General features: G+C 38.8%; 49 protein-coding genes, 1 tRNA gene and 2 pseudogenes (1 of these 52 running past the window's edge). 26 read left to right on the forward strand and 26 right to left on the reverse strand.

What is annotated here, in order from left to right:
* Nucleotides 1-467: 467 nt before the first annotated feature.
* Nucleotides 468-602 (forward strand): Hok/Gef family protein, encoded by a 135-nt coding sequence (locus SC428_RS09335; protein ID WP_233445806.1) that lies wholly within the window; start codon nt 468-470, stop codon nt 600-602.
* A 337-nt stretch (nt 603-939) separates the two neighbouring features.
* Here the strand turns inward: SC428_RS09335 and iolD are convergent, their stop codons facing one another.
* Nucleotides 940-2,877 (reverse strand): 3D-(3,5/4)-trihydroxycyclohexane-1,2-dione acylhydrolase (decyclizing), encoded by a 1,938-nt coding sequence (iolD, locus tag SC428_RS09340; protein WP_139158600.1) that lies wholly within the window; start codon nt 2,875-2,877, stop codon nt 940-942.
* A gap of 12 nt (nt 2,878-2,889) precedes the next feature.
* Nucleotides 2,890-4,401: a CoA-acylating methylmalonate-semialdehyde dehydrogenase gene (locus SC428_RS09345; protein ID WP_070925109.1), complete on the reverse strand. Its 1,512-nt coding sequence runs from the start codon at nt 4,399-4,401 to the stop codon at nt 2,890-2,892.
* 561 nt (nt 4,402-4,962) lie between these two features.
* On the opposite strand from SC428_RS09345, the gene SC428_RS09350 reads away from it, so the two are divergent.
* Nucleotides 4,963-5,799: a MurR/RpiR family transcriptional regulator gene (locus tag SC428_RS09350; RefSeq protein WP_140182838.1), complete on the forward strand. Its 837-nt coding sequence runs from the start codon at nt 4,963-4,965 to the stop codon at nt 5,797-5,799.
* A 362-nt stretch (nt 5,800-6,161) separates the two neighbouring features.
* Nucleotides 6,162-7,154: a hypothetical protein gene (locus SC428_RS09355; protein WP_140187740.1), complete on the forward strand. Its 993-nt coding sequence runs from the start codon at nt 6,162-6,164 to the stop codon at nt 7,152-7,154.
* Between the two features lie 278 nt (nt 7,155-7,432).
* On the opposite strand, the gene SC428_RS09360 is transcribed toward SC428_RS09355, so the two are convergent.
* Nucleotides 7,433-7,687, reverse strand: a complete 255-nt coding sequence (locus SC428_RS09360) for a helix-turn-helix domain-containing protein (RefSeq protein ID WP_070925112.1) — start codon at nt 7,685-7,687, stop codon at nt 7,433-7,435.
* 877 nt (nt 7,688-8,564) lie between these two features.
* Between SC428_RS09360 and glgC the strand changes: the two genes are divergently transcribed.
* The 4 genes from glgC to SC428_RS09380 all read left to right on the forward strand — a co-directional run bounded on the left by glgC (nt 8,565) and on the right by SC428_RS09380 (nt 15,101).
* A complete protein-coding gene (gene glgC / locus SC428_RS09365) occupies nt 8,565-9,857 on the forward strand; it encodes a glucose-1-phosphate adenylyltransferase (protein ID WP_070925113.1) in 1,293 nt (430 codons plus the stop codon).
* A 4-nt stretch (nt 9,858-9,861) separates the two neighbouring features.
* Entirely contained in the window at nt 9,862-12,315 is a 2,454-nt protein-coding gene (glgP, locus tag SC428_RS09370) for a glycogen/starch/alpha-glucan family phosphorylase (RefSeq protein WP_318707252.1), read from the forward strand.
* Between the two features lie 204 nt (nt 12,316-12,519).
* Complete coding sequence (locus SC428_RS09375) at nt 12,520-13,407, forward strand: helix-turn-helix domain-containing protein (RefSeq protein ID WP_070925115.1); 888 nt, start codon at nt 12,520-12,522, stop codon at nt 13,405-13,407.
* Nucleotides 13,408-13,721: 314 nt separating this feature from the next.
* Nucleotides 13,722-15,101: a sugar porter family MFS transporter gene (locus tag SC428_RS09380; protein ID WP_318707255.1), complete on the forward strand. Its 1,380-nt coding sequence runs from the start codon at nt 13,722-13,724 to the stop codon at nt 15,099-15,101.
* Between the two features lie 91 nt (nt 15,102-15,192).
* Here SC428_RS09380 and SC428_RS09385 read toward each other — a convergent pair whose 3' ends face one another.
* The 7 genes from SC428_RS09385 to SC428_RS09415 all read right to left on the reverse strand — a co-directional run bounded on the left by SC428_RS09385 (nt 15,193) and on the right by SC428_RS09415 (nt 23,787).
* On the reverse strand, nt 15,193-17,226 hold the full coding sequence (locus SC428_RS09385; protein WP_318707257.1) for a TonB-dependent copper receptor: 2,034 nt from the start codon (nt 17,224-17,226) through the stop codon (nt 15,193-15,195).
* A gap of 266 nt (nt 17,227-17,492) precedes the next feature.
* A complete protein-coding gene (locus tag SC428_RS09390; RefSeq protein WP_318707259.1) occupies nt 17,493-17,927 on the reverse strand; it encodes a DUF2946 family protein in 435 nt (144 codons plus the stop codon).
* A gap of 208 nt (nt 17,928-18,135) precedes the next feature.
* Nucleotides 18,136-19,167, reverse strand: a complete 1,032-nt coding sequence (locus SC428_RS09395) for a phosphotriesterase (RefSeq protein WP_070925118.1) — start codon at nt 19,165-19,167, stop codon at nt 18,136-18,138.
* A gap of 2 nt (nt 19,168-19,169) precedes the next feature.
* On the reverse strand, nt 19,170-20,135 hold the full coding sequence (locus SC428_RS09400) for a DMT family transporter (protein ID WP_070925119.1): 966 nt from the start codon (nt 20,133-20,135) through the stop codon (nt 19,170-19,172).
* A 381-nt stretch (nt 20,136-20,516) separates the two neighbouring features.
* The gene (locus SC428_RS09405) at nt 20,517-21,254 is read right to left on the reverse strand and encodes a glutamine amidotransferase (protein ID WP_070925120.1); all 738 of its coding nucleotides are present in this window, start codon (nt 21,252-21,254) and stop codon (nt 20,517-20,519) included.
* A gap of 25 nt (nt 21,255-21,279) precedes the next feature.
* Entirely contained in the window at nt 21,280-22,500 is a 1,221-nt protein-coding gene (locus tag SC428_RS09410) for a PfkB family carbohydrate kinase (RefSeq protein ID WP_140181677.1), read from the reverse strand.
* A gap of 411 nt (nt 22,501-22,911) precedes the next feature.
* A complete protein-coding gene (locus SC428_RS09415; RefSeq protein WP_318707263.1) occupies nt 22,912-23,787 on the reverse strand; it encodes a DMT family transporter in 876 nt (291 codons plus the stop codon).
* Nucleotides 23,788-24,450: 663 nt separating this feature from the next.
* Here SC428_RS09415 and SC428_RS09420 point away from each other — a divergent pair.
* Nucleotides 24,451-24,879 (forward strand): hypothetical protein, encoded by a 429-nt coding sequence (locus tag SC428_RS09420; RefSeq protein WP_070925123.1) that lies wholly within the window; start codon nt 24,451-24,453, stop codon nt 24,877-24,879.
* A 225-nt stretch (nt 24,880-25,104) separates the two neighbouring features.
* Nucleotides 25,105-26,069, forward strand: a pseudogene (locus SC428_RS09425) (helix-turn-helix domain-containing GNAT family N-acetyltransferase).
* Nucleotides 26,070-26,115: 46 nt separating this feature from the next.
* Here SC428_RS09425 and SC428_RS09430 read toward each other — a convergent pair.
* The gene (locus SC428_RS09430; RefSeq protein WP_175442438.1) at nt 26,116-26,259 is read right to left on the reverse strand and encodes a hypothetical protein; all 144 of its coding nucleotides are present in this window, start codon (nt 26,257-26,259) and stop codon (nt 26,116-26,118) included.
* A 637-nt stretch (nt 26,260-26,896) separates the two neighbouring features.
* Between SC428_RS09430 and SC428_RS09435 the strand changes: the two genes are divergently transcribed.
* Nucleotides 26,897-27,112, forward strand: a complete 216-nt coding sequence (locus SC428_RS09435; RefSeq protein ID WP_272580181.1) for a hypothetical protein — start codon at nt 26,897-26,899, stop codon at nt 27,110-27,112.
* Between the two features lie 299 nt (nt 27,113-27,411).
* Here the strand turns inward: SC428_RS09435 and SC428_RS09440 are convergent, their stop codons facing one another.
* The 8 genes from SC428_RS09440 to SC428_RS09475 all read right to left on the reverse strand — a co-directional run bounded on the left by SC428_RS09440 (nt 27,412) and on the right by SC428_RS09475 (nt 35,075).
* A complete protein-coding gene (locus SC428_RS09440; protein WP_318707268.1) occupies nt 27,412-28,071 on the reverse strand; it encodes a MarC family NAAT transporter in 660 nt (219 codons plus the stop codon).
* A 21-nt stretch (nt 28,072-28,092) separates the two neighbouring features.
* A complete protein-coding gene (locus SC428_RS09445; protein ID WP_283125719.1) occupies nt 28,093-29,727 on the reverse strand; it encodes an FUSC family protein in 1,635 nt (544 codons plus the stop codon).
* Between the two features lie 3 nt (nt 29,728-29,730).
* A complete protein-coding gene (locus tag SC428_RS09450) occupies nt 29,731-30,579 on the reverse strand; it encodes an HlyD family secretion protein (protein ID WP_318707270.1) in 849 nt (282 codons plus the stop codon).
* Nucleotides 30,580-31,622: 1,043 nt separating this feature from the next.
* A complete protein-coding gene (gene arsC, locus SC428_RS09455; protein ID WP_318707272.1) occupies nt 31,623-32,048 on the reverse strand; it encodes a glutaredoxin-dependent arsenate reductase in 426 nt (141 codons plus the stop codon).
* A 10-nt stretch (nt 32,049-32,058) separates the two neighbouring features.
* Nucleotides 32,059-33,348 carry an arsenic transporter gene (locus tag SC428_RS09460; RefSeq protein WP_318707274.1) on the reverse strand — a complete coding sequence of 430 codons (1,290 nt, stop codon included), beginning with the start codon at nt 33,346-33,348 and terminating at the stop codon, nt 32,059-32,061.
* Between the two features lie 186 nt (nt 33,349-33,534).
* The gene (locus SC428_RS09465; protein WP_233445639.1) at nt 33,535-33,597 is read right to left on the reverse strand and encodes an arsenic metallochaperone ArsD family protein; all 63 of its coding nucleotides are present in this window, start codon (nt 33,595-33,597) and stop codon (nt 33,535-33,537) included.
* A 47-nt stretch (nt 33,598-33,644) separates the two neighbouring features.
* Nucleotides 33,645-33,980, reverse strand: coding sequence for a metalloregulator ArsR/SmtB family transcription factor (locus SC428_RS09470; RefSeq protein ID WP_283125621.1), 336 nt, complete (start codon nt 33,978-33,980; stop codon nt 33,645-33,647).
* Between the two features lie 267 nt (nt 33,981-34,247).
* The gene (locus SC428_RS09475; RefSeq protein WP_070925129.1) at nt 34,248-35,075 is read right to left on the reverse strand and encodes a sulfite exporter TauE/SafE family protein; all 828 of its coding nucleotides are present in this window, start codon (nt 35,073-35,075) and stop codon (nt 34,248-34,250) included.
* 981 nt (nt 35,076-36,056) lie between these two features.
* On the opposite strand from SC428_RS09475, the gene SC428_RS09480 reads away from it, so the two are divergent.
* Both SC428_RS09480 and SC428_RS09485 read left to right on the forward strand, forming a co-directional pair.
* The gene (locus SC428_RS09480; protein ID WP_070925130.1) at nt 36,057-36,380 is read left to right on the forward strand and encodes a hypothetical protein; all 324 of its coding nucleotides are present in this window, start codon (nt 36,057-36,059) and stop codon (nt 36,378-36,380) included.
* A gap of 90 nt (nt 36,381-36,470) precedes the next feature.
* Nucleotides 36,471-36,602: pseudogene (locus tag SC428_RS09485) on the forward strand (integrase); the annotation flags it as partial.
* Between the two features lie 21 nt (nt 36,603-36,623).
* Here SC428_RS09485 and SC428_RS09490 read toward each other — a convergent pair.
* A tRNA-Arg gene (locus SC428_RS09490) sits at nt 36,624-36,700 on the reverse strand.
* Nucleotides 36,701-36,889: 189 nt separating this feature from the next.
* Between SC428_RS09490 and folD the strand changes: the two genes are divergently transcribed.
* The 5 genes from folD (at nt 36,890) to fruA (ending at nt 42,167) form a co-directional block, all read left to right on the forward strand.
* Nucleotides 36,890-37,747: a bifunctional methylenetetrahydrofolate dehydrogenase/methenyltetrahydrofolate cyclohydrolase FolD gene (folD, locus tag SC428_RS09495; protein WP_070925131.1), complete on the forward strand. Its 858-nt coding sequence runs from the start codon at nt 36,890-36,892 to the stop codon at nt 37,745-37,747.
* Between the two features lie 17 nt (nt 37,748-37,764).
* The gene (ybcJ, locus tag SC428_RS09500; RefSeq protein WP_070925132.1) at nt 37,765-37,977 is read left to right on the forward strand and encodes a ribosome-associated protein YbcJ; all 213 of its coding nucleotides are present in this window, start codon (nt 37,765-37,767) and stop codon (nt 37,975-37,977) included.
* Between the two features lie 397 nt (nt 37,978-38,374).
* Entirely contained in the window at nt 38,375-39,520 is a 1,146-nt protein-coding gene (gene fruB / locus SC428_RS09505; RefSeq protein ID WP_040132876.1) for a fused PTS fructose transporter subunit IIA/HPr protein, read from the forward strand.
* Nucleotides 39,517-40,461 carry a 1-phosphofructokinase gene (gene fruK, locus SC428_RS09510; RefSeq protein ID WP_318707280.1) on the forward strand — a complete coding sequence of 315 codons (945 nt, stop codon included), beginning with the start codon at nt 39,517-39,519 and terminating at the stop codon, nt 40,459-40,461. Before fruB ends, fruK begins: the two co-directional genes overlap by 4 nt.
* Before the next feature lie 11 nt (nt 40,462-40,472).
* Nucleotides 40,473-42,167 carry a PTS fructose transporter subunit IIBC gene (gene fruA / locus SC428_RS09515; RefSeq protein WP_070925133.1) on the forward strand — a complete coding sequence of 565 codons (1,695 nt, stop codon included), beginning with the start codon at nt 40,473-40,475 and terminating at the stop codon, nt 42,165-42,167.
* Between the two features lie 94 nt (nt 42,168-42,261).
* Here the strand turns inward: fruA and SC428_RS09520 are convergent, their stop codons facing one another.
* The 3 genes from SC428_RS09520 to cysS all read right to left on the reverse strand — a co-directional run bounded on the left by SC428_RS09520 (nt 42,262) and on the right by cysS (nt 45,458).
* Nucleotides 42,262-42,720 carry a hypothetical protein gene (locus SC428_RS09520; RefSeq protein ID WP_318707283.1) on the reverse strand — a complete coding sequence of 153 codons (459 nt, stop codon included), beginning with the start codon at nt 42,718-42,720 and terminating at the stop codon, nt 42,262-42,264.
* A gap of 165 nt (nt 42,721-42,885) precedes the next feature.
* Nucleotides 42,886-43,887, reverse strand: a complete 1,002-nt coding sequence (locus SC428_RS09525; RefSeq protein ID WP_318707285.1) for a protein-tyrosine phosphatase family protein — start codon at nt 43,885-43,887, stop codon at nt 42,886-42,888.
* A gap of 182 nt (nt 43,888-44,069) precedes the next feature.
* The gene (gene cysS / locus SC428_RS09530) at nt 44,070-45,458 is read right to left on the reverse strand and encodes a cysteine--tRNA ligase (RefSeq protein ID WP_318707287.1); all 1,389 of its coding nucleotides are present in this window, start codon (nt 45,456-45,458) and stop codon (nt 44,070-44,072) included.
* A gap of 404 nt (nt 45,459-45,862) precedes the next feature.
* Between cysS and ppiB the strand changes: the two genes are divergently transcribed.
* The 5 genes from ppiB (at nt 45,863) to SC428_RS09555 (ending at nt 50,336) form a co-directional block, all read left to right on the forward strand.
* Nucleotides 45,863-46,357, forward strand: coding sequence for a peptidylprolyl isomerase B (gene ppiB, locus SC428_RS09535; RefSeq protein WP_070925137.1), 495 nt, complete (start codon nt 45,863-45,865; stop codon nt 46,355-46,357).
* Nucleotides 46,358-46,367: 10 nt separating this feature from the next.
* Nucleotides 46,368-47,099, forward strand: a complete 732-nt coding sequence (lpxH, locus tag SC428_RS09540) for a UDP-2,3-diacylglucosamine diphosphatase (RefSeq protein ID WP_070925138.1) — start codon at nt 46,368-46,370, stop codon at nt 47,097-47,099.
* Nucleotides 47,100-47,240: 141 nt separating this feature from the next.
* On the forward strand, nt 47,241-47,759 hold the full coding sequence (gene purE, locus SC428_RS09545) for a 5-(carboxyamino)imidazole ribonucleotide mutase (RefSeq protein WP_070925139.1): 519 nt from the start codon (nt 47,241-47,243) through the stop codon (nt 47,757-47,759).
* Nucleotides 47,756-48,838 (forward strand): 5-(carboxyamino)imidazole ribonucleotide synthase, encoded by a 1,083-nt coding sequence (purK, locus tag SC428_RS09550; protein ID WP_318707291.1) that lies wholly within the window; start codon nt 47,756-47,758, stop codon nt 48,836-48,838. The genes purE and purK overlap by 4 nt, the downstream gene beginning before the upstream one ends.
* A 247-nt stretch (nt 48,839-49,085) precedes the next feature.
* Nucleotides 49,086-50,336 (forward strand): CynX/NimT family MFS transporter, encoded by a 1,251-nt coding sequence (locus SC428_RS09555; protein WP_070925140.1) that lies wholly within the window; start codon nt 49,086-49,088, stop codon nt 50,334-50,336.
* Nucleotides 50,337-50,383: 47 nt separating this feature from the next.
* Here the strand turns inward: SC428_RS09555 and SC428_RS09560 are convergent, their stop codons facing one another.
* The 3 genes from SC428_RS09560 to ybbA form a co-directional block, all read right to left on the reverse strand.
* The gene (locus SC428_RS09560; RefSeq protein WP_070925141.1) at nt 50,384-51,748 is read right to left on the reverse strand and encodes an esterase-like activity of phytase family protein; all 1,365 of its coding nucleotides are present in this window, start codon (nt 51,746-51,748) and stop codon (nt 50,384-50,386) included.
* A gap of 141 nt (nt 51,749-51,889) precedes the next feature.
* Nucleotides 51,890-54,337, reverse strand: a complete 2,448-nt coding sequence (ybbP, locus tag SC428_RS09565) for a putative ABC transporter permease subunit YbbP (protein WP_318707293.1) — start codon at nt 54,335-54,337, stop codon at nt 51,890-51,892.
* On the reverse strand, nt 54,334-55,020 hold the full coding sequence (gene ybbA, locus SC428_RS09570) for a putative ABC transporter ATP-binding protein YbbA (RefSeq protein ID WP_070925143.1): 687 nt from the start codon (nt 55,018-55,020) through the stop codon (nt 54,334-54,336). The genes ybbP and ybbA overlap by 4 nt, the downstream gene beginning before the upstream one ends.
* Between ybbA and tesA the strand changes: the two genes are divergently transcribed.
* The 4 genes from tesA to SC428_RS09590 all read left to right on the forward strand — a co-directional run.
* Entirely contained in the window at nt 54,988-55,629 is a 642-nt protein-coding gene (tesA, locus tag SC428_RS09575; RefSeq protein WP_140181711.1) for a multifunctional acyl-CoA thioesterase I/protease I/lysophospholipase L1, read from the forward strand. The two genes, ybbA and tesA, sit on opposite strands and share 33 nt — an antisense overlap.
* A 203-nt stretch (nt 55,630-55,832) precedes the next feature.
* Nucleotides 55,833-56,618 carry an SDR family oxidoreductase gene (locus SC428_RS09580; RefSeq protein WP_140181713.1) on the forward strand — a complete coding sequence of 262 codons (786 nt, stop codon included), beginning with the start codon at nt 55,833-55,835 and terminating at the stop codon, nt 56,616-56,618.
* 59 nt (nt 56,619-56,677) lie between these two features.
* A complete protein-coding gene (locus SC428_RS09585) occupies nt 56,678-57,535 on the forward strand; it encodes a co-chaperone YbbN (RefSeq protein ID WP_318707297.1) in 858 nt (285 codons plus the stop codon).
* Nucleotides 57,536-57,548: 13 nt separating this feature from the next.
* A protein-coding gene (locus tag SC428_RS09590; protein ID WP_070925145.1) for an SPFH domain-containing protein crosses the window boundary here: on the forward strand, nt 57,549-57,671 show its 5' end (the start). Its footprint extends 822 nt past the window's final position; the window shows 123 of its 945 coding nt (coding positions 1-123); it begins with the start codon at nt 57,549-57,551; its stop codon lies off the right edge, out of view.

The raw sequence follows: 57,671 nt of genomic DNA on the forward strand, positions 1-57,671 counted from the left end.
GTTAATACATGATAGACTATGTTCAATCAATTTTGTGAGTGGTAATACGACAGTTAAAGCAACCCTTTTCTACGAAATAAGGTAATGCCAAGTGAGGGGAATTATTGCCCCTCACCTTTTCCTCTTCCTTTATTGTTCAGTTGTGGAAATAAGCACCTATTTATTAATCCCTCTTTTTATATAAAGAGGGATTATTTTTAATTAATAATCATTATAACCTTATATAATAGTTTGCTAATTAAAAATCAGACGAATATCAGAATGCCTCACAATACCATATTTGCTAAATCTGCTAATCTTTTGGCGGGTGCTTAACCCTTTTGGGTTTAAGCATTTATTCATAGCCCAAAATGGAAAAGCCCCGATGATTGAGTTTTTATGTTCAACCATCGAGGCACATTCCCAATAAAGACAATTGAGATAGTGCCTCTTAACAAATAAGAGGTCAAGAGGAAATGACTAAGTATATGCTAATATCACTAGTGGCTATCTGTATCACCGTATTTGGAATTTCACTGTTAATACATGATAGACTATGTTCAATCAATTTTGTGAGTGGTAATACGACAGTTAAAGCAACCCTTTTCTACGAAATAAGGTAATGCCAAGTGAGGGGAATTATTGCCCCTCACCTTTTCCTCTTCTTTTATTGTTCAGTTGTGGAAGTAAGCACCTATTTATTAATCCCTCTTTTAATATAAAGAGGGATTATTTTTAATTAAATAATTAGCTTTATATAATTTTATTTTTATAAAATATAAAAAGCCCAGCAAAGCTGGGCAAAAAATATAGAACAAGATTAACCACATTAACGACCAAATAATAACCAATGCATCCTTGCAAACTTCCCGATAAATCATCTTATACCTTAATAAATAGCCAGAAAGCGTAAAAACGCCTTCGGCCATTTACCCACAACTCTCCCTACAGAGCCGTGTTTTAGTACTGACGTACTTTATTTTCTACCATCTCTTTGATTTTATCTGCTGCTGCAACAATTTCTGGTTTATCCGCGACTTGAGCTGTACCTGTGCGCCACCATGCTTCGTAACCATTGGTCATCGTCTTTGGCAGCACTTTAATATCGATCAATACACAGCCTGTCTGTAGTTTTGCATCTTCAATAGCCGCGATCAATTGTGCTTCATCATGCACTCGATAACTTTTACAACCATAGCTTTCTGCATTTTTAGCAAAATCAACTTTCACCAATGCCCCATCCATTTGACCGGTTTTAGGGTTACGATGGCGATTTTCAGTACCAAAGCTTCCCATACCTTGACTCATTTGTAGGTTGTTAATACAGCCAAAACCTGCGTTATCAAATAATAAAATGGTGATTTTCAAGTTTTCTTGAATCGCTGTTTGCAACTCACTGTGCAGCATCAAGTACGAACCATCGCCAACCATGGCATAAACAGGTTGCTCCGGAGCCGCAATTTTTGCACCAACAGCCGCCGCAATTTCATACCCCATACATGAATAACCGTATTCAAGATGATAAGTATCAGAGCATTTAGGTAGCCAAATACGCTGTAAATCCCCCGGCAAAGAGCCTGCTGCACCAACAATAATGGCATTATCTTCCATATGTTGCTGCATTAATCCTAATACTCGAGTCTGCGCCAGCTCTGTTCCCAAGACTTCTCGATACTCAGCCAACTTGTCATCAAGATGTCCTGCGATTTCAGGAACAAAATCCAATGGACTATATTTGATGGAAAACAATCGCGCTAATTCTGATTGCCACTGTTGCTTGGCCTGTTGAATTTTTTCGCCCCACTGAGCCTGATAACCGCTACCTTGCAATTGATGATCAAGTGCAGTTAACCCCTCTTTAGCATCCGCAATCAGCTTCAATGCATCGAGTTTACTTGCGTCAAACTCGGCAACGTTAATATTCAAAAACTCGACATCTGGGTGACTGAATAATGATTTCGATGCCGTCGTAAAGTCAGTGAATCGCGTACCAACGCCAATAACGAGATCAGCTTCTTTGGCCAGTAAATTAGCGGCTAACCCACCTGTCGTGCCAATACCACCAACATTTAGGGGGTGACTCGCAATAACTGCACTTTTACCTGCTTGTGTTTCACCAAATGGGATCGCGTAATGCTCAGCGAATTTTTGAAATGCGTCGTGCGCTTCTGAATAACGGACCCCACCACCACACACGAGTAATGGTTTTTTCTTACGGCGGATCAGTTCCACTGCTTCAGCTAAACTTACGGTCGTCGCCGGACGGCGCTCAATACGATGAATGCGCTTAGCAAAAAAGTAGTCTGGATAATCCCATGCTTCACCTTGAACATCTTGAGGTAAACAAATGGTTACTGCTCCAGTATCAGCTGGATCAGTAAGAACTCGCATGGCATTGATCATTGCTGCCATCAATTGCTCTGGGCGAGAAACGCGATCCCAGTAACGCGAAACGGGACGGAAGCAATCGTTAGTACTAATCGTTCCATCACCATATTGTTCAACTTGCTGTAAAACTGGATCTGGCTGGCGTGTTGCAAATGTATCACCAGGCAGTAATAACAAAGGGATACGGTTAGCGGTTGCTGTTGCCGCCGCAGTCACCATATTCGCCGCTCCCGGCCCAACAGAGGAAGTCACCGCACAAATTTGCTTGCGTTTCTTTTGCTTTGCAAAACCGGTAGCAATATGCGCCATTCCTTGCTCGTTACACCCTTGATAAACCTGTAGATGTCCAGGCGCTTGTTCCAGCGCCTGTCCTAAACCTACCACGTTACCATGGCCGAAAATGGTAAATATTCCCTGAATAAACGGATACTGCTCACCATCAACTTCAACATATTGCTGGTTAAGAAACTTAACGAGTGCTTGAGCTGTGGTCATTGTCTGCTTATTCATATGGGTCTCCATTTATTCCATTGTTGGCATCGTAAAGCTGCTTTCATGATGTTCTAAACGAACACTTGCAGGCCAACGGCTCGTCACAGTCTTCATTCGTGTGTAAAAACGAACACCATCATTACCGTGCACGTTTAGCGGTCCAAAGATAGAACGCTTCCATCCACCAAAGCTGTGGAATGCCATCGGCACTGGAATTGGAATATTAATTCCGACCATACCCGCTAGCACATTTTCTTGGAACTCACGAGCCGTTTCGCCATCACGGGTAAAGATCGCAGTACCATTACCATACTCATGCTGATTAATCAGTTTCAAACCTGTTTCAAAATCCGGTACACGCACAATCGCCAGTACTGGACCAAAAATCTCTTCTTTATAGATAGTCATTTCAGGCGTAACATTATCAAACAGCGTTGGTCCAACAAAGTAACCATTTTCAAAACCCGCTACTTTGAAATCACGGCCATCAACCAACAATTTAGCACCTTGTTTTTCACCGCTTGTGATGTAATCACAAATTTTTGCTTTATGCTGTGCTGAAATCACTGGCCCCATATCATTTTCTTTACCATCAACAATACCCGGCCCTACTGTCATTTTGGCAATTTGTTGCTCAAGGTTAGCAATTAAAGTATCTGCCGTTTCATCACCAACCGCTAAAACCACAGATAAAGCCATACAGCGTTCGCCGGCTGCCCCAAATGCCGCTCCCATAATGGCGTTGGTCGCTAAATTCATATCGGCATCTGGCATTAATATACAATGGTTTTTAGCACCACCCAGAGCTTGACAACGTTTTCCATGCTCCGAGGCTGTTGTATAAATATATTCTGCAATCGGTGTTGAACCGACAAAGCTTACCGCCTGAATTTCAGGTGCTCTCAATAACACATCAACGGATTCTTTATCACCTTGCACAACGTTAAACACACCATCCGGAAGACCCGCTTCTTTTAACAATTTAGCGAGTTCCAGTGCGAGTGAAGGGTCTTTCTCAGATGGTTTAAGTACAAAGGTGTTCCCCGTTGCGAGTGCGACAGGAAACATCCACATTGGTACCATCGCAGGGAAGTTAAACGGTGTAATACCTGCGCAAACCCCTAGAGGTTGCATTAAAGAATGACTATCAACACCTGTTGCAACATTGGCTGAGTGCTCACCTTTTTGCAAATGCGGGATACCACATGCAAATTCAACCACTTCTAAACCACGAGTTAGCTCACCTACCGCATCCGAAAAAACTTTGCCATGCTCTTTAGAAATTAAGCGCGCTAAGTCGTCCATATGTAATTCGAGTAATGCTTTAAATTTAAATAAGATCCGAGCGCGTTTTAATGGTGAAAGTTTTGACCACATAGGGAACGCTTTATGAGCAACCTCTATTGCCTTTTTCGTTTCAGCAGCGCTGCTCAACACAACCTGAGCGATTTGTTCACCTGTTGCTGGGTTATATACGGGTGAAAAACGCCCACTTTGGCTAGATACCAGTTCACCGCCAATGAAATTCTGAATCTGTTGCATGTTGCCTCTCTTTAGCTGATAGAGTTACCTTGTTGCTAAAGATATATGAAATATTCATTTCATTTTCAACTAAAACTGAAATAACATTCAATTTATGTGATCCAGCCTGAGTTTTTATGAAATTATCGACTGAAGATAAAGACAGGTGTTTCAAAAATCGTTCTAATCAGCCTTCAGTACAGTAGGTAATATGAATTAATTATTCCATTTAGTCAGATTCGTTTTTCAAAAAGATTCGACTAACGGCTGAAAATAACTACAATCAAGAACCTAGGGGCTATTGACCTTTGCTGCTGATTTTTACGACTAAACAAGGTCAAAAAACAGCCTAATAAATTGATTGATGTGTTAATCAGGCTGACTCACTATCATTTGAGTTAAATATTGTGATTGAATGTTGCCCTGCGGGTTCGATTAAAGCACATTTCTCTCATTTGATGCGACGTTGAGAGGCTCTTGCCTATTTCACTAGGTGGCGAATTTTTCGCCTTGCCTAAAATGGCTTTAACTCGAATGAAAATTGACCATCAAAGGTCAACAGCCCCTAGTCACGGAGGTTTTATGTCAACTGCATCGAATTTGAATGAGTTTCAGGAGCAAGTTCGCTCCCGTTACGATGAACTAAGTAAACGATTACAACAAGTTGCGCGCTATGTACTGGATAATACCAATAGCGTGGCATTTGATACTGTTGCTGTCATCGCTAAAGAAGCGAATGTACCGCCATCAACCTTGATCCGTTTTGCTAATGCATTTAATTTCAGTGGATTTAACGAAATGAAACAATTATTTCGTATGAATTTAGTGGAAGAAACGGCTAGCTACACGGATCGTGCTCGTTTATTCAGAGAAATGGATAGTGAGCAAGAACTTAGTGATGATCCAGCTCAAATCTTAAAAGAGTTTGCTCACTCTAATGCACAAGCGTTGCAACAAATGGCCGCTCGTACCCCAGCCGAAGATCTTGAAAAAGCGGTCTCCTTACTGGTTGAAGCCGATAACGTATATATCATTGGATTGCGCCGTTCATTTAGTGTTGCAACTTATCTAAGCTATGCATTGAGCCATTTAGAATGTCGCCCACAGCTTATCGATGGCCTAGGCGGTATGTTTAAAGAGCAGATTAGCCGAATTGGCGAAAAAGATGTGGTTATCTCAATCAGTTTTACGCCTTATGCAGAAGAGACCATTATGGTTAGCGAAAAAGCAGCGCAAACTGGCGCAAAACAAATCGTGATTACAGATAGTCAAATTAGTCCATTAGCTAGCTTTAGTGACGTTTGTTTTGTGATCAAAGAAGCACAAGTGGATGCATTTCGCTCTCAATCAGCAACCTTATGCCTTGCTCAATCACTGACTGTTGCATTAGCCTACCGCCAAGGAAGCAAACTGGTTTAACTGTTATTGGGCTTTGTCTACAAACACCTCCGAGTGGCATTGCCCTATCCAATAATCCCTTCACTACATCATCTAATTTTATCAGTCGTACTCGTAATATTAAAATTGTGAAGCCAGTCAGAAAATAGTAATTTCAATAAAATTATTAATGAAATTACTATTTCACGCTGTTATGTTGAGATAATGTAAATATTCCTATACTCAAAATCATACTAAGTGCAGCTAAGTAACCAGTGAACAAATTGCTAAAAATATAGAGACTCGATGACGAATATGAATATAGTCACTATAACTTGAGACAAAGCGCTGTAACTTAAAGTATGACGAGTATATAACCAAAAATTTGGTGTGGAGCGTCAACAATGAATGCACATTTCCTCTATTTATTTGGTCACTTGCGCTTACTTGAAGAGCAACATAACCTTATTTCACTCAATAAAGCAGGTATAGGTTTAATCGGTAGTTCCACCCATAACTTATGGTATACAGAAGCGATACTACACAGCCAGCATCATTGTGAGCTCAAATCAGTTTGTAGCCTTGATTTTCCAACTCACTCAGCCAGCTATTTTGTACGTCAAAAAAGAAAGATAGAGCAGCTTATTGAAGATGATGCGGTAAATACCATTATTGTCACATCGATATATAGCGATGAATTACTCAAATTTATTATTCGAGCAGCCGTTGATGAAGGCAAACATATTTTAGTCAGTAACGTTCCAAATTATGGAACTAATGAACTTAATGAGCTGCTTAAATTAGCGCATTATAATGATGTGAACATCTGCCTTGATAATGCGCTCTATTTTTCTCCACAATACGATGAAATAAAATCACTATTATCCAATAAGAATACCCTTAATACTGGTTTATTGAGATTATCTGCCCACCGACAAATCAATAAAGATGATTATCTATCCCATGATAAATTACGTTTCTTAATTTCTGGAAAAATATCATTACTTCTCTCGATACTCCCTAAATTTCAATTTGAGTCGCTATCTGTTCAATATTCTCGACCGTTTTCATTTATTGAAGATGGAGATGTACTAATCATTCACCTAAAAAATAAAACTGGTTTTCTCGTTTCATTAGAATTGTTCTTTAATACAGGTAATACATCTGATCAATTATCTTTAACACAAGGTCAACATGATCTTCAGTTTGAGAGTTTTCTAATTTCCAATAATCAAAACTTAATAGCCGATGAAAATTCTCTTATTATAAAGCAACTTGACCATTTTATATTAAACTTACATAAAGCAAATAAAATAGTGATAACTTCACAGTTAATACACGTAAATACAATGACTGAGTCAATTTTAACTCACCTTACAATTAACCAATTCATTTAAACCGTATAAATTAACCAAGGCTAATCAATAATCTTGTTAATTATAACTTCGATGATTATTTTTAATAAAAACTAAGTTTTACAATTTCACGTGTTATTACTTAACTAAAATTACCTATTTCCAATCAAGCCCGGAAGAAGCAAGTTACAAATAGAGTAACCCTGCAATTTCTTCCGGTCCGATTAAATTGCTCATAGTATCTCGCTATGTTTGTTTTAATTCTTTTGTTAATGCTACTGACTAGATAATTGTTGTTCTTCCTTGTTTTTAATCACCTTTTAGTGAATGGTACAACGTGTTCCGAGGTTAACGTTAACAACACCATACAAAAATGTGGTTGGTTCCAAGTTAAATAAACATGCGAATTGGAATAAAGAATCAACGTCAATGCAGCTTTCACCACTTTCGAAACGATTCATCTCATCTTCTGATACGCCTATCAATCTCGCTGTTTGTTTCAACGACATTTTATGACTCTCTCTTTGCTGGCGAATTCTAATACCAAGCATTTTTGCAATATTATCTTTGTGCATAATAAACTCCTAAAAATATAATCAAAGTGAAGTTAGTTTTATCGATGCGTAAATTAACATTCTGGCTCCATAATTTAATTGATTTAAATTAAAAAACAGTGTTAAAAAAACAATCATATACAGAACATCTAAAAAAGACCAAAAACCAACAAAAAACCTTAACATATTGAATTAAAATAAAAATAAAAATATTATTTTTTTTACTACCTAATTTCATATAGTGACATTAATCACAAAAAAAATGTATCCTAACTTAGGATTACTCGAACAAAGAACCTCTTTTTATGACATTAACTAACTAATTTAATAGGCTTTATTATTTTTTATAATCTAATTCTAATACTATTTTCACAGGTGACTATAAGATTATTTCTATATTATCGGCAAATAAAATAATTTTTATTGTTAAAAATCATGACATTTTATGTCGATTGATTTCTGACTATTATTTTTCTTAATAAAAAAACATTTAATGTCATATTTTAATTTCTGAAGTCTAGTATATTATTAGGGATAATAATTATAAAACATAAAAAATAATTATCATTATTAGATTAAAAAACATCGTTAAATGATTGTATTAAGAATTTACGATGATTGAATATTTCAGGTAAAAGTAACATCTACAAATCAAGATTTTTAAATAACATAGTTACTCTCATTAAAAGAAAAACCTGAAATTTTAATAAGATACTCTAAATAATCCAAGATACGGCTAGGCGATAAATGTCAGGCTCGCTAACAAAATACGTCACTAATGCGAGTGGGTATAATCTTCATACGCTAGTGCGATACACCGTAACTTGCAATATCACGAGTATATACACCAACTGGGGATCTTTGAATAACCGTTGTTTATTTTGGAGAGTTCTAAGGTATGTCTCATAATGATATGAATAGTATGATGATGCTCGCGCGTCATTTGCCTCAAAAAGCCGTTGCTTTAATATTAGCAGGGGGCCGAGGTACACGCCTTAAAGATTTGACACTAAAACGTGCTAAACCCGCTGTTCATTTTGGCGGTAAATTTCGTATTATCGATTTTGCATTATCAAATTGCCTGAATTCAGGGATCAGACGTATAGGCGTTATTACACAATATCAATCTCACTCTTTAGTTCAACATATACAAAGAGGATGGTCATTTTTTAATGAAGAAATGAATGAGTTTGTTGATTTACTTCCCGCTCAACAACGCGAAATGACCGACCATTGGTATAAAGGTACCGCAGATGCCGTTTACCAAAATATGGATATTATCCGTAATTATAACGCAGAGTACATTGTCATTCTTGCAGGCGATCACATCTATAAAATGGATTATTCACGCATGCTCCTTGATCACGTTACCAACGATGCAAAATTTACGGTTGCTTGTATTAAAGTAAAACAAGAAGAAGCTCACCAATTTGGCGTGATGGAAATTGATGATAATCGCTGGGTTACTCAATTTCATGAAAAACCTGAGCATCCCCCAATTTTAAAAGAAGATCCTAATCATTGCTTAGCTAGTATGGGGATCTATATTTTTAACAGTGATTACCTCTATAAAATGTTAGAGGATGACAATATCTGTCCTGAATCCAGTAATGATTTTGGCAAAGATATTATTCCTCGAATAGTGGCTCGTGGTGAAGCATTAGCACATCCTTTTGAATACTCCTGTGTGACAAGCAATACAGAGATCCCCCCTTACTGGCGAGATGTTGGAACGCTTGAAGCCTACTGGTCGGCGACGCTGGATCTGGCTTCTGTAACGCCTGAATTAGATATGTATGATCGTAATTGGCCTATACGCACTTATATGGAGCCATTACCCCCTGCAAAATTTGTTCAAGACCGTTCGGGAAGCCACGGAATGACCATGAATTCATTAGTTGCAGGTGGCTGTATTATTTCTGGTTCAATTGTGATGCGTTCAGTCCTATTTCCACGAGTTAGAGTGAACTCATTTTGTAATATTGAGTCTTCTATTTTATTACCCGGTGTTAATGTTGGTCGTTCATCACGCTTACACCGCTGTATTATCGATAGAGGTTGTAACATTCCTGAAAATACTGTTATCGGAGAAAACCCAGAAGAAGATAGCCAGCGTTTCTATCGAACAGAACAGGGAATCGTTCTGGTCACAAAAGATATGTTAGAGAACATAAATAAAAATAAGGAATGAAATCATGAACTCTCATTTTGTTTATGAATGTAATTCACCATTAGTCACCCATGAAGCACTCAAAAACTCCATCATCTATAAACTCAAGTTTGTGATTGGCAAAGAACCCTATATTGCAACACAGCGCGAGTGGTTAGAAGCTATCTTATTAGCCGCACGTGATCGGATCGTTGACCGATGGATGACCACTAACCGTGCTGAATATTCACAACAACTCAAGCAAGTTTATTATTTATCAATGGAGTTTTTACTGGGTCGTTCATTATCCAATACATTGATTTCAATGAATATGTATGATGATTTAGTCACAGTAGTCACTGAACTTGGTTTTGATTTTGAACAATTATTAGAGCAAGAAACAGATCCCGGCCTCGGCAATGGTGGCCTAGGCCGACTTGCTGCGTGTTTTTTAGATTCTCTAGCAACCATGAACCTACCTGGCTGTGGTTATGGTATACGCTACGAATATGGCATGTTCCGACAAACCATACGTAACGGTCAACAAATCGAATGTCCCGATGACTGGCTAGCACATGGTAATCCTTGGGAGTTTCCACGTACAGAAAGCCGTTATCAAATACAATTTGAAGGTCATGTTATTGAAGAGGATGGGTGCCAGCAATGGATAAAAACTAACGATATTATTGCTGTCGCTTACGATCAAATTATTCCTGGCTATAAAACCGAAGCAACAAACACATTACGATTGTGGAGTGCTAAAGCCAGTGACGAATTTGATCTACAAATTTTCAATGATGGGGAGTATTACTCCGCCGTTAAGAAAAAAAATGAGTCTGAAAACGTCTCACGAGTTCTGTACCCTAATGACTCAACCTATTCAGGAAAAGAATTACGCCTCAAACAAGAATATTTCCTTGTTTCTGCCTCTGTACAAGACATTCTCTATCGACATTGGCTGGTTTATGAAACATGGGATAACTTAGCCGATAAAGTATCAATCCATTTAAACGATACCCACCCTGTTTTAGCAATCCCCGAATTGATCCGTATTTTAATTGATAAACATCAGGTTAGTTGGCAGGATGCCTTTTCTCTCGCCAATAAAATCTTTTCATACACCAATCACACATTAATGAGCGAAGCGTTGGAAACGTGGCCGGTAGAAATGATCCGTAAAATTTTACCACGTCATTTACAAATCATTTATCAAATCAATGATGATTTTTTACAGCAAGTTATTCAGCAGTTTCCTCATGACTATGAACTCCCTCGCCGAGTATCAATCATTAATGAAGATTATGGCCAACAGGTACGAATGGCTTGGCTCGCAGCGATCGTGTGCCATAAAGTAAATGGTGTTTCCAAACTACATAGTCAGCTAATGGTCGATGCTTTATTTGCCGATTTTGCACTCATTTTTCCCAATAAATTCTGCAATATTACGAATGGCGTTACCCCAAGACGTTGGCTAGCCGTTGCTAACCCTGAACTCACTGAAATGATAGAAGAAAATATAGGGCAACAATGGCTCACAGACCTTCCGCTGTTAGATGAGCTAAAACAATGGGCTGATTACCCGCAATTTTTAGACAAGTTACGACAAGTAAAACTGCGCAACAAACAAAAACTCGCAATTTTTATTGCACAGACGCAAGGAATTGTCATTAACCCTGAAGCTTTATTTGATGTACAAATTAAACGTATTCACGAATACAAGCGACAACTATTGAATTTAATGCATGTGATTACTCACTATAACCGAATTCTAGCTAACCCCAGCAAAAATTGGGTACCGCGAGTCGTTATTTTTTCAGGTAAAGCGGCTTCTTCATACAGTGCTGCGAAAAAAATAATCCACTTGATCAATGATGTTGCAAAAGTCATCAATAATGATGAGCGTATAGGTGATCGCCTTAAAATCGTATTTATTCCCGATTACGGTGTAAGTTTGGCACAAAAAATCATCCCCGCAACCGACCTTTCGGAACAAATTTCACTTGCAGGTACAGAAGCTTCAGGCACTGGTAACATGAAATTTGCTCTCAATGGAGCCCTCACGATCGGAACATTAGATGGCGCGAATGTTGAAATACGCGAACACGTAGGTCATGAAAATATCTTTATATTTGGCCATACCATTGAAGAAGTAAAGCAGATCAAGCAAAACTACTATTATCCACGTTGGTATTATGACAATGATGCTGAGCTAAAGCAGGTGATAGATCAGATAAACGATGGTTATTTTAAACCTGATGCTCCTAACTTTTATCATGATCTGACCAATAGCTTATTAGATGGTGGTGATCAGTACTTATTGTTTGCAGATTATCGAAGCTATATTAATACCCAAGAACAGGTTAATAAGCTCTATCAAGACCCACTCGCATGGCAATCTAAAGTTACCCAAAATATTTGTAATATGGGTTTCTTTTCTTCAGATAGGACGATTAAAGAATATGCGACACAAATTTGGAATATAAAGCCTATCAATTTATGATTATATCCTTTAAATTAGGCCAGATATTTGAGTTAAGATTATCTGTGATGATAAAACTTACTTAACTTCACAACAATTTTAAAAAACTATCAGTCGGTATGCTATTCTGCAACCGACTGAAATGTGCTTTTATCTAGTAATAAGTCCAAAACGTATCACTTCTTTGTTCTACACCTTGGACCAAGCCGATTTAAAAGGGTAACTATGCTTCAAGAAAGTGTTATCAGGGAAATCATTCTCTGGATCGAGAAAAACTTAGAGTCTCGCCTATCTTTAGATACTGTTGCCGAAAAATCCGGATATACCAAATGGCATTTTCAGCGTCTGTTTAAAAATCAAACAGGCCTTGCTCTTGGCTCTTATATTCGAGCTAGACGCTTGTCTTGTTCTGCGGTTGCGCTTAGGCTCACCAATGACAGCATAATGGATATTTCTCTACGCTATCGTTTTGATTCGCAGCAAACATTTTGCCGTGCTTTTAAAAAACAATTTAATGTAACACCATCTGAATATCGCAAACGCACTGGCTGGAAAATAGAAGGGTTTTGTTTACCACTTAGAGAAAGCAAAGAGTTCAGCGTTGAGGTTAACCTTATTAAATTAGAGCCTATTAAGCTAATAGGTAAGCAACATCGCTATACTCAAGGTATTAATGAGTGGAATTTCAAAACAGAAGAACTGCGTCGTCATTATTGGCGTGATTTTCTCACCGAGATCCAATATGTCACGACAAATCTATATGCAATCAATGGTGTTGATTCGGTAGATGCTCAAGAAGGCCAATTTTGCTATACCACCGCACTTGATGAGCGAGATATCGACCCCGTTCCGCCTAATCCCAAAATTATGACGTTGCCAGCAGGTGACTATTTACAAATAAAATTTACCTGCGATGAACTTCATGGTATCGACTATAACGATATAATTTATACCGTATATGGAAAAGTACTTGCAAGCATGGATATTGTCCGAGGTGAAGGTTCTGATATCGAAAATTATGTTTTGAAATCAAAACCAAGTTACGAACAGTTTGTTGAAAATTCTAGACTTTATCTTAAAGAGCTCAATTACTGCATTCCTGTTATTATTTAGTCTCTCAGAAGAAAAACTGACTATTTTTTTAGTTAGTTTTTCTTTGCCTAAAATCAATATTCTTAAGTTTTCTCTAGAAAAAATGTCTTATTTTCTAATTCTCATAAATAAAATTTAATTTTGATACTCAAATATGGATTAAATAAAAACCTGTATCATATAAAGTGTAAAAATTACCCTCCATTATCCTATCCCTCCTGATTTATTTCGCATTGAAAGCAAATGAAGATCGCGCTAGCATGAATTTGAGTTATGTGAATTACGTATAAATAGCTAGGTAGATTTTCTAATATTACTATCAAGGATTAATGCTAATGGTAGAAAAAAACCAATCAACCAATCTAATGGTTATCTTCGTCGGTTTACTCGCAGCACTAGCGGGTCTCTTTTTTGGCTTAGATACTGGTGTTATCTCAGGGGCACTTCCTTTTATTAGTAAGCAGTTTGATATTTCCGCGACTCAGCAAGAACTCATTGTTAGTTCTATGATGTTCGGCGCTGCTGCCGGAGCAATTATTAGTGGTTGGCTATCATCTTGGGGAGGACGTAAAAGAAGTTTATTGCTTAGTTCCATACTATTTATTATTGGCGCGCTAGGCTCTGCATTTTCACCAAATGCCGAGGTTCTTATTGGCTCACGCGTGATATTAGGTCTAGCAATTGGTATCTCATCTTTTACAACACCCGCCTATTTATCCGAAATAGCCCCCAAAAAGATCCGGGGTGGAATGATATCTATGTATCAGTTAATGATCACCATAGGTATTTTACTGGCATTCATTTCAGATACTGGGTTTAGCTATGATCATGCGTGGCGTTGGATGTTAGGGATCACTGCAATTCCAGCTGTCCTGCTATTTATTGGCGTCACTTTTTTACCTGAAAGTCCACGCTGGCTGGCCAGTAAGAACCGTTCCGATGATGCAAAAACTATCTTATTAAAACTCAGAAATTCAGAAACTGAAGCAATACAAGAATTAGACGATATTTTTAATAGCCTCAAAATCAAACAATCTGGTTTTGGTTTATTCAAAAATAACAGTAATTTCCGCCGTAGTGTATTTTTAGGGATCTCTTTGCAATTTATGCAACAACTAACCGGCATCAACGTCATTATGTACTATGCCCCGAAAATCTTCTCATTAGCCGGTTTTGAAACTACCACTCAACAAATGTATGGTACGGTACTGGTTGGATTGGTCAATGTGATTGCAACTTTTCTTGCCATCTCAATTATTGACCGTTTCGGTCGTAAAAAATTATTAGTCTTTGGCTTTAGTGTTATGGCAATAAGCATTGGTCTACTCGCTTATTTATTATCTTTCGACGCTCATACCTTACTTATCCAGTATGCTAGCATTGCATTCCTACTTATTTTTATTATTGGCTTTGCTGTCAGCGCAGGCCCTATCATGTGGGTTCTCTGTTCTGAGATACAACCACTTAAAGGGCGTGATTTTGGTATTACTTGCTCAACCACTTCAAACTGGGTTGCTAACATGATAGTGAGTGCTACTTTCTTAACACTGTTATCGACACTCGGTGATACACATACATTTTGGCTATATGCGGCGCTCAATGCGGCATTTATTTTAGTCACACTCTACTTTGTACCAGAAACCAAAAATGTTTCTTTAGAGCATATTGAAGAAAACTTAATGAAAGGTAATTCGCTACGCAATATTGGCCGATAACTGATTATATCCCCCCTATCATGGGGGGATATATTAGGGGCTGGTGATTTTTACAACGAGAACAGCTTGAAAAATAGCCCTCAATAATAACTTAGAAAGTTACATTCATTTTCGCCCAGAATGTCCTACCTGGTTCATTCACTGGTTGGTTAGATGAATAACCGAACCCACTATTACCAGCTAAGTTAAGGTGCTCGCTATAATTCTTATCGAATAAGTTATCCACACCCGCACTTAATTTCATATGATCATTAACACGATAGGCTGTATTAACCGAAAAAATGGTAAATCCTGCACTGCTGCTGAAATCTTTACCAACGACGTTACCATCATTAATCGCAACTCGATGTTGACTACTCACTACTCGCATCAACCCTGTTGTCGTCCAATCATTTTTTTCCCACGACAAACCAAAACGTGTCTCTAACGGCGGCATTTGAGGCAATGGCTGTCTATCACTACGATTTTCTCCCCATGAATAAGCAAGGCTAGCATCCGCTTTCCATTCGTCCGTTAACTTATATGCTACCCCCATTTCACCGCCCATAATCATTGCGTTGACGTTTTCAACTTGGCTTTGACGTACATTGTGAGGGTTATAACGGAATAAAATAAAGTCATCAACACGACCAATATAAGCAGAAACCCATGCATTTGTGCTTTCATTACTGTACTTAGCACCAATATCTAGCTGAGTGGTTTTCTCTGTTTTGAGATGATCAAACACATTGGTTGTTCCATCAGGCCCATAAGTCGGCGAGAACAACTCCCAATAATCAGGAAAACGCTCTGTGTAACCAACCCCCGCATACAACATTACTGGCATATTAGAAAGAGCATGTTCATAACGTACAAATCCAGCAGGCATGACTGTATTACGCCCCGAAGAGCCGATATTTGTATCATTATCAACCAAAACTCTGTCTGCTCGCGCCCCCGTCACGACCTTATCATGGTCGTTAACTTCCCACGTTAACTCCCCAAACACGCCATAGTCTTGGAATTGTGCGTCTTTGTTCCAACGATTATCACTCTCTTTGCGATGGGTATTAGTTTGCATATCGGCACCAGCCCGTAGTTCATAATCAGTCCACATCCAAGTGCCCATCACCCTACCGCCAACCGTTTTACGATCTACACGCATTTTCATTGGCATATTCATCATACCGTGACCACTTCCCATCATATGACCAGAACCACTTCCCATTGTTCCACTGGTTTCACGCAATGAATAGTTATCCATGATATGGTCGGCATAGTTGTAATAAATGTTGGCTTCTACTTTATCGAGTACAGTACCAATATTAGTTTTCTCAAAACGCATACCTAAACTTTCTCGTTTGAATTGAGAACCATCCATTCCTCTTCCTGCATAACGTGCTTCTCCATCACCTTTACCTGCGGTTAGCTCCAGTAAAGTATACTCATCAGGAGTCCAACCAATCGCTACGTCAGCATTCCACTTATCCCATTTTGATGGCACTTTATTACCATCACCATCCTTATAATCATTAGAACGTGATTTATTACCAACCAACCGTAAATAACCTTTTTCATTCCCCATACTCACATCAGCATTGGCATCCCAGCGCTGATTAGATGCGGTTAACACACTAGCATTGCCCTTAATGCCTGCTTTATCAAATAACGGTTTTTCACGTTCGAAACGGATCGTTCCAGCTGAGTTACCTGGTCCCCATAGTACCGACTGAGGCCCTTTGATCATGGTAAGAAGATCGAAGTTTTCAGGTGAAATGTAGGATGTTGGTGCATCCATCCGTGATGGACAAGCCCCTAGCATCTCGCTGTCATTAGTTAAAATACGTAAACGAGAACCGAACATACCGCGAAAAACGGGATCACCATTAGTACCACCATTACGGATCTGAGAAAAACCGGGAATAGTTTTTAAATAGTCAGAGCCATCACTTGCTGGAACAGGTTGCCTAGGTGTTTTAGGTGATGTACTGATCGTCAATGGTGAGTCCACTGGTGCAGTAACGATCATGACTGAACTGTCAGAAAATAGACTTTGATTTTTATCTTCCGCCCATGCGCTATAAGAAACTAAAACGGTCGATACTAAAAATGTAACAGGTGCGATTACAAACTTTTCTTTGTTCATTGTTGTGCCTAATTCTTTTCTTTATGACGTAACAATGCCGCCTGAATGGATTATCCAAATTCAAGATATAAAACGTCTTAGTGCACTCAAAACGGCAAATGCAACCTAGCTACTTTCTATTAATTAAATAATTAATAGAAAGTGCATACACTCTAAATAATTCGAGTTGCAGATAGGCGATAAGCAAAGATAGGTAGAAAGCATAGATAAATGCTGTAACTCAGTGAGCTGAGTAAAAACACCATACCTTAACAAAGCCCTACAACTTAAAGGAGGGCGAATATAGGTGGTGCGCGGGCACAACGTAATAGCCAAGGCCGGAACAGATATAAACGAACGCAAGGTTCAAGGGCTAAACAGGAGGTCAATATTGCCAATAGGCGAATAGCAATGGCAACAAAGAGAATGATAAAGGGAAAATGAACCAATAACTGACAGTAACCACACGCAATGTCTTCCATGGGCGATAATCCAACCCCCGACATTAAAAAGTGATTCATAGGTGTGCTGGTTGCGCATTCTTCAGGCAATAGCATATCCTGATGCGAATGATCCATCGAATGGGCTGTCATGCCCTCCGTGAGTGAACAATCAGTCATGTGCATCATTGATTTTGAAACCAATGGGGCAATAAACAGCATTGCTACAGCAAGAAGGGCAAGATAAGCGGCAAATTGTTGAAATCGAGCGTGCAGGCGCAACGTTTTTCCGTCATATCTGTTCTGATTTTATTGCGCGAGAGTGTATCCTATTTGCATCTACGTTGTTATCGTTTTTTGTCAGTTATGTTACATCTGGCTTAGTTTTATACTGGATGCCGATGGCTGCATTCTTTTAAACAAAACGCGGTAATAGCCATAGACTATTACCGCAAAGTCGAACATAAAATAACAAAGGGTTACAACTTGATTAGGCTAACAAATTAGCCGGATTATCAATACATAAGCGACTTATAATGGCTTCATCAACCCCTTTTTTCGCGAGAAGGGATAAAAAAACATTGGGCACAAAGCCCCAGCCATTACCGCCATTTTTTGCCCACATCTGTTTTAGAAAAACATCATGGCTTAACACGATTTGATTACCATACCCCAATTCAATCAATTTATAGACGGCATCAACAGTTTCAGTGACAGTAGGGGCAACCCCTTCTTTAGGAAAAGAAATATCTAATCCAATCATATCGAATTCAAGCCATACGCCTCTGTCTAACATACGACGTTGATAATCGAGATCTTTTCCTGATGGATCTGAATGTGCTAACGAAATTTTAGCAGGATTAACGCCCATTTCTTTGATTAAAATATCCAGTACTTCATCACCACGACGTTGCCAGCCAGGCATGTGAATATTCATTGATACATGATCATTGGCTAGCTGGGCAATCGACGCCGCTCTGAGGCTATTTTTTTCACCTTCAGTGAAGAATGGTGATACACCAATTTCGCCTATCATACCTGCGCAAATATCAGTACCATCAATACCTATATTTAGCTCGTCATCGATCATTTTGGCCATGACATCGATATTACTAACTAACCGTTCACCTTCAAATTTTTCGATATATAACCCAGATGAAGCAACCACATTAATACCTGTTTTGATTGCAACTTCACGCAGTTGACGTACATCACGACCAATCGCTTCGGAGCCTGTGGCATCCACGAGTGTTTTACCACCGAGCTCTTTAAAGTTATTTACCTCATAAATCACATCTTCAATCGGTTTTTTATCCATATTGTCGCAGCAGCAATACGGATCGTGTTTAAGTCCCCACTGAATGTCTGCACTGACTTTTTTATCGACTAAGACATGTGAGAAATCATAATAAGGCTCATCGACTACCGTTGATAAATCGTTAAATAAGTGTTCATGTGGGAGGGTTAACCCCATATCCTCTTTTTTAACCGGTCCTGTGACAGTCTGAATATAACCTTTCATTTTTACACTCCTGCTGTTTTCGCAGCTTTTGCTTCTCTAAATTCAGGGATAGTGGTAATAATCGCCCCTACCAGCGCAAATAATGTACCAATGATAGTCACTAGATAGACGGTATTTCCTAAAGATGGTAATAACAGGTCAATCAATACGGAGCCTAATAACTGCCCTGCTGTCGATGCGACACCTAACATTAATAAGCCTAACCCACGAACTAAAATTGCCATCAATGCAATCGACATTAAGCCTAATGGGCCACCTAAATACATCCACCACACACCCGGTAATTCAAGGGTAATATGCCCTAACGCCATACGAATAATCAGCGCAACAGTTAATACAGTGAAACCAACAATAAAGTTCCATGTGATAGAAACCATCATAGAACCTGTCGCTTCAGCAACTTTAGAGTTACCTGCTGGCTGCCACCCTGCTAATAGACCCGCTAAGAATGGCAGGATAGCTAAATAGATTGCGGATGTAGAATGCCATTGTGGTGAAACTACAAATAGTGTTGCGACAACGGCAAATACAGCGCCCATCACACGGAATGTAGTAAACGGTTTTTTCTCATCGATACCAATACCAAAACGGTCACACAATAAACCCGATAACAACAGTGCTGAAATTAAAGCGGTTTGGAAGGTTGCAATACCTAATGCACTTGCAGAGGCACCTTCAGAGAATACAACCATCGCGCCACACAGGCCTGCAAACCAGTTCCATAGAGGTATTTTACGTTGTTTAATTAAGCTCGGAATAGCTGCAAATTGTTGGCGAGTTTGCTTTTTAGCAATAATAATAAAGAACATTACAACAAGGCCACTCGCGAATGAAATTACCGCACTCGCATTACCATCTTTTAATACATCCCCTAGTTGCCCATTAACGGCTGATTGCATTGGCGATAACATACCGGCTAAAACCGTTGCTATCATCAGTAAAGGTGTAGAATAATTTTTTGTACTCATAAAATATTCCTTTTGGAATTTTGACTGTACTCTAAATCATTCAAGTGCGACGGACAGAAAAAACACAGTGACTAGTGCCATTGAGTGCAATCACCATACCTTAACGAAAAGCCTGCAACTTGAAGAATGACGAGTATATGAGTCATTATTTTTTGTAATCGAATAAATCGGATAACAAAGTGCAGGAAAACTCCCCACACTTATTTTTTTATTTTTACTATTTTATTTTTTGCTATTTATACTCTAAATAATTCGAGTTGCAGGTAGGCGACAAGCGAAGATAGGCGGAGAACATAGATAAACTATGTGACTCGGCAAGCCTCGCGTCGCCCCTTATGTTTTAATGAAAACCCTGCAACTTGAAAGATGACGAATATCTAATTACTTAGATATTTGTTTTAGAATATTCACCCACATATCTGAGTAATGTTCCCAAGCCATAAATTCTTTACTTCCCCAGTGTGGCGAGCAATCACTCATAAAACAGGCTGTTTTACCTTTTTCATATTCACCAAAAACTAATAATGGATCTTCACCAATATTCAGTACGGTTTGGCTATTTTTCTTCGCCAGTACTTTGTTATAACCTAAGAACATTGGCCAGTTACCAAACCCTTTAATTGAATCATGAGTCGTATTAACTGCGGACGCAAATACGCCTTCAGGTGTTTCAACGCGGTCATCGCCATCAAGCATTTCGACAGGTAATACATCAGCAAGTAAGGTATTTTTATAATTGGCTTTAGCTTCAATACCCATAAAGGATAAATAACCACCAATCATCAATAACCCACCGCCATTAATAACGTATTGTTTAATTAATTGCAGTGAATTTGGTAACACCTTCATATTATAGAAAGTATCGTTTTGCAGTAAGAAAGTATTTGCACCAATATCACTAATTACAATAACATCGTATTTTTCGAGTTCTTCGACTGTTTTTGGAAATGACATTTGCACAACATGTGCTGGCATATAATCAACTTCAACACCTTTGTTTTTTAAACAACTTAATAAAAATGTTGCGCCTTCTTCATATTTACTCGATGTAAAGCTGTCGTAACCTTTTGTGTGGATCATATGAATGTGCCATGATTCACCAATAAATAAAATTTTCATTTTTATTCCTCTTTCAGAATAGACGTTATTCAGGAGATTGAGTCACAACCTGAGAGTAGGTTGTTTGATTAATACGATACATCACATTAATATCTTCAGGCATTTCTGAAGCATTACTGGTTTCAACTGCAAGAGATGAAAATGCAGAGGCATAGCGCAATGCGTAAGAGAATTGTTTTCCTTTCGCTAGCGATGCAGCCAAAGCACCATTAAATGCATCCCCTGCACCTGCTGTATTTTTAACAACCGCAGTGTAGGCTGGTGAGTAAATAAACTTATTGCCATCATAGGCAAGAGAGCCTTTACTTCCCAATGTTATAACGACTTTTTTCACCCCTTTGTGATAGATCGCTTCAGCAGCTTGTTTTGCGGAATCTAAATCAATCACATTAATTCCCGAAAGTAAGCTTGCCTCAGTTTCATTTGGTGTTAAAATATCAACTTTTTCAAGTAGTTCTATTGCGATTTCATTGTAAGGTGCTGGGTTTAAAATAATCGGAATATTGTATTCATTACCTATCGCAATAATTTCTTTTAATGCTTCAATATTAGTTTCGAGTTGTAATAGGATAATATTTGAGTTAATAATTTTATCTTTCTGAATTTTGACTTCATCAGCACTAATATCCATATTCGAGCCAGGGTAAATGGAGATAATATTTTCACCACTATTTTCTGAAACAAAAATAGATGCCGTACCTGTCTGAAATTTTTCTGTTTGGTAAATGGTTGAGCTTTTTATTTTTGATGATGAAATAAAATTTACTGCATAATCACTAAACTGGTCTGTACCTATTTTAGTAATAAAATGTACTTGAGAGTCTGAGTAACTTGCAGCAAGAGCCTGGTTACAACCTTTACCACCCGGTGAAAAAATAAATTTATTTGATAACAATGATTCACCTGCCTCAGGAAGGCGAGGTAAATAACTAATCATATCAACATTAAACGAACCTAAAACACAAACTTTGCCGTTCACTAAATCATCCTTATTTACTATTTCATTAAGGCTTTCATTGCACTCTAGAAATTGTATAATTTCTTTTTTGGCAACTTTATCTAGGGTCTCAAATTCAATGAATGCGCCACCGTGGCAACGGCTAATAATTCCTTTTTTTGCCAAAGAATTTAAATCTGCTCTGATGGTTTCTTTAGTGACATTAAGCTCTTTCGATAAAACAGAAACTTTTGCTGAGCCTGCATTTTTTAAAAAACTGATTATTTTTTTATGTCTTTCTGCTTTCATGCCATTTTACCTCATGGCATTTACTTTAATTTAGATATTGTTAGTTTAATGTGATAATAATCATATGTTCCCGAAGCAAAGCAAAAAAAAGCAAAAAAGACAAAAATAAAAACAAAAAAAAGCAAAAGCATATTACGTTAAGGTAAATTAGCCTTTTAACACAAAATAAAATAGGAAAGCATTAGCCAATTTAATTATTATTCCATTTAAAACTAAAACAATCACCATGATACTCACAGATAAAAAACAAAATTAAATCAAATTAGACATTATTTTCAATAAATTATTGAAATAAAATTAAAGTTATAACTAATGGTTAACTATAAAGAATTTCAAATAAATAAAATACTTACTTTTAAATTTTAATTAACTAAATGCAAATCTGAATCGATTCAATTTTTTGTACCTTATTTATCTTGTTTTTCCTATAAATGAAATCAGCATACTCAACAAGATCAGAACCATTCCAATCAGCATAGTGAAAGAAATTACTTCATCTAGAAAATAATGAGATAACCCAACGCTAATTATCGGAGCGACTAATACCGCATAAGAAGAGAGTTCAGCCCCCCCTTGTTCTATCATGTAGAACCACAGTACAAAAACAATCACACCGCCAGCGATCCCTATAAATAAGATAGGAAAATAAACATCCTTAATGTAATGCAGAGGATCCTGTTGATAATCAAATATATCCAAATTGGATGAAATAAATGGTGTAATCAATAAGATAAGAAAGAATGAGACGATATTTTGATACATCACTTTAGAAAGTAAATCTAACTGAGTCGGAATTTTTTCTGCTAAAAACGTCCCTAAGGCCCACATAGAAGCACTCAGCAGTATAATCATCTCGCCCAAGCCAAAGTGATTCAAGGACGTAAAAATAAATACCCCAGTTAAGCAACTTAATGATACTACTATTGAATTCAAGGTAATCCGTTTATGTGCAATCATCATAATCACTGTAGTCATTGCTGGCATAGTATAAATCAGCACAGATGCTTTAGCTGAATCCGTATATCCCAAGGCAATATTATTGAGAAGAGTCACTAAAAAAACATTTAAAAACCCCAATGGAATACACATAATCAAGCCATAGAAGTGAAACTTGCGCTTGAAAGCTATTAGCGCTAACAATATTAGCACTACAACTGATGTTAACGCTGCATAAAAACGAAAAGGCCAAACACCTATTTTTTCAATAGCCATTTTTGATATAGGAAAACTGCTTCCCCAAATCAATGAAATACAAATAGCAAGACAAATTATTTTAATATTGTTCATATGAATAATATTATCGTTATATAAGGAATTAGTGATCTAATAGGATAATAAATAAGTGTTCCCATATCACTTCCCCATTATAGTTATTTTTGTTCTCTATTCTATTTTTACCAACTACAAAACAAAAAATGGTCATCTAAGCCTCAATACATCTACATTTTATCACCCTTCTTCTGGTTAGACGCGTAACACAATCAGCGTTGCCTTAATCACTTTATTTAGCGAGTTATCGTAAGAGCATTCAACGCTGAGAAACACCTATTTCCGCTGTGTGAAGAGAGGTTATCGTTTAGCTGGAAATCTTTCTTGCTTGTTGTACTCTTTATGGGTGGGAATTGAGTTATCATAGATAATGTAAATTTTTCCATTACATCAAGCTAAAGCGATTAATGTGGCAAAATCAACAAAAATAAAACAATAAAATTAACAATTCTCCATTTGCGAGATAAATTAATATAAAAATCTTTTTATAAAAAATAAAAATTAGTAGATAATAATAGGCTTAAATAAACTCAACATAACAATTCATTTTAAATTGTAATTGTTTGTTTTTATTTAACTCTTGTTATTTCTAGACCATATAACCATACTTTTATCCATGCTACTTTATGACGGTCCAATAATGATTTGTTTCTATCACTTAACAGGTAAAAGAGTAATATCATGAAAAAGAACATATTTTCATATTTAATTATTGCGCTGATTGCGAGCAGCTCTTTTGTCGCAGGTATGATGGCAAACTACACACCTGATCTTGATATCGTAAAAAAATCACAAAAGGCCGTTGAAGACTTTCTCCCCTTTCCTGAAACAGCTGAATATAAAAATGTTCACTATTACTCAGTGAGGGAAACGCTTGATCACGGTATGTTGGGCTATGTTTGCGGTGAAGTGCTAGTATTTAAAAATGAAAAATCCTTTAGTTACAGGCGATTTTTAGTCAAAACCTACATGCATCAGGATGGTAGAAATGTCGTTTCTATTCCTTTAATTAATACTGAAGAAAATAGATTCCCAAACGAAAACTTTAATAATATTTGGGATGATTTTTGCCATGAACACCCCGCCCACTCCACGACTTATAAAGATTGATAGACAATTGGTATTTAGAATCTATTACTAAACTGGGATTAAGAATACTTTCCCACTCTGCGTCACTCATAATGTAATCAATTCAACATTATCCTTTATTTCCTTATTTCCTTATTTTACTTCAATATTACTTCATCCCATTGTTTTTCTTATTTATTTAAAAATCGGATTGACGAAGAGAAGCAACTGGTTGTAGCTTACAACAAGTTGCTTTTGGGAGGTACAATGAATAATAAGATTGATTTAACCGAGCAAATTCGTTCTTCATCTAGAATGATGGTACGTGAATTAGGTTTTATGCGCTCAACTCTCGCAGCGACTAATTATAGTCCCTCAGCGATTCACGCCCTGCTTGAAATCGAACAAAATCCCACCATTACCCCAGCACAGCTGGCTGAACTCTTAATCTTAGAAAAATCAACCATCAGTCGTCTAATTCAAAAGCTACTCCGCAATGGTGAAATAATTGAATCGACAAACATCGAAGATGGACGACTTAAAAATTTATCCCTTACTGCCAAAGGTAAAAACTTAGTTAATGGCATCCATCGTTTTGGCCAACAGCAAGTTATATTCGCATTAGAACAATTAGCAGTTAAGCAGCAGCAAGCCGTCGCTGAAGGGATCACGCTTTACGCGAATGCGCTCAAACAACATCGCCTAAAGCAAACTAATGATACAGCTCAATTCATTGATATCCAAGAAGGTTATCGTTCAGGATTAATCGGTAAAATAACCCAAATTCATGCAGAATTTTACTTCGAACATGCCAATTTTGGTGAATTTTTTGAAAAAAAATAGCAATGGATGTCAGTGAGTTTATTAATCGAATTGGTGAACCCTGCAACCAAATATGGAGCGCCATACATAATAATCATATTGTTGGTTCTATTGCGATAGATGGGCAAGATTTGGCATGTGGCCATGCTCATTTGCGTTGGTTCATTCTTGATCCAAAATGCAGAGGAATGGGGATAGGCCGATTATTACTCGATAAAGCGCTCTCTTTTTGCCAAACACAATCTTTTAAAGCTATAGAGCTTTGGACATTTAAAGGGTTAAATACTGCCGCTAGACTTTACCAACAAGCTGGATTTAACTTAGTTCAAGAACAGGAAGGGAGCCAATGGGGAACATCTGTGATAGAACAACATTATATTAAAAATTTGAACATGAATAAAATCAGCTAGTTACCGAAGCTCAAAGAAAACAGTAGACTAGCTGAAAAGCGAGTCATTAATTCGCAAAGTGCAATAGCATAATATAACTAAGGTCGCCGATGATACTACTGTGATACAGCGATTCAAACGGGGAATAAACCATTTTTATCGTTGCTGCGATAGAGTTACCGAGTAGCTCTATGGGATCATATGCTGGCATCGTATTCTCCTATTTTCTTTTAGAGTAAACTACCCTCTGACAGCACTCAATCAGAATACACTTATCATACATTAAGTTTTAGGGTCTTAGGCTTATAGTGACTAAGCCCACTTGTACTAATCACATAATTTGTCCCATATTCTAGTAACTCACTCACTTATCCTCTATTCTCCCCTAAACTATTTAGAATATAATAGACATTATTACTAACTTAATAGGTGTTAATCGTTTTCATAATTAGAATAAGTAAAAGATATTAAGTTAATTACTCATTTATGAGCTAACTCACATATTTTCACACCACTACGTGTTAATACTTAATATATGTTTATATTTTATTTACTCTTGTATATTGTATTAATTTACAAAATAGAAAACACAAAATAAAAAGACAATAATATCAACAAATTGAAACCATAAAATAATTAACCAATGTAATATTTCATCTATTAAATTTAAATAAATTATCGAATCAATAAATTTTTTAAATTATTAAATGCTTTTTTTTATCTCAAAAAGATTAAATTTAATCATTTTAAACTCACATTAAAAATTAATAGCACAAATAGCTAATAAAAACTTCAATATTATATTTAAATCATATACACTTCTCACGTAACTATGAAAAGGAATTGTTATGTTTAGATTTATTGAATCATTTATTAGTGAGTTAACGCATGTGATGTCTATAAATAGTCGTCGTATCATTGTAGGCATTTTAGCGATCGCGACTCTTTCAACAACGATTACGATGGAATCGATAAACATCTATTTTATTGCAGCGTTTTTATTTGTCAGCATTTCTCTGTATCTACCTGAAATTTATAAGTTTTTGATGAATAAAGTCAACTAAATTTAGTATTTACGTAGACACAGGTAATTCTTTTTTTGCATTGCATACAAATGGCAGTTTACTAGTATCTACATTTCAAAAATTAAGTAATAACACTTAATTAACATGTTATTTATATATTCTAAAACAACATGAAGATGGTAAAGATAATTAATATTACTTGATATTAATTTATCGCCGTTGCTGACTGGCGCAGAAAAAGAAAAGCGCTGTAACACCTTATTCAGTTGAGAAGTAATAACCTTTCAGGTGTTATTTATACATTAAATCAGAGTAATTCACGATAACATTGTTCAAAACTAGCTAAAAAAACCAAAACGCGTGAGTTCTCCTATACCAGTGATGATAAATTGTACACCCATACAAACTAGCAAAAATCCCATCAGCCTAGATATTGCATCAATGCCGCTTTTACCAAAAAACTTCATAATAAGACTTGAACTTTTTAGGCATGCCCACAAAATTACAGAAAAAATTAAAAATACCAACGGTGGCGCAACAATAATAACCCAATGAGGATAAGCGCTTTCATTCGTGATTACGGATGAAGCCATACTAATAATCATCGCTATAGTACCTGGTCCAGCAGTACTTGGCATAGCTAAAGGAACAAATGCAACACTCGATGTATTATCTACTGTTTTTTCCCCTTCATCATGACGACTATTTTCGGCGACAGGAAACAACATACGAAAACCAATGTAGGCAACAATAAAACCACCGGCAATCCTCAAACCTGGAATAGTCACACCAAAGGTATTCATGATCGCTTGTCCTGAATACCATGAGACCAACATAATAAAAAAGACATATACAGGCGTCATTTTTATGGTTTTTTTACGCGCCTCAATTGTCATTCCACCGGATAAACCAAGAAACAATGCAACTGTGGTTAGTGGGTTTGATAATGGTAACAATACCACCAACCCAATCCCTATTGCAGTTAATAATTCAAACATGACCACCTCTTATATTTATGATTATAACAAAAAGCCAATAATATCTTTGGCATACTTTACATTAGAATCTGAATAAATTGTTTCAGTACCATTAAGAGATTTCAATATATTATCTTTATCATCTCCTATTGATACCGCATTAATAATGCTGACCATCAGTTCTCTTACCTGATCTGATTCTGATAATTCATATAAACTAATCAATGCAATTAACACGTAAAACTGGTTAATATTTTTATGTTCATATAATGAATTCACATTCATTAGCAAAGTATTACGAATTTTTATGAGAACTAACTCATTTAACGGTAATGTATTTATTTTCTGTAAAATAAAATTAACTTTACGTGTTTCTATCTGCTGTGCACTACTCAATGGTATGATATACAACATCAAAATCACTATAATGATAGAAAAAATAAGCGCTATAGCAGTATTAGCAAAAAAAACAAAATCAAAACTCATTGGATTAGTAAAATTAATTAGAAATATTAAAGAAATACACATAATATGTGAAATCAAAAATGCTAACTTACCTACCGTTTTCAAGACACCAAAAAGCATAAAGATAGGGATCATAATCAAGGCCGCTTGCATAAAACTTGATGCCTGTATTAAAAAGAAAAATTTCAATACATAGCTAAACGCGATCACTAACAGAGCAACAATAAATACAATAAAAGCAAGCTTATTAGCATTGGGAATAGTAATCCCAAAGGTAAAAGAAATACTCACTAATACAGGTAAAATATAACCATACTCCCAACCAGTATTAAGCCAGAACATAACACTAATCACTAAACTTACAACTAGTCTTAACGTATTTAAAAAAGCATCTTTCCAATCAAAAAATGCATAAGACTGAAAGATAGAGGGACGACTAATCTCTTTCTTCAAGCTTAATAATTGATTATATTTTTCATAGCGTAAAAATGCGCGATCGACTAAACCAATAATAGATATAGTGACCAATATTGGTAATTTTAATGCCTTACTGTGTGCCTTTTTAAAAGATAAAAAATGACTTTCATATTTACTCACTTCATCATAGGCTATACTATCTGCAATGATAACAGATAGGTTTTTCATTGTATTATCATAATTTCCTTTGAATACACTTGATAACACATTTTTTCTATCCGTACTTATTTTCCTGTTCAATAGAACTGTTTGTGGCACATTAGACCTATTTGGTAAGGCATAACTAATAAATGTGTAAATAATGATGCCTATCATAACCTCCATTAGCCTTTCTTGAGACAAATTAAATATTGTCATTGGCAATGGATAGACTGATGTACCGAAGGCAATGATCGCAGAAGTATACCCTGATAGCGAAAACATATAAGGCATCATATAGCGAGAAGTTAACGCCATAAATAAGCAAACTGACAACCAAATAATAATCAAAGAGGTAAACAACCAATGATCACTGAGACTAATGTTAGCGATTAATGTTACTACGATAACACCAATAACACTTCCTACAAGGCGTGCCGCCATTTTAGCCAAACTTAATGATGGATCAGGGTAGCCAATGATTGCGACAGTCATCATTGACCAGTAAGGCTTATCAAAACCAAAATATGAAGAAATATACCAAGCCAATAGAATAGCTAGCATATATTTAACTGCAAATATCCAGTTTAGTTTCATCACTTAGTCTTCAATAAATACAGTGCAAGTCGTACCCGGTATAAGGGTTACTCCTTGAGTATCATTTAATGATATTTTAATTGGTACTCTTTGTGCTAATCGAACCCATGGGTAGTTAGGTTGTATATTTTCAAGTAGCTGGCTTCCTGTCGTAGAGTTGTTATCGTCAATTGCTCGACCAATGCTTTGTACTTTGCCTTTTAATTCATGATTGTTGCCGTACAACTTTATATTTGCATTATCACCAACAACAACATTGGCCATTTTAGTTTCTTCTAAATAAGCAATCACATAGAAAGAATCTTTATCAACGATCGCAAATAGAGGGGAGCCTGCATTAATATAATTCCCTGTACGCAAATTCAAATTAGTAATAAAGCCATTTACTGGTGAATAAATTTGTGTTCTTGATAGGTCAAGTTTAGCTTTTTCAATCTTCACCTTTGCTAATTCAATTTTTTTGGCTAAGCTTTCTTGGCGCGACTTTGCATCATCTAGCTCTTCCTTAGATATCGCAACCTGACTTAGTTTAGTACGCCTTGCTAATTGGTTCTTGGCAAAATTGTATTGAACCACTAAATCATTAAGTTCTAATTCAGATTGACGTAGTTTGATTTCATAGTCAGTAGGATCAACGACAAGTAATAATTCACCTTGTTTGACTTCTTGGTTATCGATGATCATCAATTGCTCAACTTTCCCTGAAACCTCTGCTGTCACTTGGTTGATTTCAGCTCTTACTCTACCATCCCGAGTCCATGGGCTTAATGCATAATGGTTCCATAATAAATATATAGACGAAACAATGATGAATACAGATATCACAATTAATAAATATTTCTTTATATTCATTATATTACCAACCATGAATTAAGAATGAAATGCATGACCAAAATGCAGAGAAACAGCATAGAAATGTCGAATAAGCTCCCTGCATATTCATATTTGCTCACTAAGTTTGCGTAAACTACTCTAATTAATAACCATGAAAAGAAACCTAAAAAAAATACCAAAGCAATCCCGGGTATAAAAACCGTACCCCCTAGAATTAAATCTTCCATACGACTATCCCATTATCAAGAGATATTTAACGATATTAATCATTATAGTAGTAAATGCACATCGCAGTATATTTTTAATATAAGCAATAAGTTTAAACAATTGGTTTAATCATATAAGCTGTAAAATTTTACAATTTTTTATCTCTACTCTACTACATAAGAGGATCAGCCAATTTAGTTGATTATATTACCAACAAATAACAATGTACAATTTGAGAGCATCAAAAGTTAACTTGATAGAATTAAGCACCAAAATAAATTACAACTCATTATTGTACTAATAAATAAATTTACCTTAAGCATGAACATTGCAACAAGTAACCTAATGAGTTTTTTAATTAAATCTGGACTATTGAAATAGCAATCCAGCCAAATCGAATACGATGAGATATGCTACAATAGATACTTACTTCTTACATAACCAAATGAAAATACAACAACAATGAGTAATAATAATGTATCTTATGTATACATTAAAGCTTATGCCATGGGAGCATTCAGCTCTTATTATATTAATTTTTATTACATTAAATGAGAAAAAAGAATCTTAAAATTGTGTTTGTATAATTTTATATCAATAAATACACCAACAATTTTTTCCACAAAAACACAGAATTTAACTTACAATAAAACATGCTATACACAATAAATTAGGGCACTTGTTTTTAGGAACCTAAGACATCAACTCAGACTCAACGAGATAATTTGTACATATAACTCAGCCATTAAGCATATCAGTATTGAATTATAGGGTATAATTCAAGTAGCCAGTTTAATTAAAACTGGCCTGTCACGGATAAACATTAACCAAGAGCAATGATTTTAAAGAGCCATTTACTTTACTCTACTCCCTTGCTTATCAACAATAACCTCGCCATCTTCTTTGATAAATTCACTTTGTTGCTGATTAGGAAGTATATCTAGCACCACCTCAGAAGGCCGACACAACTTTACCCCTAGCGGAGTGACGACAATTGGTCGATTAATCAGTATCGGGTACTGCAACATAAAATCAATGAGTTGCTCATCTGTATGGTTATCTTGTTCTAAATTTAATTGCTCATACGGCTCAACATTTTTTCGTAATAGCTCCCTTACCGTGATGTTCATATCCGCAATGAGTTGTACTAAAACATTTTTACTCGGCGGCGTTTCTAGGTAATGGATAATCGTTGGCTCAATACCACTATTGCGGATCATTGCAAGGGTATTACGCGAAGTGCCACAATTGGGGTTATGGTAGATAGTGATCTCATTCATGGGGTTACCTTTAATTTAACAGTGAAAGTCGAAGTACTAAAGTAACGAGTGTGACAATCAGCACAGGGATAGTCATGATAATCCCGGTTTTGAAATAATATCCCCATGTAATGGTCATGTTTTTTTGCGATAAAACATGCAGCCACAGCAATGTAGCCAAACTACCTATTGGTGTGATTTTTGGACCCAAATCGGCACCAATCACATTGGCATAAACCATCGCTTGTTGAATTAACCCTGTCGCTTCACTTCCTTCAATAGATAACGCGCCAATTAATACCGTTGACATATTGTTCATTATGGATGATAAAAATGCGGTAATAAATCCCGTTCCTAGAGTGGCAACCCATAATCCTTTGTCTGCAAGGTAACTGAGCGTTTCAGAAAGATAATCGGTTAACCCTGCATTTCTTAAACCATAAACCACCAAGTACATCCCTAAAGAGAAAATAACGATTTGCCAAGGTGCGCCACGTAACACTTTTCTGGTATTAATCGTATGGCCTCTGGCTGCAATCACCCAAAGAATTAAGGCACCAATAGCTGCAATTGCACTCACTGGAATACCTAATGGTTCTAAGACAAAGAAACCAATAAGTAGCAGTACCAATACCAGCCAACCAGCTTTAAACGTTGTCATGTCCTTAATGGCTAAAGTCGGTTCACTCAGTTTGGTAACATCATATTGTTTAGGAATATCTTTGCGGAAAAACCAATGCAGCATCACGAGTGTTGCGATAATTGCAGCAATATCCACTGGCACCATAATTGATGCATATTCCGTAAATCCAATATTAAAGAAGTCCGCAGAAACGATATTCACGAGGTTCGAAACAATCAGCGGCAAGCTCGCCGTATCTGCAATAAACCCAGCAGCCATAACAAATGCTAATGTGGTGCCTTTGTTGAAACCAAGTGCCAATAACATCGCAATCACAATGGGCGTTAATATCAATGCTGCACCATCGTTAGCAAATAAGGCCGCCACCGTTGCACCAAGTAGCACGATATAACTGAATAACAGCTTTCCTTTACCACCGCCCCACTTGCCAACATGTAATGCAGCCCATTCAAAGAAACCACTTTCATCTAAAAGTAAGCTAATGATAATTACTGCAACAAATGTCGCAGTGGCATTCCAAACAATGTTCCAAACAATCGGAATATCTTGAAAACTGATCACACCAAAGATCAGTGCCAATACAGCCCCTGCTGTAGCACTCCAGCCAATACCCAGTCCTTTGGGCTGCCAAATAACAAAGGTGATCGTTAAAATAAAAATTAATGCGGCAATAAACATAACTACCTCGTTTAAAAGGTGCTTTTACACCCTTTCTTGTTTTAAAATCAATAATGCAAATGAATCGGCTCTTGAGATTTCAAGGATACCCCCACTTTTTGTTATAAAAAAATGTATAGGCTCTTGCATTAACTTATTTTTTAACCTGTCGGGATCTCTTGTGAGGTCTACTAATGCAGGAGTGACTTACGCTCCACAAACACCAGTGCTACAGCATAATACGGGATCAAATACTTCTAGTTTTTTCATAACCCAACCTTACATATGTTTTTCCATATATGTTAATTTAAAAAATTTTATGCGGAACAACTACTCGCAGACTCTTTTGTCTCTAAGCTTTTGAGTAAATTTGCCACTCTATTTTTCTCTGTAACATAGGTTACGTCAATAATATTTTTAACCCATGGCTGTAACGCTGGGGATAATCGGTAATGAACCCATTTCCCATGTTTTGAGTCTAATAGAAGACCCGACTCTCTAAGCATTGCTAAGTGTCGAGATGTCTTTGGTTGCGATAAATTTAAGGCCGTATAGATATCACAAACACACAGCTCACCAGATGCTTTCAAAAGCAATACGATATCGAGTCTGGTTTGATCCCCTAAAATTTTAAACAGTTGTAATGGTTCCATACATGCTCCTTACTATCTATAGCCTAAGAGTACACTCAATAAACATATACGTCAAAACACATACATTGACATATAAAAAATCTTAATGAGATTAGCGCAATATAAGCATCATAGTTTCAGTTATCATCGAGTGACAAAACACTAAAATTAATTAATTCTCTGAATTTTAATATAAAAAGATATCCATTTTCTGCAATATCAGAGCACTGATAAAATTAAATGATGAAATAACTCCCTCAAAACCCCACTCAATAATAATAATCTGAATTAGATTGAACCAGAAGATATAATCAGATGGATCATTTTACTCACAACTAAGATTAAAAATACCGCAAATATTTGACGGATCACTTTAACTGGAAGTTTATAGGAAAATTTCACACCAAGTGGAGCAAATAAAACACTGGTTATACCAATACCAACAAACGCTGGGAGATAAATAAAACCTAGATAGTAATCTGTGATTTCCGTTTTATTCCAACCATAAATAATCCCTGATATAGCCCCAATTGTTGCTAAAACAACACCCAGCATTGAAGATGTCGCTATACATTTTCGAGTATTAAATCCCCATGTACTCAGAAGAGGCACTGTAATAGCTCCGCCTGCAATACCGATAAAACTGGAAATAAACCCGATAAATACTCCACCACCGGATAGCCAAGGTTTTGTTATAACAGGATCATCTACATTTTCGATTCGGTCAGCTTCATTTTTTTTCGAAAATAATAAAGTATAAATGGTATATCCCATAAAAAGACAAAAAATAACCTGTAAGATAATATCCGAAGTTTTATGAACGAAATAAGAGCCTAAAAATACCCCAATAATGGTACCAACAGATAGATATGGGAATTCATTCCAAAGAATGGCTTTATGCTTGCTGTGAGAATAGGCAGAAGATGCAGTAGAAAAAATGATAACAGAGAATGAGGTAGCTAAGGCTATTTTCATTGTCAATTCATAAGGCATGCCTTGCTGTGTCACTGTGTATATAATAATAGGTACTATGATTGTTCCGCCGCCTATACCAAGCAAACCAGCTAAAACCCCAGTAACACACCCTATTAATAAGAAAATGAACAACATCTCCATAACTATTCCTTATGCTATATTGAAATAAAAATATAGATACAATTAATACATGTTATATAGAAATACAAGTTGATAATATTACTTTCATTATGGCGTCATTGAAATAAAAATAAATTTTCTCATGCACTTCACATTTACCCCAAAATATTCAAAAAACCAAAAATTAAATTAATTCAACAAGTTAAATCAAATATCAATCGTTAAATCAACTTCTAAACTCATTTTTTCACTAAATACTACGTTAAAAATATTTTGATTAGACCTTTGGCTCTTATGGCGAACTTATATTTCCAGCCAGAACGATTGACGTCCTTCAGAAGATATGTCTGATGATATTAAGAAAGATCATCAAACATATCTCCCATCAATCACGCCAAGGAGCGGCTGTATTACTTTGATTAGGTTTACAAAACCACCAAAGAGGATTAATTAAGATATGATATTAATGAGGCTTGTTAACTTTTAGTCGCTCAAGTTTCCATTTATCCATTAGCCATTCATGATTTTGATTCGGTAAGGCTTTCCGGCTTTTGTTACTTTTGAGAGAATATTGATAATGCCTTTGAGATTGGATTTTTGAAGGTAGATGTCTTCTGTTTGTTTATTAATTTATCAATTAATATTTTCACTATTAATATTAAGCAGGAATATGTAATGATAGCAGTTCCATGAAAATTAAAATTTCCACAAATGGCCTAGCGTTTTTGTTTCTATAATAGATTAAATCTTCATCATTTACGAGCTCGATTCGCAATATTATGACTCCCTTTTTAAGCAACCCTCCATAGCAACCACATGAAATTACACAAAATAATGACATTATGCACCCTACTAATAAAAAATTTCCATATATCTTGCGTCATTAACTCAGTCATATTAACTCAAATTTATCACTCACTGTTAGCTCCACTGTTCTAATATTTGCGTTAGATGTTAATTTATAGTATTTTTCATTTTCACACTTAATCATGATAACTTCATATGAATCCATTTAAAAAACTTGTGACAGGTCAATATCCTCTTTTAAATGTTGCTATCTTTTGGTTTATTACTCAATTCTTAATTAGCACTCTATTTAAAACAATTCCAATTGGGTTTATCACTCATCCCGGCGAATCTCTTTTATATTCAATACTAGCCTCATACCTTTTAAAAGTTATTTTAGGTGCTTGTGTTTTATCTGGATTTATTTATCACTTAACACAAAAATTATCGATAAAATATATAATTTCCAGTGCTTTTATTATTTTACATATTGGATTTAACGGTTATCTATTTTTTATTTTTTTATCCGCAACACTTTAAAGCCTCTGGTATTGTTGGGAGTGGTCAGTCTTTGATGTACATCCAATAGCTAGCTTCAGGTATTGATAGTAGCACCATGGCATTATCAAAGTAGTAATGGTAAGGCGATACGCTCATTTAGCGCCCAATCATTTAAGTGAGCACGCGAAGCAAATAAACACTATTTTCGGTACTTGCGTCCCAAATACGTCCCAGTTAGCAAAAGTGGAGAATTTTAAATGATGGTAATTGATTGAAAATTAATGGTACGCCCTACAGGGTTCGAACCTGTGACCTACGGCTTAGAAGGCCGTTGCTCTATCCAGCTGAGCTAAGGGCGCATTAGGGAAATGCTTCAACCTATCTGGCTGATGGCGTTGAATTATACGGTTGCTACGCGCTGAGTCAATGGCTTTTCTCTACTAAAATTACTATCTGCTCATTTTATGTTACAGATGGGACTGACATTAGTGCTAACTTCTGACAAAATAGCTATATCCCCAAAGCCTCATATATGGATTAAGTTACAGATGTTAGCAAAAATTATTGATGGGAAAACGATTGCGCAGACAATTCGGCAAGAAGTTGCCCAAAAAGTACAACAACGTCTAGATCAAGGTAAACGTGCTCCCGGTCTGGCTGTTATTTTAGTCGGTGCAAACCCCGCTTCTCAAATTTATGTAGGCAGCAAACGCCGTGCCTGTGAAGAAGTTGGTTTCCTATCTCGCTCTTATGATTTGCCTGATACAACAACCGAAGCAGAGCTTCTTAAACTGATCGACGATTTAAACCAAGACACTGAAATTGATGGTATCTTAGTCCAATTACCGCTTCCTGCTGGCATCGATAATGTCAAAGTCATCGAGCGTATTCACCCAGACAAAGATGTGGATGGCTTCCATCCATACAATGTTGGTCGCTTATGTCAACGTGCTCCACGCCTGCGCCCTTGTACACCACGAGGAATTGTCACACTCTTAGATCGCTATGGTATCAATACTTATGGGCTGAATGCCGTTATTATTGGTGCATCAAACATTGTTGGTCGACCAATGAGCCTTGAGTTACTGCTTGCAGGTTGCACCACAACCGTCACTCATCGTTTCACTAAAGATCTCGAACAACATGTCCGTAATGCAGATTTGTTAGTGGTCGCTGTAGGTAAACCTAATTTTATTCCTGGTGACTGGGTCAAACCAGGTGCCATCGTCATTGATGTCGGTATTAACCGCCTTGAAAATGGTAAAGTCACTGGTGATGTTGACTTCGATGAAGCCTCAAAACATGCATCTTGGATCACCCCTGTTCCAGGAGGTGTTGGTCCAATGACGGTCGCCACACTTATCCAAAATACGCTACAAGCGTGCGAAGAATATCACGATATTTAAGTTAATCAGGAGCAGTAATGGAAATTTTCAAACTTGAAGGCCACCCACATATTGAACTGTGTGACTTGCTCAAAATTGAAGGTTGGGCAGAAAGTGGAGCGATGGCTAAGGCAATGATCGCAGATGGTTTAGTTCAAGTTGATGGCATCATTGAGACTCGTAAGCGTTGCAAGATCCCCGCTGGAAAAATCGTTTCTATGGGTAACCAAAAAATTAAAGTTCAAGAATAAATACAAAAGTAGCTGATATTAATATCAGCTACTTTTCTTTTACTCACTCACCGCTCTGCATGTAAATCCCCTCCTTTTTGTGCTTTAAATCTAAACCAACATCATTAATACCTTCCATCCATTCCATGTATCTCTGACGTACTTTTACCTATAGCTGAAATGCCCCCCTTCAGCAAACTTCAGCCAAATGACATTTTAAGCGTAAAAATTAGATTTCGATCACATTTACTCATTAATTCATTAGTCATTCAAAGATAAACTAGAGTAGATTAATTAAACAAATAGAAACGATTCAGCTATAATGATAACGATAACAAATCAACCTTAAGTCAAACTCACAACAATCACCCACTTTTTAGCTGAATCGATTCTTACATTATAGCAATGAGGAGATACTATGTTTAACCTGTCAGTACAAGATATACATCTTGCGGCGACGGCGAATAGTAAAGAGGAAGCTATTCAGCAAGTCGCCACAGCACTGGCTGAAGCTGGTTATGTTAAAGAAGGTTATGTACTTGGAATGCTCGCAAGAGAACACCAAGCACCGACTTTCCTTGGCAATGGTATTGCAATCCCTCACGGCACAACAGATACCCGTGATCAAGTGATTAAAACTGGGGTTGCCGTATTCCAATTTCCTAAAGGTATTGATTGGGGTGATGAGCAAGTAGCCTATATTGTTATTGGTATTGCGGCACACTCTAACGAACATCTTGCACTACTACGCCAACTCACACATGTCATCAGTGATGAAACCATTGCAGATGCGATGGCAAAGGCCGATTCAGCTGAACTGTTACGTAGCCTTTTAATGGGTGAGAAAACTATTCAGCCCCTCCTATTTAATGGCAACATGGTGACATTAAACGCAGAAGCCCATAGTTTGAATTCATTACAAGTCTTGAATTTAGCTCATTTACAAGATAATCAGGCCATCGATGCCGAATTTATCTCTCATGTTTTGACTCAAGCGCCACATTACCTTGGGCAAGGTGTTTGGTTAAGTGATAGCCCTGTAGGAAATCTGTGCAGTGCTGTCACTTTAGCGACAACTCAATCAGCGCTGAGCTACCAAGAACACCCTGTTAAAATGCTAATCACCCTCTCATATGCAGATGACCAAGTCGCACTGTTTCTTTCTAATCTGAATCAAATACTTCAGCATCAACAAATTGAAACCCTGCTGCAAGTGACTGACGCTGATGCACTTGCTTCTTTATTAGCAGGCCGTAATCAGCCTGAAACTGAGACAGCTGAAGGTATTACTGAAGAATTTGTCGTTCGTAATCCACACGGGCTGCATACACGCCCAAGTACGATATTAGTCAGCACAATTAAAAAATTCGCAAGCAATGTTACCGTGGCTAACCTTGATGGTTCAGCAACACCTGTAAATGGACGCAGTTTAATGAAAATGGTGAGTTTAGGCGCTAAAAAAGGCCATCGCCTGCGCATCAATGCACAAGGGAGTGATGCCGCTGAAGCGATGTCAGCTATTGCTCAAGCTATTAATGATGGGCTTGGTGAGGAGGTAGCATGAGCCGTAGAGTCGCCACAATTACCTTAAATCCAGCCTACGACTTAGTTGGCCTATTGCCTGAAATTGATAAAGGTGAGGTGAACTTAGTAAAAACTGCTGGCCTGCACGTCGCAGGTAAAGGTATCAATGTCGCTAAAGTCCTTAAAAACCTTGGTATTGATGTCACTGTCGGCGGTTTTCTAGGAAAAGAAAACCAAGATGGCTTTCAAAAAGTTTTTAGCGAAACGGGTATTGCTAACCGCTTCCAAGTGGTTGACGGGCGAACTCGTATCAACGTCAAGCTCACTGAAAAAACAGGAGAGGTGACTGACTTTAACTTTTCTGGCTTTGAAGTCACCAAAGCTGATTGGCAACGCTTTGTTGCTGATTCACTAAGTTGGGCTGGGCAATTCGATATGATTTGTGTTAGTGGCAGCTTACCTAAAGGAGTGGCATTAGAAGAGTTCACTAAATGGATGATGCGATTACGTAATGAATGCATGTGCGTCATTTTTGATAGTAGCCGTGAAGCTTTTGTCGCAGGTTTAAAAGCCGCACCTTGGTTAGTCAAACCTAATCATCGTGAACTAGAAATTTGGGCGGGTAGATCATTACCAACCCGTAAAGATATTGTTGACGCGGCCAATCAGCTTCGTGCACAAGGTATCGCACATGTGGTCATTTCCTTAGGGGCCGAAGGGGCTATGTGGGTGAATTCATCCGGTGCTTGGTTTGCTAAACCACCACAATGTGAGGTGATCAGTACGGTTGGCGCAGGAGACTCTATGGTCGGAGGTTTGATCTATGGCCTGATGATGAGTCAAACCAGTGAGCATACTCTACGACTTGCAACCGCTGTATCTGCGCTTGCTGTATCACAACCGAATGTAGGTATCACTGATCGTGAACAGCTTGCCCGTATGATGGCGCGTGTTGATCTACAACCTTTCAAGCCTGAGTAAGGAAGGACACCATGAAACTATTCATCATAGCAAATCGTCAACAGGATCCTGCTGCGGCTTGGCTAGCAATTGACGCATTAAAAAGCGCAGCGACCGCTCAAGAGCTGACTGTGACTGAAGATCTATCGACAGCAGATATGGTTATTGTTGTTGGTAATAATATCCCTGAACATTATGATTTAACAGGTAAAAAGGTCTATTTCGATACCATCGAAAATGCGGTACAAAATCCAAGTCAATGTCTACAACATGCGAAACAACAGGCCACACTATATCAAGCAGCACAACCTGTAGCTGATACTTCAGCACCTTTTTCTGTTCTTGCTGTTACAGCTTGCCCAACTGGAGTTGCGCATACTTATATGTCAGCTGAAGCGCTAGAAGCTGAGGCGAAAAAGCGCGGTTGGAACATCAAAGTTGAAACCCGTGGTTCCGTCGGAGTCGGTAACGAAATTACTGAAGAAGAAATTGCTAAAGCAGATTTAGTGATTGTTGCAGCAGATATTGAGGTCAACGTCGATAAATTTGCGGGAAAACGTATGTATCGTACGTCGACCAGTGCAGCCTTGAAGAAAACCGCTCAAGAGCTCGATAAAGCCCAAGCAGAAGCCACGCTATTTACTCCTCAAGGTGGCAAATCAACAGCGCAAACTGGTAATAAAGGTGAAAAAAGAGGCGTTTATCGCCACTTATTAACCGGTGTTTCTTACATGCTGCCGATGGTCGTGGCGGGTGGTCTATGTACTGCTTTATCTTTTGCATTTGGCTTAGACGCTTCCAGTGTTGAAGGCTCATTAGCTTGGGCGCTTAGTTTAATCGGTGGACAAACAGCTCTAGCCCTAATGGTTCCCGTTTTGTCTGGTTATATCGCCTATTCCATCGCCGATCGCACAGGTTTAACACCGGGCTTAGTAGGTGGTGTACTGGCTACCACTTTAGGTGCCGGTTTTTTAGGCGGGATCATTTCAGGTTTCCTTGCGGGTTATAGCGCCCACTTTATAAGTACGCGATTGAAATTACCGCAAACAATGGAAGCACTGAAACCAATCTTAATTGTACCGTTAATATCAACCTTGTTTACAGGATTAGCGATGATCTATGTGATTGGTCATCCCGTAGCTTGGTTAATGGATTGGTTGACTAATTGGCTGAACACCATGGGAACGACTAATGCGGTAATTTTAGGTGCGATCCTTGGTGCGATGATGTGTACCGATATGGGAGGACCTGTTAATAAAGCTGCATATGCGTTTGGGGTCGGGCTATTAAGTTCACAAACCTACGCACCGATGGCTGCGATTATGGCGGCGGGTATGGTTCCCCCATTAGCGATGGGTGTTGCAACCTTGCTGGCAAGACACAAATTTGTTCCAGCGGAGCGTGAAGCGGGTAAAGCCTCTTTTGTACTTGGTTTATGTTTTATTTCAGAGGGGGCAATTCCATTTGCCGCTAAAGATCCTATCCGTGTATTACCGACCTGTATTATTGGTGGCGCAATCACTGGTGCATTATCAATGTACTTTGGTATCCAATTAATGGCGCCACACGGAGGTTTATTTGTATTGTTGATCCCTGGCGCGATAAATCATGTATTAACGTATTTACTGGCTATCGTGATTGGTACGCTAGTGTCTGGTGTCCTGTATGCCATTCTCAAGAAAGCGAGCTCGCAAGAGGCGCAACAAGAAATGGCAAGTCTTATTTGATGTTGGTATAAATTGAAATACTTGTATTTTTTCTCCCCCTACATGGGGGAGTTTTTTTAATTGTTATCATTTATTTTTCCTCACGATTCCCTTCCTAGGATCGAGGTAGCATATATGCTTGCTTCGTTTTTATCGGGACAGGTGGTGCAATATCGCCTATAGGGTTTTCATTCGGCCAATATTTCGGGCGGGATGATGATAAAACAATTGGCTCTGATTTAAGCTTGCTAGGTTGAGTATAAAGACTGTCAATATCTTGATTATCTCGCTTACCCTGTGTTAAGTATCCAAAAATAGCTTCACCTGTCGTTAAGTCTATTCGATGGTTTTGCGTTTTTTCTTCTCGCCCTGAATGTACCCCTGCAATAAAATTAATCAATGTGTTTAAACACCTCACTACTATTTTTTTCATTTTTGAAAAAATAGCAGGTGCTTTATCTATCTCAGCCACATTTTTAGCGTTTTTTATATGATCAGCTAAACCATTTCTCGTCGTATTTACTTTATTGAGTGGTTGAATGGGTCTTGATTCCACTTTTATTTTTACCTGCATATCATCCCCTATATTTACACTTATAAGATAATTTGTATTACATATTATTTATCCTCATTATTAATTATGGCTAAATTTAATGCTTTCAAATTTAGCCACAATATCAATTAGTTGTATAACTCAAATCATTTAATCCATTCAAATAGACTATAATATAAAATGATTTTATCCTTCCAGCTCTGTTAATGTTCGATACTGTTCTTCCGTTTGCACCATATGTGGTGTTCCGGTATTACGTAACGATTCAACGACTTGATAAGCTGAATATTGATTGTCTGGTTGAGTTAATTGCATCGCTGCCGCAATAGCCCCAGTACGCCCTGATCCTGAAAGGCAATGGATAACAGGCATTTCCCCTTTACTATTAATCTTAATGGCTAATGTTCGAAGTGCCTCTGCTGAAATGGTCGTTCTGTCATTCCAATTGGTTATATGAATGACGGGGAGTGTTAGCGTTTGATTAGCTTTAATCAGTGTCAATTGATAGCTATCAGCATTCACTTGATCAGCATACTTCAACGTATCACCACTCTCTGATTTTACGTCAATAGAACCATAGCTAGCATCATGATTGAAATAGAGTGGCAACCTTTTTTCTGGATTACTTTGCAGATTTGCCCCATCAATATCATTTTGAGAAGCAATGACCACTAGCACACTCGGTTTTTCTTCCATCAGCATTTTTAAATGTTGTTCTATGGCTGACGTTGCATCTTTAGGATATTGAGTACGAATAGCGATATTCTTTCCCGCAATTTGCAAATAATTTGCAGCTAAACCTACTGTTTCCTTGGTGTTTTCATCCGTAAAAGACACTTGGGTTTTATTCGCATTTGTCACTTCAGGATAGCGGCTTGAGTCAACACGAGTGTAATTATTCTCTAGATTCACTTTTAGTTTTTCAAAGTCTGATGACACTTGGTCAGTAACAACTTTTGGAGTACTTAATAAATTTAGCTTTAACCCACCTGCTCTCTGCCTTCTTTGCATAAGAGAACCCGAAATAGGCATTTCTGATTTTGTATTTTGGGGAGATGTCGGGGTGTTTTTTATCTCTGAGACTTGATTTATAAATGATGCCGAGTCGGATAAATCAGGTTTAGTGCTTGACTGATTAGGGGAACATGAAGTAACAGCGATATGCGATGTATGTGAAATCGGTAACATAGACAATCCTTGTTTGAAAAATAAAGTAATCGAACGTCCAAAAGCACCTCCTGTTACGCTTCTGTTAATAAGATTATTTATTAAACAAGGTTAATTCGCTTGCAAATTTAGCCAATACCAATAAAAAACCCGCTGACAGTGTCAAACACTATCAACGGGCTAATTTTTTTTAATATAAGCGCTTACTTACGACGCCAGACAGTCCCTTGAGTGCCATCTTCCAACACGATCCCCATTGCTGTCAGCTCATCACGAGCTGCATCCGCTAAAGCCCATTGCTTGCTTTGGCGTGCATCATTACGTTGCTTAATCAGCGCTTCGATTTTAGCCACTTCTTCATCGCCTTCACTTTGTGCATTACCTTGCAAGAAGGCTTCAGGATCTTGTTCCAATAGTCCCAGTACATTAGCCAGTTTACGCAGTTCTGCTGCTAACTCATCAGCAGCAACCCTATTTTCTGATTTCAGTCGGTTAATTTCACGCGCCATATCAAACAATACCGAATAGGCTTCTGGGGTATTAAAGTCGTCATTCATTGCTTCTTCGAAACGCTGTTTAAAGACTTCTCCGCCAGCAGCAGCAACTGATTTATCAGTACCCCGTAATGCTGTATATAAACGTTCAAGGGCAGTACGTGCCTGCTTTAAGTTTTCTTCTGTATAATTCAATTGGCTACGATAATGACCGGATAATAAGAAATAACGCACCGTTTCCGCATCGTAATATTCCAGTACATCACGGATAGTAAAGAAGTTGTTCAGCGATTTAGACATTTTTTCGCGATCAACCATCACCATGCCTGAATGCATCCAGTAATTGACATATGGACCATCATGCGCACATGACGATTGCGCGATTTCATTTTCATGATGTGGGAACATCAGATCAGAACCGCCACCATGAATATCAAAATGGTTGCCTAAAGCTTTGCTGTTCATCGCTGAACATTCGATATGCCAACCCGGACGGCCTAGACCCCAAGGTGACTCCCAGCTAGGCTCCCCCTCTTTCGACATTTTCCACAACACAAAGTCCATTGGATTGCGTTTAATATCAGCGACTTCAACACGAGCGCCTGCTTGCAGCTGTTCCAGATCTTGGCGTGATAGCAAACCGTAGTTTTCATCGGTTTTAACTTCAAACATAACATCGCCATTATCTGCCACATAAGCATGACCACGTTGGATCAGCAACTCGGTGATTTCAATAATTTCTTTAATATGCTGTGTTGCACGTGGCTCGCTATCAGGACGTAAGATATTTAATGCATCAAAATCTTTATGCATTTCAGCCAACATACGGGTCGTCAGTTCTTCAACAGACTCACCATTTTCTGCTGCACGTTTGATGATTTTATCGTCAATATCAGTCACGTTACGCACATAATTTAAATCATAGCCTAAATAACGCAGGTAACGGCTGATAGCATCGAATGCCACAAACGTACGCCCATGACCAATATGACACAAGTCGTAAATGGTAATGCCACACACGTACATCCCAATTTTTCCTGAGTGAATAGGCTTAAATTCTTCTTTTTGACGGCTCAGTGTATTAAAAATCTGTAGCATCTGATTATTCCATGTTATCTGTACGTGTGTTTTAGAGCATCGCTCGTTTGAGCGCATTATAGCTATAATTATAAAAGATATTAATTTTTATAAAATAACACAGTATTCAAACCTGAACACAGTAATAATGCAAGATTTAACCACAGTATTTATCCGTCTATACGCCAAATAATTCGCGTTGCAGGTAGACGACAAGTGAAGATAGGCGAGAAGCATAGATAAACGATGTGATTCCGCTAGCTGAGTGTCGTCAACACCGCTGCACTTGAAGGATTTCGGGTATATTTTTCATTAGCGGATCAAGCTCTGTCACTTCAAGTCGCGTTTCATCTGTGATATAAACTTTGTGACAACAACGCCTTCTTCAGAAGGTGTATAAAATACAATTATTCAGGATAGCTATTATGGTTACTTTTCATACCAATCACGGTGACATTGTTATTAAAACTTTTGACGATAAAGCTCCAGTAACCGTCGAAAACTTTTTAAATTACTGCCGTGAAGGTTTTTACGATAATACCATTTTCCACCGTGTTATTAACGGTTTCATGATCCAAGGTGGCGGTTTCGAACCTGGCATGAAGCAAAAAGACACTAAAGCACAGATCAAAAACGAAGCTAACAACGGCTTAAAAAACACTCGTGGTACGCTCGCAATGGCTCGTACTAACGACCCACATTCAGCTACAGCACAATTCTTCATCAACGTGGTTGATAACGACTTCCTAAACTTCCGTTCAGAGCGCCCAGATGGCTGGGGCTACTGCGTATTTGCAGAAGTGGTTGAAGGTATGGACGTGGTTGATAAGATCAAAGGTGTCTCAACAGGCAATAGCGGTTATCACCAAGACGTTCCACGTGAAGATGTTCTGATCGAAAAAGTGACTGTCGGTGAATAATTAGGCACACATGTCCACTTATATCATTGCAGATTTGCATTTGAGTGAAGATGAACCGGCGATCACCGCCGGTTTTATCAATTTTATTCATCAGCAAGCCATCCATGCCGACAGCCTATATATACTTGGTGATTTCTTTAATTATTGGATTGGCGATGATGACCAAACCGAACTTCACCAGCAAGTGGCAGACAGCCTAAAAATGCTCAGTGAACGAGGTATTCCTTGCTACTTTATCCATGGTAATCGTGACTTTTTATTGGGTCAACGCTATGCCAAACAGTGTGGCATGACAATCTTACCGCAAGAAACCTTACTTGAATTATATGGAAAGCGGATACTTATCTTGCATGGTGATACCTTGTGCATTGATGATCAAGCCTATCAAGATTACCGCAAAAAAGTACATACCCCATGGATCCAACGCATTTTCCTGATGTTACCTTTATTTATTCGTCGCCGTATTGCGGAAAAAATGCGTAAAAATAGCCAATATGCCAGCAGTATGAAAGCCGAATCCATTATGGATGTGAACCCACAAGCCGTGATTAATGCTTTAAACCACCATCAAGCTGACTGGATGATCCACGGTCATACACACCGTCCTGCTATTCATGAAGTTTCAGTGGGTGATAAACAGTGCTTCCGTGGTGTTTTGGGTGCATGGCACCATGAGGGTTCCGCATTTGTTATCGATAAACAAGGTATCGATTTAATTTTTTTCCCATTCCAACCTGAATAAATTATTCCCTCTAACACGCATTCGTTTGCTGATATTTTAACCACGCAAACGTTTTCCTTACTCAGTTACCATGATATGATCAGGGCAATTCATTTTTCCCACCTTACGGTGAAAATTTATTAACCACAGGGATCACACCACATGACTGCCCAAGTACCTGCTCAATCTGCGGCAAAAATCGCCATTGTTATGGGTTCTAAGAGTGACTGGACGACAATGCAACATGCTGCTGATGTATTAACTGAGCTGCAATTGCCGTTTCACGTTGAAATAGTCTCTGCGCACCGTACTCCAGACAAATTGTTTTCTTTTGCCGAACAAGCTAAAGATAATGGGTTCGATGTGATCATTGCAGGTGCTGGTGGCGCAGCCCATTTACCGGGTATGTTAGCGGCGAAAACCTTAGTGCCGGTATTAGGCGTGCCAGTACAGAGCGCAGCATTAAGCGGTGTTGATAGCCTCTATTCCATCGTACAAATGCCTAAAGGGATCCCTGTTGGCACATTGGCAATTGGTAAAGCAGGCGCAGCAAATGCGGCTCTTTTAGCAGCGCAGATCCTTGCTACCACTGACGCAACTCTGTTTGCTCGTTTAACCACATGGCGTGAAACACAAACTAATGATGTGCTAAATAACCCTGATCCTCGGGAGGCGCAATGAAACCGGTTTGTGTTCTTGGCAATGGTCAGTTAGGGCGAATGTTGCGCCAAGCAGGTGAACCTCTTGGTATCGCTGTCTTCCCTGTGGGTTTAGATGCAGAGCCTGAAGCCGTTCCTTATCAGCAAAGCGTGATCACCGCTGAAATTGAACGTTGGCCTGAAACACCATTAACTAAAGAGTTAGAACGCCATAATGCATTCATTAACCGTGATATATTTCCACGTTTAGCGGATAGGCTTCCACAAAAAACGCTGTTTGATTCATTACATTTAGCTACAGCGCCTTGGACAGCACTTGAGTCTAAATCACAATGGTCTGAGCTATTTGCCACACTCGGTGATTTTTTGATCGTGAAACGTAGGACTGGCGGCTATGATGGGCGCGGCCAATGGCGAGTTCGCCCCGGTGATGAAACCAGCCTCCCCGATGAAATCTACGGTGAATGCATTGTCGAGCAAGGGATCCCATTTGATGCTGAAATCTCTGTGATTGGTGCGCGTAATCGCGCTGGTGAGTGTGTGTTTTATCCTATCACCCATAACCTTCACCAAGAGGGCATTTTACGTACCAGTGTCGCCTTTCCTAAAACATCTAACCCACAACAACAGCAAGCTCAACAAATGTTAAGCGCTGTCATGAATGAGCTCGATTATATTGGTGTGATGGCAATGGAGTGTTTTGTGGTTGGTGATAAATTACTGATTAATGAAATTGCACCTCGTGTACACAACAGCGGCCATTGGACGCAAAATGGCGCTTCGATTAGCCAATTTGAACTACATTTACGCGCTATTTTAGACTTACCGATGCCATCACCTGAAGTGTTTAGCCCATCCGTTATGGTGAACTTGATTGGTACAGCAGTAAACGCGCAATGGTTAAGCTTACCGTTAGTCCATTTGCATTGGTATGAAAAAGAAGTGCGTCCTGCTCGCAAAGTGGGCCATTTAAACCTAACACACAGCGATAGTTCAGTGCTGATAAATACTCTCACGTCCTTAGCGAGTATGCTGCCAAATGAGTATAAAATTGGCATTGAGTGGGCTAATACAAAATTAGGCTGGTATCGAAGCAAATAAACAGCGAAAATAGCCACACTCGTCATACTTCAAGATGCAGCACTGTGTATTTAGGTATGGTGAGCTATTGCTCACTCGTACTTAGCCACATGCCTATGTCTGCTCCTAGCGACTTACTCGTTTGTCGTCTAGCTGCGTCTCGAATTATTTAGAGTATAGATAATACAATGCCCGATTTTTCGGGCATCTTGCGTTTTACTTCGCTGCCGCTTTCGCCAATAAAACCGGTAGTGTGACTGGAGTTGAAATGGCAACCACAAATTCCCCACTGTTTAGCCCACTGTATCAGTGGAGCATTCTTATCCTATTAGGAATGGTGTATTTCCTTGCCACGGCAACTACCTTCACCTCTCTTGGGGTAGTACTACCTGGGATGATAGGTGAGTTAAAATGGAGTTGGACTGAAGCAGGTTTTGGGTTCACCTTACTGGGTTTGACCTGTGGCTTAGCCAGTTTTCTTCCCTCTTTATTGATCCGCAAAATCGGGGTTCGCCTAACATTATTGCTAGGTACCTTAATATTTGTTGCGGGTTTTTATAGCCTCTACTCAACCGTGACGATTAGTCAGTATTTTCTGGGTACGGCCCTGATTGGTATTGGCTTCACCCTGTTAGCTACAGTACCGGGCACTTATGTTCTCTCCCGATTATTTGAAAAACAATCACTTGCATTTGGTCTTTATTTCACTATTGGTGGTTTAGGTGGTGTTGCAGGCCCTTGGATCTATTTCTACGCTTCAAATCAAATGGGCTCATGGCGCATGCATTGGGTACTCTGTGCCATTTACCTCAGTGTAGTGACCCTAATCACCATACTGGCACTGCGTGAAGGAAAACGCGAACAGCAGCATGCTAAGCACATCATGCAAAAACAGATTAGTGATGCAAGTAAGCCTATCTATCGTACTAAAGAAGTTTGGACGGTACGTCGTGCATTACGTACTTGGCAGTTTTATTTGATTGCCGCCACTTACACATCCTTTTTATGGTGTGGGATCACGGTGAATAGCTTTGCCGTCGCCCACATTGAAGAGCGCGGTTTTGGTATGACCGTTGCCGTTTCTTTGCTTAGTACAATGGCTTTTGTGAATGCTTTTTCACGATTTATTGGTGGTGCCGCTGGGGAGTGGCTAGAGCCTAAAAAATTACTCATCGGAAGTTTGATTATCATGGTATTTGGCGTTATCTGCTTGAGTATCGCCACTTCATGGATATGGTTGATCTTATTTGTGCTGTGCGTAGGCATTGGCTATGGCATGACTTTTTTGGCTTCCAGCGTGTTACTGTCAAACTATTTTGGCCGCGGCCCCTATCTAGAGCTGTTCTCGGTGGTCAATTTGATCTCTACTGTTGCTTGTCTTGCCCCCTTTATTGCTGGGGCAGTAAAAGACTATACCGATAGTTTTACCCCCGCATTTTTAATTATTGCAGCCCCCGTGATTGTGATCCTGATGTTTACTTTAATGATGAAACCACCTGTTTTGTCAGTCAAAAAATAAAAAAAAGCTCGGGTGATGAGCCCGAGCAAAATCAATAAACAAGGAAACTAAGGATTTAACAACGCAGGCACTTTCAACAAGATAAACTCGTTATCATCTGCTTGATTTGGCTCACGGCTAGATGAGAATGGGTAGTTATTGTCGTTGCCAACAATGATGTGTTCATTATCAACAACATCAACGTTTTCGATGGTAAAGAATGGGAAGGTAAACACGCCATTATTTAATGGTTTCTTGGCGACTCCTTCTGGATCTTTAATATTCATTAAATCAATATAAGCTTGCTTATCAACCGATGTACCTTGGTTTTTATCTGAAAACTCAATGCGGTAAACGCGTTTGAATTTAGCTAAATTATTAAAGCAGTTTGTGGTATCCGTAGCACCTTCAGCGCAAGCTTTGTCCGCCGTTCCTTCGCCATTATCACGTTCAATAATCAATCCATGTGTATCATCGATCATATTAAAATCGCCTATCGCATTTTGATTATCTTCGAAAACATATAACCAGCTGCGACCTGTCCACTGTTGGTTTTTAACATCGAATTCAAGAATTCGTGCCGCACGTTTTCCAGCGACATTTTCATAATCCTGTTTTTCTTCATTCCATAAAGCCCCTTCCAGCATCGGATATAACTTGCTGCCATCAGGCGAAGAAGCCATTCCTTCAAAACCTTTTGAACGATTGACTTGGAAACTGACTTTGTCCGCTGGTTTTCCTGGGGTAGTCACTTGATAGTGATCTGGAGAAACCACTTTTTTGCCATCAACTTCAGTTTCAAATAATGCTAATACTTTGCCATCTAGATCCATCTTAATGAGGTATGGGCCAAACTCTTCGCCCACCCACAACGCACCATCTGCAAATTGAAAGCTTTCAGGATCGAAATCACTGCCTGTCAAATAACGCTTATCGCTACTTTCATTAATAATATGAAATGGAATGATTTTATCTGGATCATGGAAGAACACTGTTTTTAGTGGATTCGCTTTACCTGTCTTAAAATCAATATCATATTGCGTTAAGTAAAGCATCGAATCCGGCGAATTCACTTTATTACCATAACCATTATCGGTTAGCACCCAATAGGTACCATCCGCCATACGTTTAATACCTGAGTGCCCTTGCAGCGGCTGACCGTTGATTGGCACACTCATACCTGTTGGGCGATCCGCTGACTTGCCCTCCACTTTGCCTAGCTCATCAACACGATTGCCCGTCGTATACTTGCCGCTAACGTGTAAGTCTTGTGGTGCATCTTTTGGCGCAGGCACCGTAGAATCAACGGCTAAAATAGCATGACCTGCCAGCGTCGCTGGTACTTCTTGCTGAGCATACCCTGTAGTAGAAAAAGCAACTAATGTTGCAAGTAGTGATAAAGAACTGAGTTTTATGGTGCGGTGAGGCTGCATTATTATGTTCCCATTCGTAATGTTTATCATTATTGACGCTGGGATAATAAGCAGGATAAATGACAGTTTCGTGATGGTTTTAAGACGATTATTTGAATGGCTTCTTGTTTATGCAAAAAACAAGAAGCCATAAAGGTTAAATTAACTATTTGGCATTCGACGATGCTGATTACCTGTGCCTAACAAACGTAATCCAAGCCAACTACCACATACAGATAGTAATAGTGCGGCGCACAGTGGCAGTAATAACCACATTGACCATTCAGGTTGCCAAGGGAAATCAAACACTTTAGTTTGCAATAACCATAATGCTACCTCGGCGCCAAATGCAGCCGCTAACCCTGCCATCAAGCCTAATAAAGCAAATTCACTCCATAGAGTACGACGCATCAGCTTTTTGCTTGCCCCCAACGTACGATAAACCACCAATTCACGCTCTCGTTGGCTCATACCCACTTGAATTTGTGCTAATAGCAATAACAAGCCACAGAAGATCACCAATACCACCATCACTTCTAGCGCTTGGCTAACTTGCTGCAAGATTTGCTGAATTTGCGCAATCAATGCACCGGTATCTAACACATTAATGGTTGGATAATTACGGCTTAAATCAGTCAATAATTTGCCATCGCCTTCATAGTGGAAGCTACTCATCCATGTCGCTGGCACATCTTTCAAAGTGCCTTCCGAGAAGATAAAGAAAAAGTTAGGTCGTAGGCTCTCCCAATCAACGGTACGGATACTCGTGACTGTAGCGTTAAATACCTGAGCACCCGCATTAAATGTCAATTTATCGCCAATTTTAATCCCTAGCTCTTTCACCACCGTTTGTTCAATCGACACCTCTCCCTCTTTCGGTGGCCATGTGCCTTGATCTAATACATTGGCTTCAGGAAGCTTAGCTTGCCATGTCAAACTTAGTTCACGACGAACGGTATTATTGTTGGGATCACGCGCATCTGCCCACTCAATCGCTGATGTACCATTAATTTCAGCTAAACGCGCTAACACAACCGGATAAAAAGCGGTCGGTTTCACTTGATGTTGGAGCAACAATTCAGTAACTGGTTTGATCTGACTTTCATTCATATTAATCAGAAAGTAGTTTGGACTATCTGCTGGCAATTGTTGCTGCCACCGATCCAATAAATCCCCTCTGACTAAAATTAATAGCGCTAACAACATAAATGACAGCGAAAAAGCGCTCATTTGAGTGATGGTTTGTAACGGCTGGCGCAGCAAACGACTGACTGACAGACGTAAACTCAGTTGTTTAAACTTAAATTGGCGTAATACCCACAACCCTAACCAACCAATTAGTGCTAATAGAACAGCAACAATCACAATACCAATTAAAATTGACCAGAGCAGTGGATTAACGCCCGCAAACAAAAATAGCCCACCCACCACAATCAAAGTCACAATTGGTAAATAATAACGCAGTGGCCAGATCGGTGAAGCCGCATCCTCACGTAATACGCGTGATGGCTGGGTTGCCATCAATTGGCGATAAGGGCGGATCCCCACAATAATCGCGATCACAAATAACGTACCGATCGCCCATACCCAAGGCCATAAGCTAGCGGATGGCAATGCTTTAGGTAGCATAGCCCCCAATATCTGCATTAAGATACCTTCGAACGCTAGCCCAAGCAGTGAACCTAACAAAGCTGCGGCAATTAATATCACCAACCACTGCCCGATGATCCATTTTTGTAAAGCCGAACGACCTGCTCCCAATGTTTTTAATACCGCTACGAGCTGGTGACGACTACGACAATAATGGCTCATCGAGACCACCACCGCGGCGATCGCTAACAATAAGGTCAATAACACAGACAACAGTAAAAATTGTTGAGCACGCTGGAAGGTTTTACCGACTGCACCACTGTTATCTTTTAACGTATACCATCGCTGATCGGTTCTCAGTTGTTTGTCATATTGCGCCTCAAAGGCATCAATAGTTGCCGTATCTCCCGCAAACATTTCACGATAGGTTAAACGGCTCCCAACCTGTACCGCTCCTGTTGCTTGCGCATCATCAAGGGAAATCAAAACACGAGGTGCAATTTGAAAAGGGTTAAAACCACTGTCAGGCTCTTGAATTAACTGCCCTGCCACTTTTAATGTCGCATCACCAATATCAATCTCATCGCCAACTTTCAGATTAAGCAATTCAAGCAAGCGCGGGGTAACCAAGATCTCCCCTTTAGTTGGGCGAAGGCCTGCCGGCTCAGTGATTAATTCACCGTATAAGGGATAGGCCGCATCGGCGGCTTTAACCAGTACCAATTGCGGTCGTAAGTTTTCATCCGCAGTTGAATAAGCCATTGTCGAGAAGGACATTTGCTGGCTAAGTTTTAATCCATTCTCTTTCGCTTGTTGTAGCCACGTCGCGTCACTAGGCTGAGAAGAGCGTAAAACCAGATCGCCTGCCAGTAACTCACGGCTTTGATAACTCATGCTATTTTCAATGCGGTCACTGATCCGTCCCAGTGCCAAAACACAAGCGACCGCAAGTGTCAGCGCCAACCACACGATCAGTAGTGATGGCGTTCTCCACTCACGCCAAAACCAAGGCCAAATCATGACTCTTCCCTCAATACACCATCAACTAACCGTAAGCGACGCTGACAACGAGCCGCCAATTCATTATCGTGAGTCACAAGGATCAACGTCGTACCGTGTTCTTTATTCATTGCAAATAATAAATCCGCAATTTTATCCCCTGTGTGACGATCAAGATTACCTGTGGGCTCATCAGCAAACAGTATTTGTGGTCGACCATTGAATGCCCTAGCCAGTGCAACACGCTGCTGTTCACCGCCGGAAAGTTGCGCGGGCATATGTTTTAAACGGCTTCCAAGCCCCAACTCCGCTAATAAATTGGCGGCTTGTTGATGACTGGTTGATTCAGATTCACCACGTAATAAAGCGGGTAATTGCACATTTTCTAATGCATTCAATGTGGGTATCAACATAAAAGATTGGAAGACAAAACCAACACTTTGTGCACGCAAAAAAGCACGTTGCTCTTCATTCATCTGAGTGAGTTCTTGGCCTAGTAAACTCACGCTACCACTAGTGCCGTCATCTAAACCGGCGATAATACCTAATAAGGTCGATTTCCCTGAACCTGATTCGCCGATTAAAGCAATTGTTTGACCGGACTCGACAATTAGCTCAACACCTTGCAATATAGTGAGTTCATGTTCACCCTGACCAACACGTTTAACGAGATGATGAACTTCAAGAATATTTTCCGCCGACATTTACTGGTATTTCTCCTGTTATTTGTCGCGAGTGGTCAAACACTCGCAGCCACAAAACTATTGATCCTTGGTGACAGCCTAAGTGCTGGCTATCGTTTACCGGCAGAGCAGGCATGGGCCTCATTACTCGCCGAACGCTGGCAGAAATTGTCACCGCCCATTGCCGTAGTTAACGGCAGTATCAGTGGTAACACCTCTGCACAAGGGCTAGAGCGTCTTCCTGCTTTACTTGAACAACACAAACCTGACTGGGTATTGATCGAATTAGGCGCCAATGACGGTTTGCAAGGGTTATCTGTCGAGCAAATGGAGAACACCTTACAACAAATTATTCAACAAATAACCCAAACAGGCGCTAAACCGCTTTTAATGCAAATTCGCATACCGCCAAACTACGGTAAACGCTACACTTCCAGTTTTGAAAAGGTCTACTCAACATTGGCAGAAAAAAATGCCATTCCATTGCTCCCTTTTTATATGGAAGAAATCATTACTCGGCCTGAATGGATCCAGCAAGATGGTATTCATCCAACCGTAGAAGCCCAACCAACAATTGCGGATTTTATGGAAACACAACTTAAGCCTTACCTTGTGCCATCAGCAAAATAATTGGCGATTTTTTGGGGTATACTCTAAATAATTCAAGATACGGCTAGGCGACAAATAAATACGTTGCAAATAACATAGCAACGATGCCACTGGCGCGAGTGAACCAAGTCACTATATATTCACGAGAAACGCTGCAACTTGAAGTATGACGAGTATAGTAAAGCAATTTTTATCTCAATCAGCACCTAAAGGTAGGTAAAGTTATGCAAAAATCGGTCTTTATCACCGGTGCATCCAGCGGTATTGGCTTTTGTGCCGCACAAACACTTCATCAGCGTGGTTACCATGTTATCGTCGCTTGTCGTAAAGAGAGCGATGTTTTACGTCTAAAAGAGCTTGGGTTCGACACGGTAGCACTCGATGTTGATGATAAACATAGCATAGATCGTGCTGCCGATGAGGTGCTCGCATTATGTCATGGGCGACTTTTCGGATTATTCAATAATGCAGGTTTTGGGGTTTATGGTGAGCTAAATAGCATCAGTCGAGAGCAGTTAGAGGGGCAATTTTCCACTAACTTTTTTGGCGTCCATCAATTAACCTTAAAATTACTGCCAGCCATGCTACAACATCATGAAGGGCGTATTATCCAAACCAGTTCAGTGATGGGGATCATTTCGACCCCAGGCCGTGGTGCCTATGCCGCCAGCAAATATGCTTTAGAGGCGTGGTCAGATGCACTACGTTTAGAACTCAAAGGTACGGGAATTCATGTTAGTTTAATCGAACCGGGGCCAATCCATACCCGTTTTACCCATAACGTTGCTCAAACTCAGCAAGACAAACCGGTTAAAAACCCCGGTATCGCCGAGCGCTTTACCTTAACGCCTGAACATGTCGTCGCAAAATTAGTTCATGCCTTAGAAAGCCCTCGCCCACGCATTCGTTATTCAGTGACACTATTAACCGTTGCTGTACGGTTTTTAAAACGGCTGCTCCCTGACTGCCTAATGGATAAAATACTGGCAGGCCAAGGCAAAAAGGCTTGAAAAAAAACAATCTAGCCCCACCTTTAGAGTATTAAATAATTATTTAAAAGAGACCAATTATGCAAGCTTTTGCCCAAATCGTAGATGTTAATGAACAAAACCTACACCAAGTCGTAGAACAGTCAATGAACATGCCAGTCATGTTCTACTTCTGGTCAGCTCAAAGCCCCCACTGCCAAGAGTTTGGTGCGACACTGGATAAAATTGCTAACGACTACGCGGGCTTATTTATGTTAGCGCGTGTTAACTGCGATGAAGAACAAAATGTTGCTGCGCAATTTGGCCTTAGAGCTATCCCAACGGTTTATATTTTACAAGAAGGCCGCCCCGTCGATGGTTTCCAAGGACCGCAACCGGAAGATGTGGTACTGGAAATGCTATCACGTGTATTGCCGAGCCCAGAGGAACTGAAAGCAGCACAAGCCGCTGAATTAATCGCAGAAGGCAAACTTCAAGAAGCCCTACCACTGCTTAAAGAAGCTCATCAGCTAAATCAAAAAAACAGTGATATCACTTTCCTACTCGCCGAAACACAGATCGGCCTAGGACAAGTTGATGATGCAGAAAAAACGTTGTCGGTGGTCCCTATGCAAGACCAAGACAGCCGTTATCAAGGGTTAGTTGCACAAATCGAGCTATCACGCCAAGCCGCTGATACACCTGAAATTCAACAATTACAGCAACAGTTCACAGAAACACCAGAAAATACCACCCTTGCCGTGCAATTAGCGCTAAAATTACATGAAGTGAACCGCAATGAAGAAGCATTAGACATTTTATTCAGCTTCTTGAAAAAAGACCTTGGTGCCGGAGATGGTGCTGTGAAAAAAACCATGATGGATATCATGTCGGCGATGGGGACAGGGGATGCTGTAGCCAGTAAATACCGTCGTCAAATGTATTCATTACTTTACTAATTAAGGGTTAACAATGGACTTGTTCGCGTTTGGTGCGATACCAATTATTATTTTTATTGCTATCGTTATTGTTTTTACTTGTGTAAAAACCGTACCACAAGGCTATCAATGGACAGTTGAGCGTTTCGGTCGCTAT

Origin of the sequence: Providencia sp. 2023EL-00965 (assembly GCF_033550225.1) — a bacterium.
GTDB classification, from domain to species: domain Bacteria; phylum Pseudomonadota; class Gammaproteobacteria; order Enterobacterales; family Enterobacteriaceae; genus Providencia; species Providencia manganoxydans.

What these genes read in the sequence shown, in the direction of transcription:
- SC428_RS09335 (WP_233445806.1), top strand. Translation starts at nt 468, where the DNA reads ATGCTAATATCACTAGTGGCTATCTGTATCACCGTATTTGGAATTTCA.
- iolD (WP_139158600.1), bottom strand. Translation starts at nt 2,877, where the DNA reads ATGAATAAGCAGACAATGACCACAGCTCAAGCACTCGTTAAGTTTCTT.
- SC428_RS09345 (WP_070925109.1), bottom strand. Translation starts at nt 4,401, where the DNA reads ATGCAACAGATTCAGAATTTCATTGGCGGTGAACTGGTATCTAGCCAA.
- SC428_RS09350 (WP_140182838.1), top strand. Translation starts at nt 4,963, where the DNA reads ATGTCAACTGCATCGAATTTGAATGAGTTTCAGGAGCAAGTTCGCTCC.
- SC428_RS09355 (WP_140187740.1), top strand. Translation starts at nt 6,162, where the DNA reads ATGAATGCACATTTCCTCTATTTATTTGGTCACTTGCGCTTACTTGAA.
- SC428_RS09360 (WP_070925112.1), bottom strand. Translation starts at nt 7,687, where the DNA reads ATGCACAAAGATAATATTGCAAAAATGCTTGGTATTAGAATTCGCCAG.
- glgC (WP_070925113.1), top strand. Translation starts at nt 8,565, where the DNA reads ATGTCTCATAATGATATGAATAGTATGATGATGCTCGCGCGTCATTTG.
- glgP (WP_318707252.1), top strand. Translation starts at nt 9,862, where the DNA reads ATGAACTCTCATTTTGTTTATGAATGTAATTCACCATTAGTCACCCAT.
- SC428_RS09375 (WP_070925115.1), top strand. Translation starts at nt 12,520, where the DNA reads ATGCTTCAAGAAAGTGTTATCAGGGAAATCATTCTCTGGATCGAGAAA.
- SC428_RS09380 (WP_318707255.1), top strand. Translation starts at nt 13,722, where the DNA reads ATGGTAGAAAAAAACCAATCAACCAATCTAATGGTTATCTTCGTCGGT.
- SC428_RS09385 (WP_318707257.1), bottom strand. Translation starts at nt 17,226, where the DNA reads ATGAACAAAGAAAAGTTTGTAATCGCACCTGTTACATTTTTAGTATCG.
- SC428_RS09395 (WP_070925118.1), bottom strand. Translation starts at nt 19,167, where the DNA reads ATGAAAGGTTATATTCAGACTGTCACAGGACCGGTTAAAAAAGAGGAT.
- SC428_RS09400 (WP_070925119.1), bottom strand. Translation starts at nt 20,135, where the DNA reads ATGAGTACAAAAAATTATTCTACACCTTTACTGATGATAGCAACGGTT.
- SC428_RS09405 (WP_070925120.1), bottom strand. Translation starts at nt 21,254, where the DNA reads ATGAAAATTTTATTTATTGGTGAATCATGGCACATTCATATGATCCAC.
- SC428_RS09410 (WP_140181677.1), bottom strand. Translation starts at nt 22,500, where the DNA reads ATGAAAGCAGAAAGACATAAAAAAATAATCAGTTTTTTAAAAAATGCA.
- SC428_RS09415 (WP_318707263.1), bottom strand. Translation starts at nt 23,787, where the DNA reads ATGAACAATATTAAAATAATTTGTCTTGCTATTTGTATTTCATTGATT.
- SC428_RS09420 (WP_070925123.1), top strand. Translation starts at nt 24,451, where the DNA reads ATGAAAAAGAACATATTTTCATATTTAATTATTGCGCTGATTGCGAGC.
- SC428_RS09430 (WP_175442438.1), bottom strand. Translation starts at nt 26,259, where the DNA reads ATGCCAGCATATGATCCCATAGAGCTACTCGGTAACTCTATCGCAGCA.
- SC428_RS09435 (WP_272580181.1), top strand. Translation starts at nt 26,897, where the DNA reads ATGTTTAGATTTATTGAATCATTTATTAGTGAGTTAACGCATGTGATG.
- SC428_RS09440 (WP_318707268.1), bottom strand. Translation starts at nt 28,071, where the DNA reads ATGTTTGAATTATTAACTGCAATAGGGATTGGGTTGGTGGTATTGTTA.
- SC428_RS09445 (WP_283125719.1), bottom strand. Translation starts at nt 29,727, where the DNA reads ATGAAACTAAACTGGATATTTGCAGTTAAATATATGCTAGCTATTCTA.
- SC428_RS09450 (WP_318707270.1), bottom strand. Translation starts at nt 30,579, where the DNA reads ATGAATATAAAGAAATATTTATTAATTGTGATATCTGTATTCATCATT.
- arsC (WP_318707272.1), bottom strand. Translation starts at nt 32,048, where the DNA reads ATGAATGAGATCACTATCTACCATAACCCCAATTGTGGCACTTCGCGT.
- SC428_RS09460 (WP_318707274.1), bottom strand. Translation starts at nt 33,348, where the DNA reads ATGTTTATTGCCGCATTAATTTTTATTTTAACGATCACCTTTGTTATT.
- SC428_RS09470 (WP_283125621.1), bottom strand. Translation starts at nt 33,980, where the DNA reads ATGGAACCATTACAACTGTTTAAAATTTTAGGGGATCAAACCAGACTC.
- SC428_RS09475 (WP_070925129.1), bottom strand. Translation starts at nt 35,075, where the DNA reads ATGGAGATGTTGTTCATTTTCTTATTAATAGGGTGTGTTACTGGGGTT.
- SC428_RS09480 (WP_070925130.1), top strand. Translation starts at nt 36,057, where the DNA reads ATGAATCCATTTAAAAAACTTGTGACAGGTCAATATCCTCTTTTAAAT.
- folD (WP_070925131.1), top strand. Translation starts at nt 36,890, where the DNA reads ATGTTAGCAAAAATTATTGATGGGAAAACGATTGCGCAGACAATTCGG.
- ybcJ (WP_070925132.1), top strand. Translation starts at nt 37,765, where the DNA reads ATGGAAATTTTCAAACTTGAAGGCCACCCACATATTGAACTGTGTGAC.
- fruB (WP_040132876.1), top strand. Translation starts at nt 38,375, where the DNA reads ATGTTTAACCTGTCAGTACAAGATATACATCTTGCGGCGACGGCGAAT.
- fruK (WP_318707280.1), top strand. Translation starts at nt 39,517, where the DNA reads ATGAGCCGTAGAGTCGCCACAATTACCTTAAATCCAGCCTACGACTTA.
- fruA (WP_070925133.1), top strand. Translation starts at nt 40,473, where the DNA reads ATGAAACTATTCATCATAGCAAATCGTCAACAGGATCCTGCTGCGGCT.
- SC428_RS09520 (WP_318707283.1), bottom strand. Translation starts at nt 42,720, where the DNA reads ATGCAGGTAAAAATAAAAGTGGAATCAAGACCCATTCAACCACTCAAT.
- SC428_RS09525 (WP_318707285.1), bottom strand. Translation starts at nt 43,887, where the DNA reads ATGTTACCGATTTCACATACATCGCATATCGCTGTTACTTCATGTTCC.
- cysS (WP_318707287.1), bottom strand. Translation starts at nt 45,458, where the DNA reads ATGCTACAGATTTTTAATACACTGAGCCGTCAAAAAGAAGAATTTAAG.
- ppiB (WP_070925137.1), top strand. Translation starts at nt 45,863, where the DNA reads ATGGTTACTTTTCATACCAATCACGGTGACATTGTTATTAAAACTTTT.
- lpxH (WP_070925138.1), top strand. Translation starts at nt 46,368, where the DNA reads ATGTCCACTTATATCATTGCAGATTTGCATTTGAGTGAAGATGAACCG.
- purE (WP_070925139.1), top strand. Translation starts at nt 47,241, where the DNA reads ATGACTGCCCAAGTACCTGCTCAATCTGCGGCAAAAATCGCCATTGTT.
- purK (WP_318707291.1), top strand. Translation starts at nt 47,756, where the DNA reads ATGAAACCGGTTTGTGTTCTTGGCAATGGTCAGTTAGGGCGAATGTTG.
- SC428_RS09555 (WP_070925140.1), top strand. Translation starts at nt 49,086, where the DNA reads ATGGCAACCACAAATTCCCCACTGTTTAGCCCACTGTATCAGTGGAGC.
- SC428_RS09560 (WP_070925141.1), bottom strand. Translation starts at nt 51,748, where the DNA reads ATGCAGCCTCACCGCACCATAAAACTCAGTTCTTTATCACTACTTGCA.
- ybbP (WP_318707293.1), bottom strand. Translation starts at nt 54,337, where the DNA reads ATGATTTGGCCTTGGTTTTGGCGTGAGTGGAGAACGCCATCACTACTG.
- tesA (WP_140181711.1), top strand. Translation starts at nt 54,988, where the DNA reads ATGATGAACTTCAAGAATATTTTCCGCCGACATTTACTGGTATTTCTC.
- ybbA (WP_070925143.1), bottom strand. Translation starts at nt 55,020, where the DNA reads ATGTCGGCGGAAAATATTCTTGAAGTTCATCATCTCGTTAAACGTGTT.
- SC428_RS09580 (WP_140181713.1), top strand. Translation starts at nt 55,833, where the DNA reads ATGCAAAAATCGGTCTTTATCACCGGTGCATCCAGCGGTATTGGCTTT.
- SC428_RS09585 (WP_318707297.1), top strand. Translation starts at nt 56,678, where the DNA reads ATGCAAGCTTTTGCCCAAATCGTAGATGTTAATGAACAAAACCTACAC.